The following is a 56,836-nucleotide window of genomic DNA, read 5'->3' as shown; positions in this document are numbered from 1 at the left end:
ACGCCCGCCACCAGGCCGATGACGATGGCGCCCATCGGGCCGACGAAGCCGCAGGCCGGCGTGATGGCCACCAGGCCCGCCACCGCGCCGGAAGCCGAACCGAGCATCGAGGGCTTGCCCTTCAGCAGCCACTCGGCCAGCGTCCAGGACAGCGTCGCCGCGCCGGTCGCCACCAGGGTGTTGAGGAAGGCCAGCGCCGCGGTGCCGGTCGCCTCCAGGTTGGAGCCGGCGTTGAAGCCGAACCAGCCCACCCACAGCAGCGAGGCGCCGATCATGGTCGTCGTCAGCGAATGCGGCGCCATCGACTCCTTGCCGTAGCCGACGCGCTTGCCGACGAGGTAGGCGCCGACCAGGCCGGCCACCCCGGCGTTGATGTGCACCACCGTGCCGCCGGCGAAGTCGAGCGCGCCCTTGGCCCACAGCCAGCCGGCCGCAGCGGTGACCTTCTCCAGCGAGGCGGCGTCGGTGATGGCGTCGGGGCCGTCCCAGTACCACACCATGTGCGCCATCGGCAGGTAGGCGAAGGTGAACCAGATCACCGAGAACAGCAGCACCGCGGAGAACTTCATGCGYTCGGCGAAGGCGCCGACGATCAGCGCGCAGGTGATGGCGGCGAARGTGGCCTGGAAGGCGATGAAGGTSAGCTCGGAGATGACCACGCCCTTGCTGAAGGTGGCSGCSACCGASTCGACSGTGACGCCCTTSAGGAACAGCTTGTCGAGGCCGCCGTAGAAGGAWCCGCCGCCGCCGAAGGCCAGCGTGTAGCCGTAGAGCGCCCACAGCACGCTGATCAWCGAGAAGATGACGAAGACCTGCATCAGCACCGAGAGCATGTTCTTGGCGCGCACCAGGCCGCCGTAGAACATCGCCAGGCCGGGGATGGTCATCAGGATCACCAGCACCGTGGCCACCGTCATCCACGCCGTGTCGCCCTTGTTCGGCACGGGCGCGGCGGCCGGCGCCGCTTCCGCCGCGGCCGCGGCGACGACGGCGGCCGGCGCAGAGACTTCCGCCGCAGGCGCCGCCTTCTCCTCGGCCATCGCCGGGGCGCCGGCCGCGAATCCGACGGCCAGCATGAGGACTGCAATCAGTTTCTTCATGGTTCCCTCCTACAGTGCGTCCGCGCCGGTCTCGCCGGTGCGGATGCGGATGGCTTGTTCGAGGTCGAAGACGAAGATCTTGCCGTCGCCGATCTTGCCGGTGCTGGCGGCCTTCTCGATGGCCTCGATCACCTGCTCGAGCAGGTCGTCCTTGACGGCGGCCTCGACCTTCACCTTGGGCAGGAAGTCGACGACGTACTCGGCGCCGCGATAGAGCTCGGTGTGGCCCTTCTGGCGGCCGAAGCCCTTCACCTCGGTGACGGTGATGCCGGCCACGCCGACGGCGGAGAGCGCCTCGCGCACCTCGTCGAGCTTGAACGGCTTGATGATGGCGGTAACCAGTTTCATGGCGGTTGCTCCCTAGAAAGTGCGGCTGACCGAGAGGATCAGGGTGTCGCGCCCGGCGTTCTTGGTGCTCGTCGCGCCCGGCGCATCGTTGCCGAAGCAGTAGGGCTGGGCGAGGCCGGCGACGTTCGGCGTGCAGCTGCCCTTGGCGTTGGTGCCGACGTAGGCGGCGCCGATCACCCAGCCGGAAATGTCCTTGGTCACGCCGAGCTTCCAGTCGGTGTAGTTGCCGTTGGAGCGGCCGTTGTGGAAGTTCTTGAAGCGCAGGTGGCCGAGGTGGCCGTTGATGCCCCAGCCGTTGCCCAGGTCGTAGCTCGCCGCCAGGTCGATGTAGCCCGAGCCGCTGGTCTTCGGCACCGAGAAGTAGTCGTCGACGGCATGGAAGTACTTCAGCGAGACGAACTTCCAGCTGCCGCCGATGTAGACCTCGGTGTTGTCCACGCGCCCGGTATGCACGCTGGTCGTCCTGGCATTGGTCAGCTGGGTGCCGTTCGTCAGGCTGGCGTTGCTGCCCGGGTAGTAATAGTAGATGGCGCCCACGTCCAGGCCCCAGTCGCCCCAGGTCTTCTTCCAGCCGCCGTAGAAATCCATCTCCAGGTTGCCGGAGGGATAGCCGGCGCCGGAGTTCACATTGGAGTTCCAGTTGCCCAGATAGAAGCCGCTCGAGTGGGCGTAGTCGAAGCCGCCCTGCAGGGCCGGCTTGCCGAAGGTCTGGTCGATGCCGCGGAAGCGGTAGCTGCTGTAGAGGCCGATGTTGGCCGTCAGCGTGTGCGGGCTGGCCTCGGCCGCCGGCGCGGTCTGGGCATGGCCGATCGCGGGAAAAGTCAGTGCGGCGGATACGGCGCCGGCAAGCAAGGTCGGGGTCTTACGCATGATGGGCTCCTTGGATCGAAGTGACAAAAAAGACACTTCCTGCTTTGCATCAAGCGTGCCAGCTTGAAAAACCTTTGGATTTCAACAATATGAAGCGTCGCACGAGATCCGGGAAATCCATCGCGCACCAAGACCTCGCGTGTTTTCCCGCCGCCGCACTAAGCTGGTGCGGCCTGCCGGGGCGTTTTTCGGCATACTGGGCGCGAACGCTTATCGACTTACCTGCCGCCATGCTCGACCCCAAACTCCTCGACGAACTCTCCGCCCGCCTCGCCGAGATCGCCGCCAGCGGCCCGGCGCGCGACCTGGAAAAGAATGCCCGCGCCCTGCTCAACGGATTTTTCGCCCGCCTGGATTTCGTCCCCCGCGAGGAATTCGAGGTGCAGCGCGAAGTGCTCGCCCGCACGCGCGCCAAGCTGGAAGCCCTCGAAGCCCGCCTCGCCGAGCTAGAAACCCGCCGCTGACCCCCTCCCGCCGCCCCGCCGGACGGCCGCTTGACATTTAGTTCTAATGCGTACTAATATAGTTCGCGTTAGAACTAATTGGACCCGCCGCCTTGCCGCGCGAACCCTTCCTGCCGATGCTGAGAGAACTGGCCCGCTGCTACCAGGCCTTCGAGGCCTACTCCGGGGCGCACATACGCGGCCTCGGCCTGACGCCGGCGCAGTTCGACATCGTCGCCACCCTCGGCAACACGCCGGGCATGAGCTTCAAGGAACTGGGCGAAAAGACGCTGATCACCAAAGGCACGCTGACCGGGGTGGTCGACCGGCTGGAAGCGCAGCGCCTGGTGCGGCGCGATGCTTCGCCCGAGGACGGCCGCAGCATGATCGTCAGCCTGACGCCGGCCGGCGCGCGCCTGTTCGACCGCGCCTTCGTCGCCCACCTCGACCACCTGCGCCAAGCGCTGGGCAGCCTTAGCCCGGCGCAGCTGCAGCGCGTCGAAGCCGCCCTGCGCGGCCTGCGCGAGGCCTTCGAGGCCGCGCCCGGCGCGGAACCTTCAACCACCCGCGGCGGTCGCAGGAAAGCCCGTCGCACAGGAGAACAAGAATGACCCTGCCGACCATCGGCTACACCCGCACTTCGATCGCGCTGCACTGGCTGATCGCGCTGCTGATCTTCTGCGCCTTCCCGCTCGGCGTGTACATGCACGAGCTGCCCTTCTCCCCGGGGCGGCTGAAGCTCTACTCGTACCACAAATGGATCGGCGTCACGGTGTTCCTGCTGGCGATCGCCCGCGTCGCCTGGCGCATCGGGCACCCCGCGCCGCCGCCGCCCGCCGGCATGCCGGCCTGGCAGCGCATCGCCTCCGTCGCCACCCACCATTTGTTGTATGTGCTGATCCTCGCCGTGCCGGTGTCCGGCTGGCTGATGAGCTCGGCCAAGGGTTTCCAGACGGTGTACCTGGGAATAATTCCCCTGCCCGACCTGTTGACCAAGGACAAGGAACTCGGCGATGCCCTGACGACGGTGCACCAGGTGCTCAATTTCACGATGGCGGCGCTGGTGATCACCCACCTCACCGCCGCGCTCAAGCACTTCTTCGTCGACCGCGACGAGGTGCTCGGCCGCATGATCCCGCTGCTCGACAGAAGGAAAGCCTGATGAAGAAAACCGCAACCGCCCTGGCGATCGGCGCCCTGTTCCTCGCCCCGGCGCTCGCCCAAGTCGACGCCGCGAAAAGCAGCGTCATCGCCGTCTCGAAGCAGATGGGCGTGCCGGTGGACGGCCAGTTCAAGCGCTTCACGGCGCAAGTAAGCTTCGACCCGGCCAAGCCGGCGGAAGGGAAAGCCAGCGTCGAGATCGACATCGCCAGCTTCGACCTCGGCGCCGAGGACTTCAACCGGGAGACGGTCAAGCCGGAATGGTTCAATGCGGCGAAGTATCCGAAGGCGACGTTCGTCACCAGCGCCATCAAGCCGGCCGGCCCGGGGAAATACGAGGCCGCCGGCAAGCTCACCATCAAGGGCATCACGCGCGACGTCGTCGCACCGGTGAGCTTCAAGACCGAGGGCGGCCAGCAGGTCTTCGAAGGCGTGCTGCCGATCAAGCGCCTGCAGTTCAACATCGGCGAAGGCGAGTGGAAGGACACTTCGACCGTCGCCGACGACGTGCAGATCAGGTTCCGTATCGTTGCGGCGAAGAAGTAGCCGCGCCAACTGCAGTCCACACCCACCATGGAGAACTTACGCATGAAACTGAAAGCCCTCGCCGCCGTCCTGTCGGCACTGACTTTTGCTCCGGCTTACGCCGCCCCCGAGACATATGCACTGGACGCCAATCACACCTTCCCGCGCTTTTCATACAGCCACTTCGGCTTTTCCAAGCAGGTGTCCCGCTTCAACAGGACGGCCGGCACCGTGGTGCTGGACAAGGCTGCAAAATCCGGCTCGGTCGACGTCACCATCGACATGAAATCGGTGGATACCGGCAGCGAAGCCTTCGACAAGCATATCCAAGGGGCCGATTTTCTGGACACGGCGAATCATCCGACGGCGACCTTCAAGTCCACCCGGGTGACATTCGATGGGGACAGGCCGGTGAGCGTGGAAGGCAATCTGACCATCAAGGGAATCACCAAGCCGGTCACCCTCAGCGTCACCTCTTTCCTGGCCAAGCCGCACCCGATCCTGAAAAAGGACGCCTTGGGCGCCAACGCCACCACCATGATCAAGCGCAGCGAATTCAACGCCGGCAAGTTCGCCCCGAACGTCGGAGACGAAGTCACACTGGAAATCGCCATCGAGGCCATCAAGGCCGACTGAGCACAAAGTCTCTTTTGACAGACATCAAGGCCGGGCAGGATGCGATTTGACATCCTGCTGCGGTTTTCACGGGCCGGCCCCGAACTTGCCGTCGCGATCACGGAATACCCTGCCGGGACAGGGCAGGGAGATGCCATGCAAGGAGTGCGCGATGGAATGGATTTTGTGGGACGAGGCAATGAATACCGGGCATGCCGGCCTCGACGAGGACCACCGGAAACTGGTGGCCCTCATCAACCGGCTCGCCGACGGCCTGACCCATCACAAGGGCGCAGCCTTCTGCCGTGAGGCATTCGGGCAGCTGGTGGAGCACGTCCAGCAGCATTTCGCCATGGAAGAACGCCTGATGGCCGAGCACGGCTACCTGGATGCCGAGCGTCACAAGGCGCATCACGCCACGCTGTTTGAAGAAGTGAGGGTTCTTTCGGACGCGATCGAAGCGATCGACGTCGGCGCGCCTCCCTCCGTCTCCCTGCTCGACTTCCTGGAAGTCTGGCTGAAACACCACATAGACGGGCTGGACAGGAGCCTGGCGGCAGCCATTCCCGGGAGCTGAGCGGGCGGGCTGCTCTGCTGCGGGCTCACCGGCTGAGCCTGTTGTCATTTAAACTTGCCGGCATCATGTCGCTCGCCGTCCTCAAGAGCCGCGCCCTTGCCGGCATGTCAGCCCCCGAAGTCACCGTCGAGGTGCACCTCGGCCGCGGCCTGCCGTCCTTCGCCATCGTCGGACTGGCCGACACCGAGGTGAAGGAGGCGCGCGAGCGGGTGCGCGCGGCGATCCAGAACGCGCATTTCGAATTTCCTGCCTCACGCATCACCGTCAACCTCGCGCCGGCGGACCTGCCCAAGGAATCCGGCCGCTTCGACCTGCCGATCGCGCTGGGCATCCTCGCCGCTTCGGGGCAGATCAGCGGCAAGCATCTTGCCGCGCACGAGTTCGCCGGCGAACTCTCGCTCACCGGCGAGCTGCGGCCGATCCGCGGCGCGCTGGCGATGTGCCTGGCCGCGCGCGGGCAGGCGCGCAGTTTCGTGCTGCCAGCGGAGAGCGCCGCCGAAGCCGCGCTGGTCGGCACGGCGGCGATCCTGCCGGCGAAATCCTTGCTGGAAGTCTGCGCCCACCTCAACGGCCAGCAGGCGCTCGCGGCATATGCCGCCCGGCCCGCAGCCGCGGCGCCCGACTACCCCGACCTGTCGGACGTGAAGGGCCAGGCCCAGGCCAAGCGCGCGCTGGAAGTCGCCGCGGCAGGCGGCCACAGCCTGCTCATGATCGGCCCGCCCGGCACCGGCAAGTCGATGCTCGCCACACGCTTTCCCGGCCTGCTGCCGCCGATGGGCGATGAGGAGGCGCTGGAAACCGCAGCCATCCATTCGCTGAACGGCGGCTTCCGCATCGAACAGTGGAAGCGCCGGCCCTGCCAGGCGCCGCACCATTCCGCCTCGGCCGCGGCGCTGGTCGGCGGCGGATCTAATCCGCGCCCGGGCGAGATCTCGCTCGCGCACCACGGCGTGCTGTTCCTCGACGAGCTGCCGGAGTTCGAGCGGCGCGTGCTGGAGGCGCTGCGCGAGCCGCTGGAATCCGGCCACATCCGCGTCGCCCGCGCCGCGCACCGCGTCGACTATCCGGCGCAGTTCCAGCTGGTGGCGGCGATGAACCCGTGCCCGTGCGGGCACTTGGGCGAATCTCGCTGCCGCTGCACGCCGGATCAGGTGGCGCGCTACCGCGCGAAATTGTCCGGCCCGCTGCTCGACCGCATCGACATGACCATCGAGGTGCCGGCGCTGGCCGAGGGGGAATTGCAGGGGAAGGTGGATGGCGAATCCTCGGCGGCGGTGCGGTCGCGGGTGTCGGCGGCGCATGCGGCGCAGGTGGCGCGCCAGGGCAAGCCGAACAGCCGTCTCGCCACCAAGGAAATCGACAAGCTGTGCGCGCCCGACGAGGCCGGCGCGCAGCTGCTCAAGCAGGCCATCGCGCGCCTCGGCCTCTCGGCGCGCGCCTACCACCGCGTGCTGAAGGTGGCGCGCACGATTGCCGATCTGGCCGGCGCCGAGCGTGTGTCGAGCGCGCACGTCGCCGAGGCGATCCACTATCGCCGTCTTGCGGGGACTGACTTCTAGTTGGCGGTCTGTTTGCAGTAGGTCTCGCGCGCAAACAGGATCAGGACCAGGGACAGGATCACGCAGGCGTACATCATGGTGAAGCCGGCCTGCCAGGCGGCGGCATCGTAGAGGCGCACGCCGTTGGCGCTGGCGCCGCTCCAGCGGCGGTCGAGCATCCAGCCGACCGCCGGCTGCAGGAACATGCCGCCCATCAGCGGGCCCATGTTGCAGACGCCCGAGGCCGTGCCCATCAGGCGTGGCGGCACCGACTCCTTGGCAAAGGCGAAACCGATGATGAGGTTTCCCGAGAGAAAGCCCGTCACCACCAGCAGCGCCGCCAGCGGCCACACCGGCAGCGGCAGGAAGATGATCGCCGTCCAGCAGACGAGCACCAGCGCGGCGGTGACGACGTAGATGGGCTTCCTCCGGCCCATGCGCTCCGACCAGGTGCCGAGGATGGGCCCGCCCAGCGCCCAGGCGACGAGGAAGCTCGAGGTGATCGCCGCCGCCGTCTTCGTCTCGAGGCCGTGCACCTGGCGCAGGTAGGGCACGCCCCAGAGGCCGGCGAAGGTCAGCACCGAGCCGGCGATGCCGATCGGCACGACCACCAGGATCCAGGTGTTGCGATAGGAGAGCACCTCCATCAATCCGCGCCAGATGGAACCGTGCTGCCCGGTGCCGTGGCCGGCGCCGTGGAAGTGGCTGGCGTAGCCGGCCTCGGCCGGATCGTCGCGCACGCGCAGCCAGATGGCGGCGCACAGCGCCGCGGTCACCAGGGCGGAGACACCCATCACGGCGCGCCAGCCGAAAGCGTCGACCAGCATGCGCAGCGGCACGCCGGCGAAGACGCCGCCGACCACGCCCATGAACAGCGCCATGCCCGAGGCCAGCGCGAACTGGCGCGGCGCGAACCAGTGCGTGGCGAGCTTCAGCATCGAGACGAAGGCGACGGCGACCGAGGCGCCGATGAGCAGCCGCCCGGCATTGGCCCACCACAGGGTCGGCGCGAAGGCGAACAGCGCCGTGCCGAGCGCCGCCACGCCGGCGCCGCTGGCGAGCAACTTCCGCGGACCCCAGCGGTCGGCGATGATGCCCGTCGGGATCTGCATCGCCACGTAGGAATAGAAATAGAAGGCCGAGAGGTTGCCCAGCGCCGCGGCGCCGATGGCAAAGTCGTTCATCAGCTGGTCGGTGATGACGGCGGGTGCGACGCGCTGGTAGAAGGCGATCAGGTAGAGCAGGGCGCCGAGGCCCCAGACGAACCAGGAGAGCCGTGCGGGTGGTAGCTGACGCTCGCTCATGCGAAGGCCTGCGCCCACCACAGCCGCGCGCGCAGGCCCCAGCCGGTGGTGTAGCCCATGCCGGAGAAGCGGATGACGCGACGGCTATCGACGACGAACCAGGCCGGCGTGGCGCGCACGCCGAGCGCCCAGGCGATCTCGCCGCGCGTGTCGACCAGCGCCGGATAGGCCAGGCCGTGCTCGTGCATGAACTTCGCCACGGCCTCGACGTTGCCGGACTGCATGGCCAGGGTCAACACCGGCCAGTCTTCGGCGATGCCGGAGATGGTGCCCTCCTGGGCGCGGCAGATCGGACAGGTGCTGGACCAGACGTAGAGCAGCAGGGGCTTGCCGCCGGCTTCGTGGAGGACAGCGTCAAGGCTGACGGGGCGACCGTCGGCGAGCTGGCCGGCGATCGGCGGCATGCTGCCGGCCTGCATCTCGCGTCCCTGCCAGAGCTGCAGGGCGACGAAGGCAATCAGAAAAACCCAGATTTCAACAGGCAGGCCGAAGCGCCGCCGCGACGGCGGTGCCGGTTCCATCGCATTCATGTTGCGGCAAGCTTCAGCACTGTTCCCAGGGCAGCCCTTCGAAGCGCCAGCCGGCCTTGGTGCCGCGCCGGTGGTTATCGTCGAGTTCGCCCTCGAAGCCGTGCAGGACGTTGTAGACCTGGCTGAAGCCGGCCTCTTCCAGCGCGTGGCCGGCGGAGACCGAGCGGTTGCCGCTGCGGCAGATCAGCACGATGGGGCGGTCGACGCTGGCCGCCTTCTTCACGTGGGCGACGAAATGCGGGTTGATCTCCCAGTCCGGGCCGTCGTTCCAGGGAATCATCATAGCGCCGACCGGATGGCCGACGAAGAGGAACTCCATCTCGCTGCGGCAGTCGATGAAGAGCGCGGTCGGATTGTCGTGCAGGAACTGGTAGGCTTCCTTGGGTTCGAGATGCTTCATGATCATTCTCCGATGAGGCGATTCGAGTATAGCAGAGGCCTTCCGATGGCTTGGCCGCAGCAGTCCTGCAGGATTACACTCTCCGTCAGTAAGGAGATTCGCCATGTTCAGATCTTTCCTCATTCTGGCCGCAGGCATGCTGCTGGGCGCCGGCTGCACCCACCTCGGCGTCGGCGGCCTTGCGCCCGGCCTCGCCACCGAAGCGGACGTGCGGGCAAAACTCGGCGCACCCGGCATAAGCTGGACGGAGCCGGACGGCGGCAAGCTGCTCGAATATTCCGGCCAGCCCAACGGCACCTTCTGCCACCTGATCGCCATCGGGCCGGACGGCAAGGTGCGCGAGATCCGCCAGGCCTTCACCGAGGCGAATTTCCGCCGCGTCGTGCCCGGCCTGACGCGCGACGAAGTGCGCCGCCTGCTCGGCCGGCCGGAAGACACCCTGCGCTTCCACCTCAAGCCCGACGAGGAGGTGTGGACCTGGCGCATCGACGAGACCACCGAGAAGATCGAATACTTCATCGCCTATTTCGGCCGCGACGGCAGAATGCTGCGCAGCGAGCGGATGGTCGAATACAAGGCCAGCGGCCCGAGTTTCTTCTAGTCGAAATTGACAGCCCCGCCCGGCCGGGGTAAGGTTGCATCGCGCCGATTTGATATCAGCTTGCGGGGCGCGTTAAAAATTCCGCTAAAGCGAGCGCAGACCCGTTCGCCGCACCGACGAACGGGTTTTTTACTTTTGTTCACGCCATTGCCATGCAGCCCGACCGCAGCGAATTGCTCCGTACCCTCCTCGCCCAGCGCATCCTCATCCTCGACGGCGCCATGGGCACCATGATCCAGCGCCACGGACTGGCCGAGGCCGACTATCGCGGCGCGCGCTTCGCCGACCATGCGAAGGAGCTGAAGGGCAACAACGACCTGCTGCTCTTGACGAAGCCGGAAGTGATCCGCGGCATCCACGGCGACTACCTCGCCGCCGGCGCCGACATCGTCGAGACCAACACCTTCAACGCCACTTCGATCTCGCAGGCCGACTACGGCCTGGAAGCGCTCGCCTACGAGCTGAACGTCGCCGGCGCCAAGGTGGCACGCGAGGCCGCCGACGGCTATTCGACGCCGGACAAGCCGCGCTTCGTCGCCGGCGTGCTCGGGCCGACCTCGCGCACCGCCTCGATTTCGCCCGACGTGAACGACCCCGGCTTCCGCAACGTCACCTTCGACGAACTGGTGGCGGCGTACACCGAAGCCGTGCGCGGCCTCTGCGATGGCGGTGCCGACCTGATCCTCGTCGAGACCATCTTCGACACGCTCAACGCCAAGGCGGCGCTGTTCGCCGTCGAGCAGCATTTCGATCGCATCGGCCGGCGCCTGCCGATCATGATCTCCGGCACCATCACCGACGCTTCCGGCCGCACGCTCTCCGGCCAGACGACGGAGGCCTTCTGGAACGCGCTCAGCCACGCGCGGCCGCTGTCCTTCGGCCTCAACTGCGCGCTCGGCGCCAAGGAACTGCGCCAGTACGTCGAGGAGCTCTCGCGCGTCGCCGACTGCTTCGTCTCGGCGCACCCGAACGCCGGCCTGCCCAACCCGCTGGCGCCGACCGGCTACGACGAGACGCCGGAAATGCTCGCCGGCGAGATCGCCGACTGGGCGAAGCACGGCCTCATCAACATCGCCGGCGGCTGCTGCGGCACGACGCCGGCGCACATCGCCGCGATTGCGCAAGCGCTGGAGGGCATCGCCCCGCGCCGTCCTGCGCAGACTGACTTTTCCCTGAGGCTGTCGGGACTGGAGCCGTTCAACGTCAACGAAGACTCGCTGTTCGTGAACGTCGGCGAGCGCACCAACGTCACCGGCTCGAAGGCCTTCGCCCGCCTCATCCTCAACGGCCAGTTCGCCGAGGCCGTCGCCGTGGCGCGCGCCCAAGTGGAAGCCGGCGCCCAGGTCATCGACGTCAACATGGACGAGGCCATGCTCGACTCGCAGGCGGCGATGGTGAAGTTCCTCAACCTGATCGCTTCCGAGCCGGACATCGCCCGCGTGCCGGTGATGGTCGACTCCTCGAAGTGGGAGGTGATCGAGGCGGGCCTCAAGTGCCTGCAGGGCAAGGGCATCGTCAACTCCATCTCGCTCAAGGAAGGCGAGGCGAAGTTCCTCGAGCAGGCGCGCAAAGTCAGGCGCTACGGCGCGGCGGTGATCGTCATGGCCTTCGACGAGCAGGGCCAGGCCGACACCTATGATCGCAAGATCGGCATCTGCCGGCGCAGCTACGACCTGCTGGTGAAGGAAGGCTTCCCGCCCGGCGACATCATCTTCGACCCGAACGTCTTCGCCATCGCCACCGGCATCGCGGAACACGACAACTACGCCGTCGACTTCATCGAGGCGACGCGCTGGATCCGCGCCAACCTGCCCGGCGCCAAGGTCTCCGGCGGCATCTCCAACGTGAGCTTCAGCTTCCGCGGCAACGACCCGGTGCGCGAGGCGATCCACACCGTCTTCCTCTACCACGCCATCCAGGCCGGGCTTTCGATGGGCATCGTCAACGCCGGCCAGCTCGGCGTGTACGAGGACATCCCGGCCGACCTGCGCGAGCGCGTCGAGGACGTCGTCCTCAACCGCCGCCCCGACGCCGGCGAGCGCCTGGTCGAGGTCGCCGCCAGCGTGAAGGGGTCGGCGAAGGAGTCGACCCAGGACCTCGCCTGGCGCGACAAGCCGGTGCGCGAGCGCCTCGCCCACGCCATGGTGAAGGGCATCACCGACTTCATCGTCGCGGACACCGAGGAGGCGCGGCTGGAATCGAAGCGTCCGCTCGACGTCATCGAGGGTCCGCTGATGGACGGCATGAACGTCGTCGGCGACCTCTTCGGCGCCGGCAAGATGTTCCTGCCGCAGGTCGTGAAGTCGGCCCGCGTCATGAAGCAGGCAGTGGCCCACCTGCTGCCCTTCATCGAGGCGGAGAAGGCTTCGGGCGGCGCCCAGGCCAAGGGCAAGGTCGTCATGGCCACCGTCAAGGGCGACGTGCACGACATCGGCAAGAACATCGTCGGCGTGGTGCTCGCCTGCAACAACTACGAGGTGGTCGACCTCGGCGTGATGGTCGCGACGGACAAGATCCTCGCCGCCGCGCGCGAGCACAAGGCCGACGTGATCGGCCTCTCCGGCCTCATCACGCCCTCGCTCGAGGAGATGGCCCACGTCGCATCCGAAATGCAGCGCCAGGGCTTCACGCAGCCGCTCTTGATCGGCGGCGCCACCACCTCGCGCGCCCACACCGCCATCAAGATCGCGCCGAACTACGCGGGCACCACGGTGTACGTGCCGGACGCTTCGCGCGCCGTCGGCGTCGTCTCGCAACTGCTCTCGGCGGGACAGAGCGCCGCCTACCGCGCCGAGGTCGCCGCCGACTATGCGAAGGTGCGCGAGCAGCACGCGCAGAAGAAGGGTGTGCAGCTCGTCGCGCTGGAAGCGGCGCGCGCCAACCGCTTCAGGTTCGCGGGCACGCCGGCGAAGCCGAAGGCGCTGGGCGTGCAGGTGCTGGCGAACTACGACCTCGCCGCGCTGGCGCCCTGCCTCGACTGGGCGCCCTTCTTCCAGACCTGGGATCTCGCCGGATCGTATCCGGCGATCCTCGACGACCCGAAGGTCGGCGAGACGGCACGGCAGGTCTTCGCCGACGGCCAGGCCATGCTGAAGCGCATCGTCGCGGAGAAATGGCTTGCCGCCAATGGCGTGTTCGGCCTCTTCCCGGCCAACAGCGTCGGCGACGATGTCGAGATCTACACCGACGAATCGCGCCGGACGGTGCGCCTGACCTGGCACAACCTGCGCCAGCAGCAGGTGCGGCCGGCAGGGAAACCGAACTACTGCCTGTCGGATTTCATCGCGCCGAAGGACTCGGGCGTCGCGGATTACGTCGGCGCCTTCGCCGTCACCGCCGGCCTCGGCATCGAGAAGAAACTGGCCGAGTTCGCGGCGCAGCACGACGACTACAACGCCATCCTGCTGAAGGCGCTCGCCGACCGCCTGGCCGAGGCCTTCGCCGAGCACCTGCACCGGCGCGTGCGCCGCGAGTACTGGGGCTATGCCGCCGACGAGGCGCTGTCCAACGAAGAGATGATTGCGGAGAAATACCGCGGCATCCGCCCCGCCGCCGGCTACCCGGCCTGCCCCGACCACACCGAGAAGGGCCCGCTGTTCGCCCTGCTCGAGGCGGAGAAGCACACCGGCATGGCGCTCACCGAATCCTTCGCCATGCACCCGGCCGCCTCGGTATCCGGCTTCTACCTCGCCCACCCGGACGCGCGCTACTTCGCCGTGACGAAGATCGGCCGCGACCAGCTCGAGGACTACGCGAAGCGGAAAGGGATGACGCTGGCGGAAGCGGAGCGCTGGCTGGCGCCGGTGCTGTAGGTCGGGCTATACGCCCCACACTACCGGTTCGCCTTCCTTCAGGGAGAATTCCAGCAATTCGATGAGCGGCACGGCGCGGCGGGCCAGGCTGACGTACTCGCGCTTGCCGCCCTCCGGCGTCTTCTCGAAAAGGCGCTCGTCGTGGTCGACGACGGGCTTTTCGGCCTTGTCCTGCGCCACGGCGGCCTTCAGGCGGGCGATGGCCGCGGGCAGCTGCTCGACGGTGACGATGCCCTTGTCGGCAGGGTCCTTGCCCATGATCTCCATGAGGGTATGGGCGACGTCGCCGAACATCATGACGTCGCCGGCGGCTTTCGATTTGAAGACGATCAGCATGGGTGAGGATTATACGGCCCGCTGATAGAATTCCGCTCATGAATACCCTCAAGCACCTTTTCGAGAACAACCGCGCCTGGGCCGAGCGCATTTCGGCCGAGGACCCGGCCTTCTTCGACAAGCTGTCCCACCTGCAGTCGCCGGAGTACCTGTGGATCGGCTGCTCCGACAGCCGCGTGCCGGCCAACCAGATCACCGGGCTGGCGCCGGGCGAGGTATTCGTGCACCGCAACGTCGCCAACGTCGTGGTGCACACCGACCTCAACTGCCTCTCGGTGATGCAGTTCGCCGTCGACGTGCTGAAGGTGAAACACATCATCGTCTGCGGCCACTACGGCTGCGGCGGCGTGCGCGCGGCGCTGTTCGGCGATCGCCTCGGCCTCATCGACAACTGGCTGCGCCACATCCAGGACGTGCGCGACCGGCACGCCGGCCTGCTGTCCAGGCTCGCCGACGAGGCGGCGGCCGACCGCCTGTGCGAGCTCAACGTCATCGAGCAGGTCGCCAACGTGGCGCAGACCACCATCGTGCGCGACGCCTGGGAGCGCGGCCAGCAACTCGCCGTGCACGGCTGGATCTACGGCCTCTCCGACGGCCGCCTGCGCGACCTCGGCATGACGGTCGAGCGCCTCGACGCGCTGGCGGAGCGGCACCAGGCCGCGCTCAAGCAGCTCGCATGACGCGCCTCGACGCGGTCTACGTCGGCGGCATCCGCCCGCTGCCGCCGGAAGGGCATCCGAGCGGAATTTTCAAGACGGCAGTCAGCGGCCCCCTCCTGCTCGGCCCGGAAGGACTGGAAGGCGACGAACAGGCCGACCGCCGCGTGCACGGCGGGCCGTGGAAGGCGCTGCACCACTACGCCGCGGAGAACTACGCGCGGCTCGCCGCGGCCTTCCCCGACAAGGCGGCGCTGTTCGTGCCCGGCAGCTTCGGCGAGAACGTGTCGACCGCCGGCTGGGACGAGGACACGGTGTGCGTCGGCGACGTCTTCCGCATCGGCGCCGCCACGGTGCAGGTGAGCCAGCCGCGCCAGCCCTGCTGGAAGCTCAACCACAAGTTCGGCGAGGAGGCGCTGATGCGCTTCGTCGCCGAGCACTGCGTGGCCGGCTGGTACTACCGCGTCCTGGAAGGCGGGCCGATCGCGGCAGGGGATGACTTCGAGCTGATCGAGCGCAACGCCGAGCCGGTTTCCCTGCGCCACCTGTGGTTCGCCTTCCGCGCGCACCGACCCGATCCGGCGGAGCTGGCCATGCTGCGCGAGATCCCGGGCTTGTCGCCCAACTGGGTGCAGAAACTCGACGAGCGCGTCACCTGGCTGAAGCAGAACCGATGAGCGGCAATCTCTGGATCAAGGTATTCCTGCCCTTCGCCGCCGGCTACTACCTCTCCTACCTGCTGCGCACGGTGAACGCCGTCATCGCGCCGGAGCTGGCGCGCGAACTGTCGCTGTCGGCCGCCGACCTGGGCCTGCTCACCAGCGCCTACCTGCTGACCTTCGCGGCGTTCCAGATCCCGCTCGGCCTGCTGCTCGACCGTCACGGCCCGCGCAAGGTGGAGGCCGGCCTGCTGCTGGTCGCCGCAGCCGGCACCCTGCTGTTCGCCTTCGGCACCTCGGCCACCCAGCTCACCGTGGCGCGCGGCCTGATCGGGCTGGGCGTCTCGTCCTGCCTGATGGCCGCCTTCAAGGGCTTCGCGCAGAACTTCCCGCCGGAGCGGCAGGCCTCGCTGACCGGCGCCATCATGGCTTCCGGCGGACTCGGCGCGATCACCGCCAGCCTGCCGCTGGAGTTCGCCCTGCCGCTGATCGGCTGGCGCGGCGTGTTCGTGGGACTGACTTTCCTGCTGGCGCTGGTCGCGGCCTGGCTCTTCTTCAGCGTGCCGCAGCGCGACGTCGGCGTCGCGCGCGAAAGCCTGTCCACCCAGCTGAAGGACGTCGCCGGCATCCTCGCCCACCGCACCTTCTGGCGCTATGCGCCGCCGATGACCCTCGTCACCGGCGGCTTCATGGCGGTGCAGGGACTGTGGGCGGTGCCCTGGCTGATGAACGTCAATGGCCTGACGCGCCACCAGGCGGCGGAAGTCCTCTTCGCGCTGAACCTCGCCATGCTGGTCTCCCACCTCGGCATCGCCACCTTCGCGACGCGGCTGGCGCGCGCCGGCATCCGCCCGCCGGCGCTGCTCGTCGGCGGCTATGGCCTGGCGCTCGCCGTGCAGGCGGCGATGGTGGCCGGCCTGGAGCCGGCGGCGCTGCTGTGGTTCGTGTATGGCCTCGGCGTCTCCGGCGGCTCGCTGTCGTATGCGCTGCTCTCGGCCCATTTTGCGCCGTCGCTCTCCGGCCGCGTGACGACGACGCTCAACCTGATGCTGTTCATCGGCGCCTTCGTCCTGCAATGGGGGCTGGGCGTGATGATCGACGGATTGATCCTGGCCGGCTTCACGGAGGCGACCGCCTACCGCAGCACCTTTGCCATCATGCTGGCCCTGCAGGTGGCGGCCTACGCCTGGTTCTTACTGGAAGGCCGCCGCAAGTAATCAAAACTCCAGCGGGTCGACGTCGATGTGCCAGCGCAAGGCGCGCGATGTCTTCAGCGCACGGATGGCCGCCAGCCATTGCGCGAGGAAGGCCTGCAGCGCCGGCCGGCTGCGCGATTCGACCAGCAGCTGGGCGCGCTCGAGGTGGGCCAGACGGTGCAGCCGCATCGGCACCGCGTCGTAGAGCGACACCTGGCCTTCCGACAATTCTCCTCCCAGTTCCGACGCCATCTTCAGGAAAGCGAGCGCCTGCTTCAGCTCCGGCGCTTCGGCGCGCAGCATGGCCTGGTGGGTGAAGGGCGGAAAACCGGCGCGCTCGCGCTCGGCGAGCTGGGCGTCGGCGAAGGCGGCGAAATCGTGCGCCGCCAGGGCGCGGTAGAGGGGGTGCTCGGGATACTGGGTCTGCACCAGCACCTGGCCGGGCAGGGCGGCGCGGCCGCTGCGGCCGCCCACCTGCATGAGCTGGGCGAACAGGCGCTCGGGCGCGCGGAAGTCGGCGGCGAACAGCGCCGCGTCGGCGTTCAGCACGCCGACCAGGGTCAGATTCGGGAAGTCATGGCCCTTGGCCAGCATCTGCGTGCCGACGAGGATGTCGGCCTCGCCCTTGTGGATGGCCTCGAGCACGGCGTGCCAGCGCGACTGACTCTTGGCGCTGTCGCGGTCGACGCGCAGGATGCGCGCCTGCGGGAAGCGCGCCGCCAGCGCCTCCTCCAGCCGCTGCGTGCCGCGGCCGAAGGGATGCATGTCCTGGTTGCCGCAGGTCGGGCAGGCGACGGGGATGCGCTCCTCGCGCCCGCAGTGGTGGCAGCGCAGCCGCTTGTCGGCCAGATGCACCACCATGTTCGCGGCGCAACCGGGGCAGCGACTCACCCAGCCGCAGGATGGACAGGCCAGCACCGGCGCGTAGCCGCGGCGGTTGAGGAAGATGAGGCTCTGCTCGCCGCGCTCCAGCCTCGCGGCAATCGCCCGCAGCAAGTGCTCGCTCATGCCGTCCTGCAGCTTTTCGCGCCGAATGTCGACGCAGCGCACCTCGGGCATGGCTTCCGCAACCGCCCGTGCGGTCAGTTCGAGCAGGGTGTAACGGCCGGTCTGCGCGGCAGCCCAGCTTTCCAGCGACGGCGTCGCCGAGCCGAGGACGATCGGCACGCCGCGCTGCTTCGCCCGCCACACCGCCACGTCGCGCGCCGAATAGCGCATCCCCTCCTGCTGCTTGAAGGAACGATCGTGTTCCTCGTCCACCACGATCAGCGCGAGGCGCGGCAGCGGGGTGAACACCGACAGGCGGGTGCCGAGCACGATGTCGGCGTCGCCGTTCAGGGCCTGGAGAAACCCCGCCGCGCGCGCCCCCCCCGCCAGACTGCTGTGCAGGCTCACCAGCCGCGCGCCGGGAAAGCGATTGCTCACCCTAGCCTCGAGCTGCGGCGTCAGGGCGATCTCAGGCACGAGCAGCAGGGCTTGTCCGCCTTTTTCGAGCGCTTGCCCGATCAGCCGCAAATAGACTTCGGTCTTGCCGCTGCCGGTGACGCCGTGCAGCAGGTATGGGGTGAAGCGGCCGAAGGCCTGCGCGATGCCGTCCACCGCCCGGCGCTGCTCATCGAGCAGGTCGGGACCGGCAGCCGTCCTGCGGTCCGGCACCGCATGCTCGATACGCAGCCAGCCTTTTTCCAGCAAGTGCGGCATTTGCTTGCCGGCGGCGACGGACACCGTGCGCAGTTCCCGGCGCGTCATCACGCCGTTCGACTCGAGTGCCGCCAGCAGGCGCGCGGCGATGCTGCGCTGCGCAAGCTGCGGCAGCGCATTTCGCCCTTCTTCCGTGATGCGGAACATATCGCGGTCGGGCAGGCGCGGCAGCGCATCGCGCCGCCGCAGCGCCGGCGGCAAGGCCAGGGCGATGACTTCACCGATGGGATGCTGGTAGTAGCGGCTGCAGAATTCGGCCAGCGCCAGCCAGTCCGCCGGGAGCGGCGGTGCATCGCGCAGGATGGCGCGCACCGGCTTGAGTTTTTCCGGCGGAAGATCGCTGCCCGCGAGCACTTCCAGGATCACGCCGATCTTTTCGCCGCGCCCGAAAGGTACGCTCGCGCGTCGGCCGACATCGGATGCATCCGCATCGTGCGCGAAATAATCGAAGCCGCTCGGCAGCGGCACATCGAGCGCAACGCGGACGATCGGCGCATTCATTTCGAGAAATTTTTTTGTTGCGCTCGGCTTGGTTTCACATCTTCGCGCGAAGTATTGAAATCACCGCTAAGGTACTGCAATGAAAGCGCAATATTCTTGTCCACAAAATCTGTGGATAACTTTGTGGGAAAACTTTTCGTTATCGCCTTAACTCCGCTTCAGACAAGGAATTTCTTTGCTTTGCTCATAAAATAGACTACAAATAGTCATTAAAAATCAAAAGCATGAGATTTTGAATGAGACCCTGCTGAAAATCGGACATTTTCCCGGGCTGGAACAGGCTGTTGTGCATAAGTCAACCCCTCACGCCCTTTTGAAACATCTTTTTTTGCGTTGTTTTCCGGCTGTTTTTTGTGGCGTCCCGCGCGCCCCGGGGCGTGCGGGAAAGTCCCGGAAACCTAGAGCTGGCGCTGCTTGCGGCTGTGCTCGTGCACGGCATTCACGAGCGCCGAGACATGGTCCGGCGGCGTGAACTGGGAAATGCCGTGGCCGAGATTGAAGACATGGCCGCTGCCCGGACCGAAGGCGTCGAGGATGATGCGTGCTTCCTGCGCAATTTTTTCCGGCTGGGCAAACAGCGCCACCGGATCGAGGTTGCCCTGCAGCGCCACCTTGTCGCCGACGCGGCGGCGCGCCGCGCCGATATCGGTGGTCCAGTCGAGGCCGACGGCATCGCAGCCGATCGCCGCGATGTCCTCCAGCCATTGGCCGCCGCCCTTGGTGAATACGATGCTCGGGATGCGCGCGCCGCCGTGCTCCCGCTTCAGCCCGGCTACGATGCGTTGCATGTACGCCAGCGAGAACTCCTTGTAGGCGCGATGGCTGAGGGCGCCGCCCCAGGTATCGAAGATCATCACGGCCTGGGCGCCGGATTCGATCTGGGCATTGAGGTAAGCGGTCACTGCCGTGGTATTCACTTCCAGCACATGGTGCAGCAGATCGGGCCGGTCGTAGAGCATGGCCTTGATGGTGCGGAAGTCCTCCGAGGCGCCCCCCTCGATCATGTAGCAGGCGAGGGTGAACGGGCTGCCCGAGAAGCCGATCAGCGGCACGGAATTGTCCAGCGCGCGGCGGATTTCCGCCACCGCGTCCATTACGTAGCGCAGCTCGACGCCGGGGTCGGGCGCGGCCAGGTTGCGGATCTCCCATTCCTCGCGCAGGGGCCGCTCGAACTTCGGCCCCTCGCCTTCGGCGAAATACAGGCCGAGGCCCATGGCGTCGGGCACGGTGAGGATGTCGGAGAACAGGATCGCCGCATCGAGGTCATAGCGCGCCAGCGGCTGGAGGGTCACCTCGCAGGCCATCTGCGGGCTCTTGCAGAGGTTCATGAAGTTGCCGGCGCGGCGGCGCGTTTCGCAGTATTCGGGCAGGTAGCGGCCGGCCTGGCGCATCAGCCAGATCGGGGTGTGCTCGGTCGGCTGGCGCAGCAGGGCGCGCAGGAAGGTATCGTTTTTGAGCTTGTTCATCTTGCAAGTTTACTACTTGCGCCAGAAAGCCGGGGTCAGGACGACCAGAAGCGTGAATATTTCGAGCCGGCCGAGCAGCATGGCAAAGCTGCAGATCCAGACCTGAAAGTCGTTGAACACGCCGTAATTGCTGTCCGGCCCGACCAGGCCGAGGCCGGGGCCGGTGTTGTTGAAGCAGGCCACCGCCGCCGAGAAGGCGCTGACGATGTCGGCGCCGCTCGCCGCCAGCGCCAGGGTGAAGAAGATGGTGCTGGCCATGTAGAGGAAACCGAAGCCGAGCACGGCCAGGATGATCTTGTTCGGCACGACGGTGCCGCCCAGCTTGACGAATGTGGTGGCGTGCGGATGCATGGCATGGATGATCTCGCGGAAGACCTGCTTGTACAGGACGATGGCGCGCATCATCTTCAGGCCGCCGCCGGTGGAGCCGGCGCAAGTGACGAAGCTGCACAGGAACAGCATCCACAGCGGCGCGAAGAACGGCCATTTCGAGTAGTCGGTCGAGGCATAACCCAGCGTCGTCGCCACCGACACCGTGTTGAAGGCGGCGTGGCGCAGCGCGGTGGCGAACTCCGCATAGAAGCCCGCCTGCCAGATGTAAACGGCGACCAGCAGCACGCTTCCCCCGAGCACGCCCAGGTAAAAGGGCAGTTCGCCGTCGCGCAGGTAAGGGCGCAGGCTGCGGCCGGAGAGCGCGGCGAAATGGGTCACGTAGCTCATCCCCGACGCCAGCGCGAAGCCGATGGTGACGGCCTCCAGCGCCGGCGAATCGAAAAAGCCGAGGCTGGCGTCGTGGCTGGAGAAGCCGCCCAGCGCCACCGTGCTGAAGGCGTGGGTGAGCGCGTCCAGCCAGCCCATGCCGAGCAGTCCGTAGACCAGCGCGCACAGCAGCGTCAGTCCAATATAGATCTTCCAGAAGCCCTTGGCGGTCTCCGCCACGCGCGGCGTGATGCCGGCATCCTTGATCGGGCTGGGCACCTCGGCGCGCATCAGCTGGCGGCCGCCGACGCCGAGCAGGGGCAGGACGGCCACCGCCAGCACGATGATGCCGAGGCCGCCGATCCAGTGCAGCTCGGTGCGCCACAAGTTGATCGAGGGCGGCAGCCGGTCCAGGCCGCTGAGGGCGGTCGCGCCCGTCGCGGTGAGCCCGGAAACCGCCTCGAAATAGGCGTCGGCAAAGCCCAGCCCCGGGATGCCCAGCATCAGCGGCACGCTGGCAATGATCGGCAGCAGCACCCAGCACATCACCACCAGCAGGATGCCGTCGTTGGCACGCAGCTCGCGCCGGAAGCGCTGCGTCGCCAGCGCCGCAGCGCCGGCGCCTGCCAGGGTTCCCAGCAAGGCCTCGTCGAAGGCGGCCAGGGCGCCATCGCCGATCCACCAGGACACGCCGATCGGCAGCAGCAGGGCCAGTCCGAATATCAGCGCGATGCGCGCGAAGACGTTGAGGACGGCGAGCAGGCGTTCCATGTCACTTTCTCCAGAACGCCGGCGAGAGCACCACCAGCAGCGTGAAGATTTCCAGGCGGCCGAGCAGCATGGCGGCGGTGCACACCCAGGTCTGGAAGTCGGTGAGCGACTTGTAGGTGGTGGCCGGCCCCACCTCGCCGAGGCCGGGGCCGGTGTTGTTGAAGCTCGCCACCACCGCGGAGAAGCCGGTGACGACGTCCTGGCCGGAGAAGACCATCAGCAGGGTCAGGGAAACGACGATCACCATGTAGACGAAAGCGAAGGCCAGCACGGCGAAGATGATCCTGTTGGGCAGCGGCGCGCCCGCCAGCTTCACCGTGTGCACGGCATTCGGGTGCACGGTATGGATCACTTCCCGCATCACTTGGCGGAAGACGATGATGGCGCGCATCATCTTCAGGCCGCCGCCGGTGGAGCCGGCGCAGGTGACGAAGCTGCACAGGAACAGCATCCACAGCGGCGCGAAGAACGGCCACTGCGCATAGTCGGTGTTGGCGTAGCCGGTGGTGGTGGCGATGGACACGGCGTTGAAGGCCGAGAAGCGCAGCGCCGTGGAAAAGTCCGGAAAGGTGCCCGCCTGCCACAGATAGACGGCGATGCCCAGCACGCTGGCGTACATCACGCCGACGTACCAGCGGATCTCCGGATCGGCCCAGTAGAAGGAGAAGGAACGCCGTCGCGCCGCCATGAAGTGGGTGGCGAAGTTCATGCCGGCCAGCGTCATGAAGACGATGGCCACCGCCTCGACGGCCGGCGAATTGAAGAAGGCATAGGACGCGTCGTGGCTGGAGAAGCCGCCCAGGCCGAGGGTGGTGAACATGTGGATCACCGCGTCGCCCCAGTCCATGCCGGCCCAGGCGTAGCCGAGGGTGCAGGCGACCGCCAGCACGAAGTAGACCAGCCACAATCCCCGCGCCGTCTCGGCCATGCGCGGCGTCAGCTTGGATTCCTTGATGGGGCCGGGCGACTCCGCCGTGAACAGTTGGCGGCCACCGACGCCGAGAAGCGGCAGGATCGCCACCGCCAGCACGATCAGGCCCATGCCGCCGAGGAACACCAGGAAGGCCCGCCACAGGTTGATGGAAAACGGCAGGGTGTCCAGGCCCTCGATCACGGTCGCGCCGGTGGTGGTCAGTCCCGAGACCGCCTCGAAGTAGGCGTCGGTGAAGCTCATCGCCGGGAAGAACAGCAGCAGGGGCAGCGCCGCGAAGGCCGGCACCACGACCCACACCAGGGACACCAGCAGGAAGCCGTCGCGCACGCGCAGCTCGTCGCGATGCCGCCGCGTGAGCAGCCAGAGCATCACCGCCGCGGTGAGCGTAATGACAAGGCCGACCGCGAACGCCGCGAATGCCGCATCCCGCCCGAACCAGGCGACGGCGGCGGGCAGCAGCAGGGTCAGCGCGAACACCAGCAGCACCAGCGCGAAGACGCGCAGGACCGCCAGCGCATTGCTCATCGGCCGCCCCCGCCCGGCTACAGGAAGGCGAAGCCGACCTGGAAGAGCTTCTCGACCTTCGGCACGAGGCTCTTCGAGACGACGAAGACGATGACGTGGTCGCCGGCTTCGATCACCGTGTCGTGGTGCGCCATGATCACCTTGACCGGCCGCGCCCCGGCGCCCTCTTCCTGCGGCGCGCCCGGCTCCGGCAGGCCACGCACGATGGCGCCGATGGTGGCGCCCTTGATCACCGGCAGCTGCTCGATGCGGCGGCCGACGACCTGCGAGGATTTCTCGTCGCCGTGCACCACCAGCTCGAGCGCCTCGGCGGCGCCTCGGCGCAGCGAATGCACCGCCGCGACGTCGCCGCGGCGCACGTGCGCCAGCAGGGTGCCGATGGAAGTCTGCGCCGGCGAGATGGCGATGTCGATCTGGCCGCCCTGCACCAGCTCGGCGTAGGCGCGCCGGTTGATCAGGGAGACGACGCGCTTGGCACCCATGCGCTTGGCCAGCAGCGCCGACATGATGTTGTTCTCGTCGTCGTTGGTAAGCGCGATGAAGAGGTCCATCTGGTCGACGTTCTCGTCCTCGAGCAGCTTCTCGTCGGTCGCGTCGCCCTGCAGCACCAGCGCGTGGCTCATGTTCTCCGCCAGCCACTCGGCATGGCGCTTGTTGTGGTCGAGCACCTTGACCTGGTAGTCGCGCTCGATGGCGCGCGCCAGGCGGTAGCCGATGTTGCCGCCGCCGGCGATCATGATGCGCTTGACCGGCTTGTCCATGCGGCGCAACTCGCGCATCACCTGGCGGATGTTCTTCGTCGCCGCCAGGCAGAACACCTCGTCGCCGGCCTTGATGACGGTGTCGCCCTCGGGAATGATCGGCGTGTCCTTGCGGAAAATGGCGGCGACGCGCGCATCGACCTGCGGAATGTGCTTGCGCAGCTCCTTGATGGGATGGCCGACGAGCGGGCCGCCCTCGAAGGCGCGCACCGCCACCAGGCTGACCTGGCCGCGGGCGAACTCCAGCACCTGCAGCGCCTCGGGCACCTCGATCAGCTTGACGATGTAGTCGGTGACGATCTGCTCGGGGCAAATGGCGAAATCGACGGCGAAGTTCTCCGGCGTGAACAGCTCGGCGTAGTCGGCGAAGTCGGAAGAGCGCACGCGGGCGATGCGCGTCGGCAGGTTGAACAGCGCGTGCGCCGTCTTGCAGGCGCACAGGTTGGTCTGGTCGCTCTGCGTCACGGCGATCAGCATGTCGGCGTCTTCCGCGCCCGCCTGGCGCAGCACCGACGGGCTCGAGGCGTTGCCCGCCAGGGTGCGCAGGTCGAGGCGGTCCTGCAGCGAGGCGAGCCGCGCGGCGTCGGTGTCGACGATGGTGATGTCGTTGGCTTCCGACACCAGGCTTTCGGCCACCGAGGTGCCGACCTGGCCGGCGCCAAGAATGATTATTTTCATTGCTCATCCCCTTTTCTGCCGAGCGCGATGCCGAGTGCCTTGAGCTTGCGGTAGAGGTGCGTGCGCTCGAGGCCGGTCTTTTCCGCCAGCCGCGTCATGTTACCGCCCTCGAGTTGGAGGTGGTGTTCGAAATAGATGCGTTCGAAGGCTTCGCGCGCTTCGCGCAGCGGGAGGTCGAGCGGCAGCGCCTGTGCCGCTGCGGAGGGATGCGGCGCCAGCAGGCGCGACACCTCCTCGGCGGCAATTTCCTCCTCGAGCGCGCCCAATGCAAGGGAGCGTATGGCGCTCCGCAGTTCGGCGTAGCCGCCCGTCCACATTTGATTGCGCAATGCATTCAGCGCAGCCGTGGACAAGCGGCGCAGCGGAACTTCACCGGCCTCGACGAGATGAGTAAGTATCTGCGCGGCAATCTCCGGCACCTCGTCCCGCAGCTCGGCCAGGCCCGGGGCGCCCAGGCTGACTTCCGCCAGGCGGCGCGCGAGTGCTTCGTCGAAGCCGGCCGAAGCCAGCTCGGCTGCGCTTTGTGCGCTGGCCGCAACCAGCCGCAGATCGAACTTCTCCAGGCGGTCGAGCGCGAACGCCAGGTTCTTCTGCTGCAGCCGCGAGAGCGCCGACAACTCTGCGGCGAACAGCATGCCGCCCGTGGCCTGCTCCAGGGCCTCGAGCGCCAGCGGCTGGCCGTGACTGGCCAGGTCGAGCCAGGCCTTGCCCGGCGCCTGAAGGCTGCGGGCGCACAGCTCGGCCAGGCTGCCGGGACCGGTCTTCAGCATCAGGGCGCGGCTTCTCGCGGCGACCTGCTCCAGGCGTTTCTTCAGGTCGCGCAGCGGCGCGGCGCGGGTAAAGGCCGCCAGGGTCAACTCGGTGCGGGCAGGCGGTGCGGCCGACTTCTGCAAGGCGCGCTTGACGGCCGAAAGCAATTTCTGCAGGGCGATCGGCTTCTCGAGAAAATCCTGCGCCCCGATCCGCGTGGCCTCCACCGCCGTGTCGATGGTGCCGTGGCCGGACATCATCACCACCGGCATGTTGAGCTGGCCGGCAGCCGACCATTCCTTGAGCAAGGTGATGCCGTCGGTGTCCGGCATCCAGATGTCGAGCAGCACCAGGTCCGGGCGTGCGGCATTGCGCGCCAGCCGGGCGGCGGCGGCATGCTCGGCCAGCTGCACGTCGTAGCCCTCGTCGCGGAGGATTTCCGAAAGCAGCTCGCGGATGCCGATCTCGTCGTCAACTACCAGTATCTTTGCCATGCTGTTCCGTTTCTCACGCCGCCTGCGGCAGCCGTATCCTCACCTGCGCGCCATGCGGAGCGGCGTTGGCGATCTCGATCTGGCCGTGGTGCTCGTCCACGATCTTCTTGACGATGGCCAGGCCCAGCCCGGTGCCCTTCGCCTTGGTCGTCACGTAGGGTTCGAAGGCGCGGGCGAGTATTTCCTTCGGAAAGCCGCCCCCGTTGTCGCTCACCGAGAGCACCGCGCCGCGCCCCTCGGCGCGCGTGGCGATGCGTATCTCCGGATCGGCTACCTCGGCCAGCGCATCCTCGGCGTTGGCCACCAGATTATGGATGACCTGGCGCAGCTGTGCCGCGTCGCCGGCGACGCGCGGCAGGCCGTCGGCAAGCTCCACCGCCAGATGCGCGCGCGAGGTCTCGTAGAGGCCGAGCACTTCCTCGACGAGGGCATTGAGGTCGAGCGCTCCAAGCTGGGGCGGCGGCATGCGGGCATAGTCGCGAAAGTCGTTCACCATGTGCTTCATCGCCTCGACCTGGTTCACGATCGTCTGCGTCGAGCGTTCCAGCATTTCGCGCTCCGCGCCGGACAGCTTGTCGGCCAGCTTGTGCGCCAATCGCTCGGCGGAGAGCTGGATCGGCGTCAGCGGATTCTTGATCTCGTGTGCCAGCCGCCGCGCCACCTCGCCCCAGGCGGCGGAGCGCTGCGCGGCAATCAGCTGGGTGATGTCGTCGAACACCACCACACAGCCGCCGCCGGAGGCCTCGGGCAGGCGCGAGCCGCGCACCAGCAGCGCCTGCGGCACGCCGGCGCCGTTTTGCATCTCGATCTCGCGCTGCCACTCCCCCGATTGCTCGGTGCAGCCGGCGACGATGGCTTCGCTCAATTCCCGGTGACGGGTCCAGCCGGCGATGGGCTGATGCTGCGCATCGGCCAGATCGTCGTGCAGGATGGCGCGGGCGCCGTCGTTGGCGGCACGCAGCCGGCTGTCGGCATCGAAGGCGAGCACGCCTGCCGACAGGTTGCCCAGCACGCTCTCCAGGTAGGCGCGCGCGGCTTCCGTCTCGGCCCGGCTTTTTTCCGCCTGGGCGCGCGCCTCGTCGAGCTGGCGCGTCATCTGGCTGAAGGATTGCGTCAGCACGCCCAGCTCGTCGCGCGTGGAAACGATTTCGCGCGGCGAGTAGTCGCCGGCGGCCACCGCCTCGGTGCCGCGGGCCAGGATGGACAGCGGGGCGGAGAGCCTGCGCGCGAGCAGGAAGGCCAGGGCGATGGCGGTGAACAGGGAGAGCAGCAGCGCCAGGGTCAGCGTGAGGGTGTACATCCACTTCAGGCTGCTCTTCGCCAGCGACAGCTCCTGGTAGTCGCGATAGACCGCCTGCACGCTTTCGGCGCTGGCAGCGATCGAGGCCGGCACCGCCTGGGTGAGTTGCAGCACGCGCGTCTCGCCGGTAAAGGAATACGCGGCCACCGGTACCAGAACGCGCATCGTCAGTCCGGTCGTGGCATCGCCTTCCACGGCGCTGACACTGAGGCCCTGGCGCGCCTGGCGCAGCTGCGACGGCGAGGGCAGGTCGGGCAACAGGGAAGCGCGTTCGCCCGTGCTGCTGGCAATCACCTGGCCGCCCGCGGAAAGCAGGGTGGCCGTCTGCACGCCGGCCTGTTCGCGCAGCCGGTTCAACTGAGCCGATCGCATCGCGGCCGAGGCTTCGCCCAGCTCGAGCGCCATGGTGCCCGCCTTCTCCGACAGGTCGGCCAGCAGGTAGTCCAGGGCATTGCGGCCGAGATTGAGGCCGCCTTCCAGTGCCTTGTCCACCCGAACGTCGAACCAGGATTCGATGCTCTTCACGGCAAACTGCAGCGAGACGGCATACACCAGCGCACCGGGCACCACCGCCATCAGCGCGAACATCAGCATCAGGCGCAGCTTGAGGCGGGAGCCGAAGACCTGGGCGCGATGCTCGCGCCAGAGCTGGCGCAACTGCCACAGAACCAGGCCCAGCAGGGTGGCAGCGACGGCGGCGGTGAAGCCCAGCAGCAAACGGTACTCGCCGGCGAACAGCGCCGTGTTGGCGGACGCCGACGTCAGCAGGAAGAGCAGGATGGCGGCGAGCGCCGCGGCGACGATGAGCAGGATTCTCATTTGGCCAGAGTCTCGCTCGGCGGCGTGAAGCTCCAGCGCTTCACCTCGGCCGTGATGTTCCATTCCTTGTTGCCGATGGCGGTGACCTGGAACGGTTTGGGCAGCTGGGTCAGGTCCAGCTTCAGGCGCAGGGCGGCGTTGTACGGTTCTCCCGCCTTCAGCAGCGCCCTGTCCGCCACTGCCCAGTTGCGCAACCGCGCCAGCACGCCAAGCGCCTCTCCCAGCGAGACAAAGTTCTGGTGCAGCGCCCCCGTCGACAGGCGATACTGGCGGGTCAGCGCGTTGTAGGACAGGCGCCAGGTCTGCTGCCTGCCGGCGACATGCTCGTCTACCCAGTACCAGCGCGCCTTGCTCAGGGTGAACTCGGCGACGAAATACAGCGGCACCCCGTGCGCGACGACCTCCTCCAGGCGCTGGCCGATGTCGATGCCGAACTCCGCATCGACCAGCCAGGCTTCCTCGCCTGCGGTGATCTTGGCGCTTTTCACCTCGATCTCTGCGGCACTGCCGGCGAGGGAAAGCAGGGACAGCGCGAAGAACAGCAGCGCCGCGGCTATTCGGCACGCAGGCCGGTCAGGCCTGCTTCTCGAGGAGGGCGTAATAAAAGCCGTCATGTTCTTCGTTGGGCAGCAGCTGCAGCTCGGGCATGCCCGCGACCGGCAACCGCATGCAATCTTCTTGTCGCGCGGCGAAGGCCGCGACCTGGCGGCCGTTCTCCTCGGGGAAGAGCGAGCACGTCGCATACAGCAATTTACCACCGGGCGCGAGCACCCGCCACAGCGCATCGAGGATTTCCTCCTGCGCGCGGGCGAATTGCGCGATGTCCTTTTCGCGCCGCAGCCACTTGGCGTCGGGGTGGCGGCGAACCACCCCGGAGGCCGTACACGGCACATCGGCGAGGATGCGGTCGAATTCGCGGCCGTCCCACCAAGCCCCGAGCTCGCGGCAATCGGCCGGCGCCACCTTCGCCAGCAGACCGAGGCGGAACAGGTTCTCCGAGACGCGCAGCGCGCGGCCGGCATCGGCATCCAGCGCCAGCAGGTCGACGTCCGCCAGCTCGAGAACATGCGCCGTCTTGCCGCCCGGCGCGGCGCAGGCGTCCAGCACGCGCATGCCGTCGTGCGCGTCGAGCAGCGGCGCGGCGCGTTGCGCACCGCCATCCTGCACGGAGCACAGCCCCTCGGCGAAGCCGGGCAGGCGCTCCACCGGCACGGGCCGCTCGAGCAGGAGCGCCTCGCCGTCGAGCGGGCGAGCCGCCAGGCCCGCCGCCTCGAGCCGCGCCAGATAGTCAGTCGCCGCGATACGGCGGCGATTCACCCTCAGCGTCATCGGCGGACGGCCGTTGCCGGCTTCGAGGATCGGCTGCCAGCCGTCCGGATAGGCACGGCGCAGTCGGCCAATCCACCAGCGCGGGTGTTGCCAACGGGCGGCCTCGTCCTGCCCGGCGGCAGCTTCCAGCTCGGCCTGCCTGCGCAGGAAGTTGCGCAGCACCCCATTCACGAGCGCCTTGTACTTGCCGTGCGAGCGCGCGCCGGCGGCCTCGACGGCCTGGTCGACGATGGTATGCGCCTCCTCCGGCCGCACCGCCAGGCGCGACAGCGCCACCAGCAGCAGCCCCCGCACCGGCCCGTCCCGCAGCGGCTTGTCCATCAGCTGCGACAGGTAAAAATCGTCGCGCCCGAAGCGCCGCAGGGCGGAGTAGGCCAGGTCCTGCATGGCGCCGCGCTGCCCGGACGACAGGTCGGGCATGCTCCGCCAGAGGCCGGCCAGGGCTTCATTCAGGTTGCGGCCGGTAAGAACTTCGGCAACGGCCCCGGCAGCGCCGTGCAGGGCGTAGGCAAGCGATGTTTCAACGAGGGGCATGGGCTAACGGGGCCGGTCGCGCGAGGGGATGCGGTACATGTAGGCGGCAAGCAGCATGCCGAACAGCGCCAGCGCCGCCTGCAGTTCGGGCCAAGGGACAAAGAAAAGGATGGAGATGCTCAGCGTCGCCGCCATCATGGCAATGGCAGCGAGCTTGACGCGCCAGGGAATGCTGCGATGGCGCCGCCACTCGAGGATGGTCGGGCCGAACGTCGGGTTGTTGAGCAGCCAGTTGTAGAAGCGCGTCGAGGCGCGCGCATAGCAGCCGGCGGCCAGCAGCATGAAGGGGGTGGTCGGCAGTACGGGCAGAAAGGCGCCGGCTATGCCCAGCAACACGAACAGGGTGCCCAGCGCGACGAACAGCAGGCGCACCGCCGGCGAGTCGTGCCTGTTCATCTCGGCGCTGTAATCGATGTTTTCCCGGCGTTTCCGCATCGGTCCGTTCCCCGGAGAAGGGGCGATTGTACGCGTCGGCGGAGATCCCCGGCTAAAGGCAGCCATTGGCCGCGGACTTGCTCCACGACATTGCGTTTTCATGGATTTTCCTTTATCCTGCGCGGCCTTACGTAATAAACAACCATGTCGCCCAAAGGGCCGCGGAAAGGTTTTTAGGGGAGAGAAATTGGGGGAAAACCGCAAAGCGCTGGCCTTTTCCGGCCGCATCGTCATGGTGGGCTTCGGCTCGATAGGACAGGGCACGCTGCCCTTGCTGCTGCGCCACATCGACCTGAAGCCGGAGCAGGTCGTCATCGTGACCGGCGACGAGAACGGCCGCAAGGTGGCCGCCGAATACGGCGTCGCCTTCCATGACTCCCCCCTGACTCCCGCCAATTTCCGCACCCTGCTGGAGCCGCGCCTGGGGCGCGGCGACCTCCTGATCAATTGTTCCACCGACGTTTCCAGCGTCGCCCTCATCACGCTCTGCCAGGAGCGTGGCGCGCTCTATATCGACACCTGCATCGAGCCCTGGGCCGGCGGCTACACCGACGTTTCGGTCACGCCGGCAGCGCGCTCGAACTATGCCTTGCGCGAGACGGCGCTGAAGCTCAAGCGGCCTGGCACGCCGACGGCCATCATCACGCACGGAGCCAATCCGGGCATGATTTCGCACCTGGTCAAGGAAGCGCTGCTCAACATCGCCCGCGACACCGGCCGACCGGCAGCCGCCCCGAAGGACCGCGCCGGCTGGGCGCGCCTGGCGCGCGACCTGAACATCCGGACCATCCACGTTGCCGAGCGGGACAGCCAGGTGGCCGAGCCGCGCAAGGCACCCGGCGAGTTCGTGAACACCTGGTCGGTGGAGGGGTTCGTCGGTGAAGGCTGCCAGCCTGCGGAACTGGGTTGGGGCAGCCATGAGAAGCATTTCCCCGCCGACGGACGTCGTCATGAAGCCGGCTGCAAGGCCGCCATCTACCTGACACGCCCCGGCGCCAGTACGCGGGTGCGCACGTGGACGCCGCTGGCCGGGCCGATCCATGGCTTTCTCATCACCCACAGCGAATCGATTTCCCTGGCCGATTTCTTCACCATCGGCGACGGCAGCAGCCCGGAATATCGGCCAACGGTGCATTACGCCTACCACCCCTCGGACGACACGGTGCAGTCGGTGCACGAGCTGGCCGGCCGCAACTGGCAGATGCAGGCATCGCACCGGCTGGTCAAGGATGAAATCATTTCAGGCGTCGACGAGTTGGGCGTGCTGCTGATGGGCCACGAGAAGGGCGCCTACTGGTACGGCTCGCGGCTCTCAATCGTGGAAGCGCGCCGCCTCGCCCCGCACAACAGCGCCACCAGTCTGCAGGTGACGGCGCCGGTGGTGGCCGGCGTGATCTGGGCGCTGCGGCATCCGGACCGCGGCGTGGTCGAGCCGGAGGAAATGGATCACGCCGAGATCATGGATTTCATCCGGCCGTACCTCGGCCAGGTGGTCGGCGAATACAGCGACTGGACGCCCCTGCAGGACCGCGGCAGGCTGTTCGAGGAAGACCTCGACGGCGACGACCCCTGGCAGTTCAAGAACTTCCGCGTCGTCTGATTCTTTTGTCGTAAGTCAAAGTCCGGGCGGTACCGGCACCGCAGAATTCCTGCATCATTCGCGTGGAGGAGGCAGGGTGGACCGTCCGCTAATCATCCGCAAGACCGCCGCCGATCTGCGCGTGCCGCCGAACCTGTCGGACTACGCCGCGACGCGCGCCGCATTCAGCTGGGACGCCGTGCGCGCCGAGCTGGCCGGCCTGCCGGGCGGCGGGCTCAACATCGCGCACGAGGCCGTCGAATGCCACGCCCGCGGACCGCTGCGCGACAAGGTCGCCTTCCGCTTCCTCGGCGCCAGCGACTCCCGCGACATCACTTATGGCGAGCTGTCGCGCCTGAGCAACCGCTTCGCCAATGTCCTGAAAACGCTGGGTGTCGGCAAGGGCGAGCGGCTGTTTTTGCTCTCCGGCCGCATTCCCGAGCTCTACGTCACGGTGCTGGGCAGCTTCAAGAACGGCACGGTGGTCTCCCCGCTCTTTTCCGCCTTCGGGCCGGAGCCGATCGCCACCCGCATCAGGCTCGGCGAGGGCGCGGTGCTGGTCACCACGGAGCTCCTCTATGAACGCAAGGTGGCGAAGATCCGCGAGCAGCTGCCGACGCTGCGCCACGTGCTGCTGGTGGGCGAGGAGGGGCAGGCGACGAACATTCCCGGCACGCGCGACCTCGGCACGCTGATGGCGCAGGCCGCGGACGAATTCGACATCGTGCCGACGCAGGCGGAGGACCTGTCGCTGCTGCACTTCACCAGCGGCACCACCGGCACGCCGAAAGGCGCCATGCACGTGCACGGCGCCGTGGCGACGCATTACGCCACCGGCCGCTACGCCCTCGACCTGCACGCCGACGACATCTACTGGTGCACCGCCGACCCGGGTTGGGTGACGGGCACCTCCTACGGCATCATTGCGCCGCTGCTGCATGGCGTCACCTCGATCGTCGACGAGGCGGACTTCGACGCCGAGCGCTGGTACCGCATCCTCGACGAGGAAAAAGTCAGCGTCTGGTACACGGCGCCGACCGCCATCCGCATGCTGATGAAGGCCGGTGCGGAAATCGCGCGCAAGCACAGCTATCCCAACCTGCGTTTCGTCGCCAGCGTCGGCGAGCCGCTCAACCCTGAGGCGGTGTGGTGGGGCAAGGAGGTGCTGGGCCTGCCGATCCACGACAACTGGTGGCAGACCGAAACCGGCGGCATCATGATCGCCAACACGCCGGCCTTCGACATCAAGCCCGGCTCCATGGGGCGACCGCTGCCCGGCATCGAGGCGGCCATCGTGAAGAAGGAGTCGGACGGAAAAGTCAGTCCCGTCGACACGGCGGACACGGAGGGCGAGCTGGCGCTGAAGGCGGGCTGGCCTTCGATGTTGCGCGGCTATCTGCACAACGAGGAGCGCTACAAAAAATGCTTCGCCGGGCCGGACAATGCCTGGTACCTCACCGGCGACCTGGCGAAACGCGACGCCGATGGCTACTTCTGGTTCGTCGGCCGCGCCGACGACGTCATCAAGTCGGCCGGCCACCTGATCGGCCCCTTCGAGGTGGAGAGTGCCCTGATGGAGCACCCGGCGGTGGCCGAGGCCGGCGTCATCGGCAAGCCCGACGAGGTGGTGGGCGAAGTGGTGAAGGCCTTCGTCTCGCTGAAGAAGGGCTTCGAGGCGAGCGAGGCGCTGCGCATGGAGCTGCTCGGCCATGCGCGCAAGAAACTCGGCGCCGCGGTGGCGCCGAAGGAGATCGACTTCCTGCCCTCGCTGCCGCGCACGCGCAGCGGCAAGATCATGCGGCGGCTCCTCAAGGCCCGCGAACTGGGACTGCCGGAAGGCGACACGTCCACATTGGAGTCGTCGTGATTCAGCCGCCGTCCGGCCCCGTTCCCTGGGACAAGGATTTCGCGCAGAAGCTGCTCTTCGACATGCTGCGCATCCGCCGCATGGAGGAAAAGTGCGCCGAGCTCTACGGCGCGCAGAAGATCCGCGGCTTCCTGCACCTCTACATCGGCGAGGAGGCCTGCGCCGTCGGCGCGCTGCATGCGATCCTGCCGGAGGACAACATCGTCGCCACCTACCGCGAGCACGGCCATGCCCTGGTGCGCGGCGTGTCGATGGATGTGATCATGGCCGAGATGTTCGGCAAGGCCGCCGGCTGCTCGCGCGGGCGCGGCGGCTCGATGCATCTCTTCGACGCGGCGACGCGCTTCTTCGGCGGCAACGCCATCGTCGGCGGCGGGCTGCCGCTGGCGATCGGCTTCGGCCTGGCGGACAAATTGCAGAAGCGGCAGGTGGTCACCGCCTGCTTCTTCGGCGAGGGCGCCATGGCCGAGGGCGCCTTCCACGAATCGATGAACCTCGCCGCGCTGTGGCAGCTGCCGGTGCTGTTCTGCTGCGAGAACAACCTCTACGCCATGGGCACGGCGCTGGCTCGTTCCGAGGCACAGACCGACCTCTGCGCCAAGGCGGCCAGCTACGCCGTGCCGACGCTGAAGGCCGACGGCATGGATGTGGTGGCGGTGCATGAAGCGATGAAGCTCGCCGTCGCGCACGTGCGCGACGGCCTCGGCCCCTTCTTCCTCGAGTTGCAAACCTACCGCTTCCGCGCCCACTCGATGTTCGACCCCGAGCTCTACCGCGACAAGGCGGAAGTGGAGGAGTGGAAGACGCGCGGCCCGCTGCACACCTTCTCGGCGCGGCTGAAGGCAGAGGGCAAGCTCACCGAGGAGGAGTTCCTCGTCTTCGACGCGCAGGCGAATGCCGAGGTGCAGGCGGCGGTGGAATTCGCCGAGGCTGCAGCGTGGGAGCCTGTGGAAGATTTGTTGAAAGACGTGTACTCGCCATGAAAATGACTTACCGCGAAGCGGTGCGCCAGGCCATGCGCGAGGCGCTTGCCGCCGACCCGCGCGTCTTCCTGATGGGCGAGGACGTCGGCAGGTACGGCGGCACCTACGCCTGCTCGAAGGGCTTCCTCGAGGAATTCGGCCCGGAGCGCATCCGCGACACGCCGCTTTCCGAACTGGGCTTCGTCGGCGCCGGCATCGGCGCGGCGCTGGGCGGCCTGCGACCGATCGTCGAGGTGATGACGGTGAACTTCAGCCTGCTGGCGCTCGACCAGATCGTGAATACCGCGGCGGCGCTGCGCCACATGTCGGGCGGCCAGTTCTCCGTGCCGCTGGTGCTGCGCATGGCCACCGGCGCCGGCCGCCAGCTCGCCGCGCAGCACTCGCACAGCCTGGAGAACTGGTACGCGCACATTCCCGGCATCCGCGTGCTGGCGCCGGCGACCATCGCCGACGCGCGCGGCATGCTCGCCCCGGCGCTGGCCGATCCGGACCCGGTGGTGATCTTCGAGCACGCCCAGCTCTACAACCTGGAGGGTGAACTGCCGGACGACTGGCACTGCGACATCGCCTCGGCGGCGGTGCGCCGCGAAGGCACGGACATCAGCCTGATCACCTACGGCGGCTCGCTGCCGAAGACGCTGGCCGCCGCCGAGCAGCTCGCCGCGGAAGGCATCCAAGCGGAGGTGATCGACCTGCGCGTGCTGCGGCCGCTGGACACCGACACCCTCGCCGCCTCGCTGCGCAAGACGCACAAGGCCGTGGTGGTCGACGAGGGCTGGCGGAGCGGCAGCCTGGCGGCGGAGGTGATGGCGCGCATCGTCGAGCAGTGCTTCTTCGACCTCGACGCGCCGGTGGCGCGCGTGTGCAGCGAGGAGGTGCCGATTCCCTACGCAAAGCACATGGAGGAAGCGGCGCTGCCGCAGGTGCCGAAGATCGTCGCCGCCGCAAAACAGGTGACTGGAAAATGATCGAATTCAAACTGCCGTCCCTCGGCGCCGACATGGACGAGGGCAAGCTCCTCGAATGGAAAGTCAGGCCCGGCGACACGGTGAAGAAGGGCCAGGTGGTGGCCATCGTCGACACCTCGAAGGCGGCGGTGGACGTCGAGAGCTGGAGCGAGGGCACCGTCTTCGAGCTGCTCATCGAGCCGGGCGAGACGGTCCCCGTCGGCACGGTGATGGCGACCCTGCTCGAGGCAGGCGAAACGCCGGAGACGGCGAAGCGCACGCCGCGTGCGGCGCCGACGCTCATGGCGGCGGCTGCACCGTCCCCCGTGCCTGCAGTCACGGCGCGCCCCGCTGCGGCGATCGCCGGCCGCCGCCGCATCTCGCCGGCGGCGCGCAAGCATGCCGAGGAGCTGGGCGTCGACATCGAGACCGTCGCCGGCACCGGCCCCGAGGGCGCCGTCACGCTGGCGGACGTCGAACAGGCAGCCGTGGCCAAAGTCAGTCCTGCCAGGACGGCGCCGGTTCCCGACAAGGCGGCGGAAATGCGCAAGGCCATCGCCACGGCGATGAGCCGCTCGAAGCGCGAGATCCCGCACTACTACCTCTCCGAGCCGGTGCCGATGCGCCGCGCGACGGAGTGGCTGGCGAAGGCCAACGAGGGCCGCCCGATCACGGCGCGCCTGCTCATGGCCGTGCTGCAGCTGAAGGCGGTGGCCCTGACGCTGAAGCAATTCCCCGAGATGAACGGCTTCTTCCGCGACGGCGCCTTCCAGCCCGCCGCCGCCGCGCACATCGGCGTGGCGATTTCGCTCAGGCAGGGCGGCCTCATCGCGCCGGCCATCCACGACGTCGGCGAAAAATCGCTGGAGCAGCTCATGCTCGACCTCGCCGATCTCGTCAAGCGCGCCCGCGCGGGATCGCTGCGCAGTTCGGAGATGTCCGACCCGACCATCACCGTCACCAACCTCGGCGAGCAGGGCGTGGCGGCGGTCTACGGCGTCATCTATCCGCCGCAGGTGGCGCTGGTCGGCTTCGGCCGCATCGTCGATCAGCCCTGGGCGGTGGATGGTGCGCTGACGGTCATGCCCGCGACGACGGCCAGCCTCGCCGCCGACCACCGCGTATCGGACGGCCATCGCGGCGCGCTCTTTCTCGCCGCGCTGCGCGATCAACTGCAAGAACCGGAGAACCTGTAATGGAAGAACAAGAACTGCGCGCCGTGGTGATCGCCACGCTGAAGACCATAGCGCCGGAAGTGGAAGACGGCGACCTGCGCGCCGACCGGCCGCTGAGGAACCAGGTCGACCTCGACTCGATGGACTGGCTCAACTTCCTGATCGGCCTGCACGAGAAGCTGAAGGTGGACATCCCGGAGGCCGACTACGCGAAACTCGTCACGCTGGGCGACGTGCTCGATTACCTCAAGAAGAAGCTCAAATAGAAAGGGCGGCCGCAGCCGCCCTTTTGCCTTCCGTTTCCTCGGTCACGCCATCGCGCGCAGGCGCGCGATGCGCTCCTCCGTCGCCGGGTGCGTGCTGAACATGCCGCGCAGGCCGCCGCCGGAGAGCGGGTTCATGATCATCATCTGCGCCGTCTCGGGATGCGCCTCCGCCGTGTGCATGGGGATGCCGCGGGCGTAGGCGTCGATCTTGGCCAGCGCGTCGGCGAGCGCATGCGGGTCGCCGGAGATCTCGGCGCCGCCGCGGTCGGCCTCGAATTCGCGGGCGCGCGAGATGGCCATCTGGATCAGCATGGCAGCGATCGGCGCCAGGATCATGACGACGATGGCGACGATCGGGTTGGCGCGCTCGCCGTCGCGCGAGCCGCCGAAGAGCATGCCGAACTGCGCCAGCGAAGAGATGGCGCCGGCGATGGTGGCGGAAATCGTCGAGATGAGGATGTCGCGATGCTTGACGTGCGACAACTCGTGCGCCATGACGCCGCGCAGCTCGCGCGCCGAGAGCAACTGCAGGATGCCGGTGGTGGCCGCCACGGCGGCGTGCTCCGGATTGCGGCCGGTGGCGAAGGCGTTGGGCTGCACCTCGTCGATGAGGTAGACGCGCGGCATCGGGATTTGCGCGCGCCGGGCCAGTTCCGCCACCATGTTGTAGAGATAGGGCGAGGAGGAGGCGTCCACTTCCTGCGCGTTGTACATGCGCAGCACCATCTTGTCCGAGAACCAGTAGGCGAAGAAGTTCATGCCCGCGCCGAGCAGGAAGGCGATCAGCATGCCCTGGGCACCGCCGATGGCGCCGCCGACGGCGGCGAACAGCGCCAGGATGCCGGCCATGAGGATCGCGGTTTTCAGCCAGTTGCCGAACATGGGTTCTTGTCTCCAGTCAAAATGGAACGCAGTGACTAGATGGGGCAGGCGCCGGAAAATTCAATCCGTCGCGACGGCGAAGCGCTGCCCGGGCTTGAGATCGAAGCCGCGCAGGAAATCGGCGGCCGGCAGGCGTTTGCCGCCGGCTTTCTGCAATTCGATCAGGCGCAGCGCACCTTCGCCGCAGGCGACGACGATGCCGTCGCTGCCGGCGGCCAGGACGCGGCCGGCTTCACCTGTTTGCGAAACGGGTTCCGCCGCCCAGACCTTGACGATCTGGCCGTCGATCTGCGCCGCCGCGCCGGGGAAGGGGTTGAAGGCGCGCACCGCGCGGTCCAGCTGCGCGGCGGGCAGTCGCCAGTCGAGCGCGGCTTCGGCCTTTTCCAGCTTGGCGGCGTAGGTGACGCCTTCAGGGGTCTGGATTTCGCCGGGCAGCGCCCCGCGTTCCATCCGGCGCAGCGCTTCCACGATCAGGCGTGCGCCCAACCCGGCCAGCTTGTCGTGCAAGGTGCCGGCGGTTTCGGTGGCCGCAATGGGCAGACTTTCCTTGAGCAGCATCGGACCGGTGTCGAGCCCGGCCTCCATGAGCATGATGGTGACGCCGGTTTCGGTATCGCCGGCCAGGAGCGCGCGCTGGATCGGTGCCGCCCCGCGCCAGCGCGGCAGGAGTGAAGCATGGATGTTCAGGCAGCCCAGCCGCGGGATGTCGAGGACGGCCTGCGGGAAGATGAGGCCGTAGGCGGCCACCACCATGACGTCGGCCCCGGCATCGATGATGGGCAGGCGGGCTTCCTCGGATTTGAGGGAGGGGGGCTGGTGCACCCGCAAACCATGCTGCAGGGCAAGTTGCTTGACTGGGCTGGCTTGCAAGGACATGCCACGTCCCGCAGGGCGATCCGGCTGAGTAAGCACTAACGGCACATCCTGTCCGGCAGCCAGGATGGCCTGCAACGAAATGGCGGCAAAATCCGGCGTCCCGGCGAAGATGACGCGCATCACGCCGTGATGCGCGCCTGCTTGGCCAGCTTGGCTTTGATGCGGCCCTGCTTGAGCTGGGAGAGGTGCTCGACAAAGACCTTGCCATCGAGATGATCGATTTCGTGCTGGACACACACCGCCAGCAGGCCTTCCGCTTCCAAGGTAAATGGCGCGCCCTGCGGATCGAGGGCACGCACCTTGACCCGTTCGCTGCGGGTAACCTTCTCGTAGATGCCCGGCACGGACAGGCAACCTTCCTCGCAGACCTGCTCGCCGGAACGTTCGAGAATCTCCGGATTGACGAAAGCGAGCAGCTTCGATTTGTCTTCCGACACGTCGATGACGACCACTCGCTTGTGTACATCAACCTGGGTGGCGGCCAGACCGATGCCCGGTGCCTCATACATGGTTTCCGCCATGTCGGCGATCAGCTTGCGGATGGATTCATCGACCTGCTCCACGACGGCAGCTTTCTTGTGCAGGCGAGGATCGGGATAACGGAGAATCGGCAGAAGGGCCATAAAAAGCTTGCGGATTTAGGTAATTAGGTGCAACAATTAATGCAAACCTGTAAAAGTCGGGGCTAGCGTGCTAGACTTCGACGAGAATCCGGTCCCCGGCTCGGGAACCTTGCGCGAGGCCAAGATGATGATTCGCATTATATCTGCGCTACTTCTGAGTTTTTCAACCGCCTGTGCCTTGGCACAGGATGCCAAGCCACTCCAGCTAGCCGACAACGCGCCCGACCGCCATATCGTCGTGCCGGGCGATACGCTATGGGGCATTTCCGGGAAGTTTCTCAAGGAACCCTATCGCTGGCCGGAGCTGTGGCGCATGAACAAGGAGCAGGTGAAGAACCCGCACCGCATCTACCCGGGCCAGGTGCTGGTTCTCGACCGCAGCGGCACCGATCCGCAATTGCGTCTCGAAACCGTGAAAATCGAACCCAAGGTTCATTCGGAACAGCTCTCACAGGCAATTCCGAGCATTCCTCAGAMSWKMAWSKMSMSCYKMMKRTCCAKKCSGAWSRWRYYKSMMRRGSMWKSSCKRRMAKMCSSSMSRAWRMYMKYKRSCMYKYMSKRWSMMSGYSKMTRSWKCKGSMMGRRSRKSSRMKSMWRKRTRMGCSGAMWRWMGKKSMMRCACARGMWGWSSSMGKYYWYMYSKSYCMCSRMGSCSGTSWYYRMKCSMGMRRSCWRRRRRRSMAWYSSAMAMSAKGSSWKMTMTYYCGKYMCRSCMAMSCKSKKMKCSRWMSKSRAACCRRSSAMGSYRKMKGYMRYSAMGSSYKYKMWSKMGRTMSGSMYMMRYKMSYSGCKGAKGSCGRMCYMGCGMSMYKRRATSWTSCSMYRSSCGYCCMRSRWAYCKRMMWMRMWGAYCSRSKGAYRSSWMSCRSSCRTSYRKRKWKSMKYCAMKRMGMSCSSCMSSYWCYMKMYMRKMASMTTSARKSSCRGSWCSCSGSMMKSYRTSGMRSCSKSMMRKRWACYSGYCRTYWWTCSMWMKKGMSGCKRRMKYSYKKWMCGCGRKRKRRMMKMRASGMSSRMCATSWRMTKGCCRYCYRWSSSMWMSGKSSYGMKSKTCKYYWYCSSSRYSKYMRMSMRMMKWKCMWMWKCRMWKKKSMKSSMSRWCRYWMSKSCSKKGKKKKYKTCYKMYRYSKYKYSSACSSCRTWWSYKMCGCGSKRGWGSKRWCYSRCMKCSTRSKYRCGCCWKAMSYKYRSKSYGRRMRYYRRCKSSSMGMCKSRSYGCRSSYKWCYCKCSSRMCKSGSWYTKSCSGMSAGGMKMWKCGCMGCCWGCYSGSCRMCWYYGGCCYKSMCGATYKSRTCYKSRCMGSYRGMRCMRCTRCKYTKYCRYGMKSSWYWWSGCSMRAKCRRSMMGRMMMKCKYCTKKSCTRSRRWGCSSRRMRMSRSMWYSMYGMSSCYSKCSSMTGSGSCSWMSMSSCRRSSMMTGCYWKMMKYRMCSKRSCCGMYKMSKSYTWTSYRYRWSRMSKGCYSGRTGSASCYGMYCMRCMCMCCSKCCYWYRYRWKMRWSGKYKCRCSSAACKSCWCRMYGCMSRGRSMSTCSMMWKCGWYGGCYYKCGCMAYSMCACKCSMCRRKGCSSRSCYRACSMKKRWSMSYKSSCYGSCGCYYKGYMYSRWSSCGGMCKCACMWYSSKSMGSSSYSYGSSGCWMGGSMTCGAYRSKSSSRSWSATCGSSRCSGGCWKCGMKSSWRWSKWTCSMSSSYSSMMSYRRKMRSYRSCSSSWKMKATCGCSKCWMMMSSSSSCRYMAYCAGSSRSTKKCSMSWSRRMWYGCSSRSMWKGRMGKMAWMSTYWSCSMRYYSCMRYYSSRYMMKYYSSSRYYYMRSGMRMRKYTSYCKSGYMGYWRWSGCRKCRKMWCGSRSCKSYYSMSYSRTYRCCKSSWGGYKGRSSSGSSRGMRSGSMSSSGMYSKSTYMKCMMTYCCTGGCTCGATCCATTCGCCCCTGTCGAAGGGTTGTCACAAGTTGATCAAGCAGGGCGCCAAGCTGGTGGACGATGCCCGCGACATACTGGACGAGCTGGGCTTCTGCGCCGCAGCGGAAAGAAAATCCGCGGCTGCGCCGCAACCGGACAGCGAATCGGCAAAGCTACTCGATTGTCTTGGCTACGATTCTTGCGATGTAGACACGCTGGCCCTGCGCTCCGGCTTGACGACCGAGAGGCTATACGCCATCCTGTTGAAAATGGAACTGGACGGCAGGATCGCCAGCCTGCCGGGAGGACGGTTCCAACGCATCGGCCCATGAACAGACGACACGCCGCCGCCATGTTCGACATACTTGTCTATCTCTTCGAAAATTTTTTCCACGCCGAAGCCTATCCCGAACCCGAGCAACTTGCCCTGAAGCTTTCTGCCGCCGGCTTCGAGGACGAAGAAATCAGCGAGGCCCTGCAGTGGCTCGACGGCCTGCAGGAAGCGGGCACCGACAGCCTGCCCGCGATCGCCGCCGACAACGACTCGGTTCGCTGCTACGGTTCCGAGGAAATCGCCAAGCTCGACACGGACTGCCGGGGGTTTCTGGCCTTTCTGGAGAGCGCCGGAGTACTGAACCCGCTGACGCGCGAACTGATTCTCGAACGGGCGATGGCCCTGTCCGACCACACGGTGTCGCTGTCGAAGCTGAAAATCATCGTGCTGATGGTGCTGTGGAAGCAGCATCAGGCAATGGACACACTGATCCTGGAAGAACTGCTTTCGGGCAATGATGCGCATTATCTGCATTGAGCGCACACCCCCCCGGCTTGCCAGTCTGCGGCGCAGTCCTTATCATCCCGCCCTTTCCACGCCTTGACGGCAGCGCCCACCCGCGCCGCCGGACCGCATGAGCAAACAACTGATCATTGCTGAGAAGCCCTCCGTTGCCCAAGACATCGCCAAGGCGCTGGGCGGCTTCACCAAGCAGGGCGAATACTTCGAGAGCGACGATTACGTTCTGTCGTCGGCCATCGGCCATCTGCTTGAACTGACCGTGCCGGAGGAATACGAGGTCAAGCGCGGCAAATGGTCGTTCGCGCACCTTCCCGTGATTCCGCCGCACTTTGCACTCAATCCGATCGAAAAGACCGAAGACCGCCTCAAGCTGCTGGCACGCCTGATCAAGCGCAAGGATGTCGGCGGCCTCATCAATGCCTGCGACGCGGGACGCGAGGGCGAACTGATCTTCCGCTATCTGGTGCAGCACGCCAAGACCGACAAGCCGATCCGCCGCCTCTGGCTGCAGTCGATGACCCAGAGCGCCATTCGCGAAGGTTTCGCCCACCTGCGCAGCGACAAGGAAATGCGGCCGCTGGCAGATGCCGCGCGCTGCCGCTCCGAGGCCGACTGGCTGATCGGCATCAACGGCACACGCGCCATGACGGCCTTCAACTCCCAGGAAGGCGGATTCCACAAAACGCCTGTCGGCCGCGTGCAGACGCCGACGCTGGCCATACTTGTCGAACGGGAAGAGCGCATCCGTGCCTTCCGGCCGCGCGACTATTGGGAAGTGGAGGCGGAATTTGCCGCCGTTGCCGGCACCTACCGCGGCCGCTGGTTCGACGACAATTTCGCCAAACCTGAGGACGAGCACGCCAAGCCGGAACGCCTGTGGGACGCCAAGCGCGCCGAGGCCCTGCGCAAGAAGTGCCTCGGAAAGCACGGTACGGTGGAAGAGGAGAGCAAGCCGACGACACAGCTGTCGCCGCTGCTATTCGACCTGACCTCACTGCAGCGCGAAGCCAACGGCCGTTTCGGCTTTTCCGCCAAGACCACCCTGGCACTAGCGCAGGCGCTTTATGAAAGGCACAAAGCGCTGACCTATCCGCGTACCGACTCGCGCTACCTGCCGGAAGACTACATCCCCACGGTCAAGGAAACACTGAAAAGCTTTTCCGGCACGCCTTATGCCGTCTTCGCCGGCCAGATCCTGAAGGGCGGCTGGGCGCATCCAAACAAGCGCATCTTCAACAACGCCAAGGTGTCTGACCACTTCGCCATCATCCCGACCGGAACGACGCCGAAGAATCTTTCGGACGCCGAGCAGAAGCTTTATGAGCTCGTCACCAAGCGTTTCCTGTCCATCTTCTTCCCGCCAGCGGAATACAACGTGACGACGCGCATCACCCGCGTCGAAGGCGAAGCCTTCAAGACGGAAGGCAAGGTACTGGTCGCCCCCGGCTGGCTCGCCATCTACGGCAAGGAAGCCCAGGGGGAAGACGAGACCCCAAGCCTGGCGCCGATCAAGCCGAAAGAGCGCGTCTGGGCCAACGATGTCGAGGTCAAGGCGAACCAGACCAAACCGCCGGCGCGCTTCACCGAAGCAACGCTGCTCACGGCGATGGAAGGCGCCGGCAAGCTGATCGAGGAGGAGGAGTTGCGCGAAGCCATGTCGGCGCGCGGACTCGGCACGCCGGCCACGCGGGCGGCCACCATCGAGGGGCTCATCCAGGAAGAATACGTGCACCGCAACGGCCGCGAACTGCAGCCGACGGCCAAGGCGTTTTCATTGATGGTCGCCCTGTCGACGCTGGGTATCGACGAACTGCATTCGCCAGAGCTCACCGGCCACTGGGAATACAAGCTGAAGCAGATGGAGCAGGGCGAGCTAGAGCGCAACGAATTCATGGACCACATCGTCGAGCAGACGCGCGAGATGGTGGATCGCATCAAGCACGGCGAGATTCCGGAGGAGGTTTTCAGCACGCTCTCCAGCCCCTGCCCGAAGTGCGGCGGCGTAATGCAGGAGAACTACAAGAAGTTCCAGTGCAAGAAGTGCGACTACTCTCTATGGAAGGTCGTCGCCGGCCGCCAGTACGAGCCGGAAGAAGTCGACGAGTTGCTTTCCAAGCGTGTTGTCGGCCCGCTGCAGGGATTCCGCAGCAAGATGGGGCGTCCGTTCGCTGCCATGATCCGACTCAACGCGGAGCACCAGCCCGAGTTCGACTTCGGCCAGGGCAGTTCAGGCGACGGCGAGGCGGAAACGGTGGACTTCAGCGGCCAGGAGCCGCTCGGCAAATGCCCGAAGTGCGGCGGCGGGGTCTACGAGCACGGCATGGCCTATGTCTGCGAGAAAGCCGTCGGCTCCGCCAAGACCTGCGATTTTCGCTCCGGCAAGATCATCCTTCAGCAGCCGGTGGAACGCGAGCAGATGGCCAAGCTGCTTGCAGGAGGCCGCACCGACCTGCTCAAGGGCTTCATTTCGAACAAGACGCGTCGCAAGTTCTCCGCCTACCTGGTCAGGGGAAGCGACGGCAAGGTTGGCTTCGAGTTCGAGCCGCGCGCACCGAAGGTCGGGGCGAAGAAAACCGCCGAGGAGGCGCCCAAGGCGCCGGCCAAGGCCGCGAAGACGCCCAGGGCCAAGGCCCCGGCAAAAGCGCCGGCCAAGAAGAAAACCGCGAAGAAGTCCTAAGGCTTCAGACGAAATCGCCGACGAAGGGATTGCTCTCCCGTTCATCGCCGAAAGTCGACAGGGGTCCGTGTCCCGGGATGAAGGTCACGTCGTTACCGAGCGGCCACAGCTTTTCCCGGATGGAGCGAATCAGCGTGTCGTAATCACCGCGCGGGAAATCCGTCCGTCCGATCGAGCCCTGAAACAGCACGTCGCCGACCACGGCGATCTTCGCTGCCCGATTGAAGAAGACGACATGCCCCGGCGTATGGCCGGGCGTATGGAGCACCTCCAGCGCCACCTGCCCGAAGGTCACGACATCGCCGTCTTCCAGCCAGCGATCCGGAACAAAGGCCTCGGCGCGCGGAAAACCGAACATCTGGCTTTGCTGCGGCAACTGATCTATCCAGAACGACTCCTCGCGCTGCGGCCCTTCGACGGGCACGCCAAGCCGGCGCTTGAGTTCTGCCGTTCCCCCGGCATGGTCGATATGGCCGTGAGTGAGAAGAATCTTCTCCACACCGAGCCCAAAGCGGGCCACGGCCGCCTGGATCACATCGAGGTCGCCGCCTGGATCGACCACCGCTGCCTTCTTGGTCTGCTCGCACCACAACAGCGAGCAGTTCTGCTGGAACGGCGTGACGGGAATGACGCGGAACTGCATCAGACGTCGATGTTGCGCGCGTACAGCGCATTGCCCTCGATGAAGGCGCGGCGCGGCTCGACGTTGTCGCCCATGAGGGTGGTGAATATCTCGTCGGCGGCGATGGCATCGTCGATCTGCACCTTGAGCAGGCGCCGCGTCGACGGATCCATCGTCGTTTCCCACAGCTGCTCAGGGTTCATCTCGCCCAAGCCCTTGTAGCGCTGCTTGGAGAGGCCGCGCTCTACTTCCGCCAGCAGCCATTCCATGGCATCGGCAAAACCCTTGACCGCCTGAGATTTCTCGCCGCGGCGCATCACGGCGTTATTGCCGATGAGGCCTGACACCAGTTGCGAGGTATGGCGAATCTGCTGATAGTCGCCCGAGAGAAGAAACTCCTCGTCGATCACACCGGTCTTCAGGTTGCCGTGAAGGATCTTCTCGAGAATCAGCTGCCAGCGTTCCGTCTTGTCGTCGAAGCGCGCTTCGACCTTGACCGCAGCCGGCAAATGAGCGGACAGGCGTTCGGCAGAAGTACGGGCGGCAGACTCGTCGGCCAGGTCTATCGCAATGCCGTGAGCCAGCAGGACATGCAGGACCTCACCGTCGATGAAGCTGCCCAGACGGGAAATCACCGCCTCGGCCAGCAAATAGGACCGTGCCAGTTCTGCCAGTGCTTCACCGCGTATCGCCTCGGCGCCTGCCTGCGGCACCAGTTCGGCTCCATCTAGCGCAAGGCCGAGAAGGTGCTGGTTGAGTTCGTGATCGTCCTTGATGTAGCGCTCGCTCTTGCCGTGCTTGATCTTGTAAAGCGGCGGCTGGGCGATATAGATGTGGCCGCGCTCGACCAGTTCCGGCATCTGGCGATAGAAGAAAGTCAGCAGCAGCGTGCGGATGTGCGCACCATCGACGTCCGCATCGGTCATGATGATGATGCGGTGGTAGCGGAGCTTCTCCGGCTTGTAGTCATCGCCCTTGCCAATGCCCGTGCCGAGCGCCGTGATCAGGGTGGCAATCTCCTGCGAGGACAGCAGCTTGTCGAAACGCGCCTTCTCGACGTTAAGTATCTTGCCTTTGAGCGGCAGGATGGCCTGGAACTTCCGGTCGCGGCCCTGCTTGGCGGAGCCGCCCGCTGAATCGCCCTCTACCAGGTACAACTCGCACAGGGAAGGGTCCTTTTCCTGACAGTCGGCAAGCTTGCCGGGCAGCCCGATGCCATCGAGTACGCCCTTGCGCCGCGTCATCTCCCGCGCCTTGCGCGCCGCTTCGCGCGCGCGTGCCGCATCGATGATCTTGCCGGTGATGATTTTGGCATCGGCCGGCTTTTCGAGCAGGAATTCTGCCAGCTTCTGACCGACGATCTCCTCGACCACTGGACGCACCTCGGAGGAAACCAGCTTTTCCTTGGTCTGCGACGAAAACTTCGGCTCGGGTACCTTGACGGATAGCACGCAGGCGAGCCCCTCGCGCATGTCGTCTCCGGTAGTCTCGACCTTGGCCTTCTTTGCCAGTTCGTTGTCCTCGATATATTTGTTTACAACACGGGTCATCGCAGCGCGCAAACCGGTCAGATGGGTGCCGCCGTCCTTCTGTGGAATGTTGTTTGTGAAGCAGAGCACCTGCTCCTGGTAGGAGTCATTCCATTGCATGGAAACTTCCACCGTGATCCCATCTTTCTGTCCGCTCGCATGGAAGATGTTGCCGTGCAGGACAGTCTTGGTCCGATTGATGTACTCGACAAATCCCTTCACGCCACCCGAATAGGCGAAGTTCTCCTCCTTGGCACTGCGTTGGTCGATCAGGCGAATCTTGACGCCGTTATTGAGGAAGGACAGTTCGCGAAGCCGCTTGGCCAAAATGTCGTAGTGGTATTCGATATTGCCGAATGTGGCTATGGAAGCGAGGAAATGAACTTCGGTTCCGCGCCTTTCTGTAGTACCGACAGCCTTGAGCGGTTCGACAGCAACGCCGTCACGGAACTCCATCGTATGCTTTTTGCCGTCGCGGCGAATGGTCAGACGTAGCCACTCTGAGAGTGCATTCACCACTGAAACACCAACGCCATGCAGCCCGCCGGAAACCTTGTAGGAATTGGAATCGAATTTGCCACCGGCATGCAGTTCGGTCATGACGATTTCCGCGGCCGATCGTCTTTCCTCGTCATCTTCCTTTAGATCGGTCGGGATTCCGCGACCGTTGTCGGAAACCGAAATTGAATTGTCCGTATGGATGGTTACAACGATATCATCACAATGGCCGGCCAACGCTTCGTCGATGGCGTTATCAACCACTTCAAACACCATATGATGCAAGCCTGTTCCATCAGAGGTGTCTCCAATGTACATACCCGGCCGCTTTCTGACGGCTTCCAAGCCCTTGAGAATTTTAATGCTGGAAGAGTCGTAACTGCCGTTGCTATCCTGGCGGGTGCTTTCGTCCTGACTGTTTTCGGACATTAATTACATACTCCTAAGGAGCTTCAGATGCGCATCGGCATTACGACATATTTGAAGCTGTCGTTGCCGGGCAGGGTGATAAGGGCGCTTGAATTCGCATCGGCCAATCGGATCTCGACATGCTCACTGGAAACATTGTTGAGCACATCGAGGAGATATGTGACATTGAAGCCTATATCCAGTGCCTCTGCATCATAGGCTATCTCGAGTTCTTCCTGAGCTTCCTCCTGATCGGCATTGCTGCTGATGATCTTTAGGCTCCCTGGCGCCAGTACTACCCGGACACCGCGAAATTTTTCATTAGTAAGAATGGCAGCACGGTGCAACGACTGGAGAAGCGTTGTCCTCGATATCGTAATGACCTTGTTGTGGTTCTGTGGAATGACGCGCTCATAATCCGGAAATTTGCCATCGATCAGCTTAGAGACCAGTTCGATGTCGCCGAAGCGGAATACCGCTTGGTTGGGAGAAAGGCGAATTTCCAAGGAATCGTCATTATCCGCCAACAAGCGGGACAGCTCGATAATTGTCTTGCGGGGCAGTATGACTTCTGTGCGCGTCTGGGATTCGGATAAATGTTCGCTGGCGTAGGCGAGACGATGCCCATCCGTCGAAACCACGCGCAGTTCATTACCTGTCACTACTAAAAGCAGCCCGTTGAGGTAGTACCGGATATCCTGCTGAGCCATGGCATATTGGACAAGCCCTATCAGGCGCTTGAACTGCTTTTGGGTCAGCTGCAGGCAGACCTGTTCGCTATCGGTCTGAGCCATGCGCGGATAGTCCTCTGCAGGCAGTGTCTGCAGGTTGAAGCGGCTTTTGCCAGCGCGTACCTGCATGCGCTTGTCCGTCAGTTCCAGACTCACTTCCGCGCTATCCGGCAGTGAGCGAAGGATATCTTGAAGTTTTCTCGCTCCAACGGTAATCGCGGATTTTTCCGTACCTGCCGCACCGGCGGTATGCGTTCGGATCTGAATCTCGATATCAGTCGCCAGCAAGGTCAGTTGATCGCCGCTTTTCTCGATCAAGACATTGGACAGGATCGGCAGGGTGTGACGTTTCTCGACGATGCCGCAAACCGATTGAAGCGGCATGAGGATATTGTCACGCTGGGTTTTAATAAGGAGCATATATAAATCTCCAACTAGTTATTAGTACACCGGCCATTTCTGTTGAAAATGACTAAAATTCTAAATAAATCATATTGTTGTTAAGTTGATAAAGATATGGATAAAGGATATGGGGTCTGTGTGGGAAATGTTGATGAAAATTATCCACAAGGTCCTTTTGGTAGTTATCCACAAATCATCATCAAGTTATTCAGCCTTTAAGAACCTGGGTTAGTACCAAAAGATCATGATTGATCGAAGTATCCTTAAGGCGCAGGTCAGATATGGTGCGACAGGCGTGCAGAACAGTTGTGTGGTCGCGTCCGCCGAATGCTTCACCGATGGCAGGCAGGCTTGCTGGCGTAAGTTCCTTGGCCAGCCACATGGCGATTTGGCGTGGGCGGGCAACTATACGTGTCCGTTTTTTTGAATGCATATCTGAGACTTTTATCTTGTAGTACTCCGCCACAGTTTTCTGAATCGATTCGAAAGTAATCTGGCGATTGTGTGCGTTCAGAAGGTCTTTAAGGGCTTCCTTGGCAACTTCCAGATTGATTTCCCGACCATGAAAGCGGGCAAATGCCAGAACTTTTTTCAATGCTCCTTCCAATTCCCGCACATTCGAACGCAAATGCTTGGCAATCAAGAATGCAACATCCTCATTTACATCGATGCGCTCTGCTTCGGCTTTCTTTTTCAGAATCGCTACGCGCATTTCCAGTTCCGGTGGTTCAATGGCCACCGTCAGTCCCCAATCAAATCTTGATATCAGCCGGTCTTCAAGCCCAGTGATGTCCTTGGGATAAGTATCGCAAGTAATGACAATCTGTTTCTTTGCTTCAATTAGCGCGTTGAAAGCATAAAAAAATTCTTCTTGCGTACGGTTTTTGTTGTTGAAGAATTGGATATCGTCAATGAGCAGCAGATCGAGAGAACGGTAGTAGCGTTTAAAGACATCAAACGATTTCTGTTGGTAGGCACGTACGACGTCTGCATAATAGTCTTCGGCATGGACGTAACGAATCACCTTATCGGGGTTCTGTCGATAGACTTCATTGCCGAGAGCATGAATCAGATGGGTTTTGCCGAGACCGACACCACCATATACGAATAGGGGGTTGTAAGAAATTCCCGGATTTAGCGCCACCTGATACGCTGCAGCGCGGGCAAGATCGTTGGCACGACCGGTTACTAAAGTGTCGAAAGTGAAGGTAGAGTTGAGTCTTGTCTTTTCATAAGCCGAATCGGAACCATTTGGTTGGAAGACCGGAATGGGAGTGGACGTAATACCGACGGTTTCATTTTTGGTGGTAACTGCAAGCGGCGGGACATCCTGTCTTTCGATCTCTGAGGGTTCCGGTAAATTGATGGAAATCTGAACGGGTTCGGCAAAGAACTGTTTGGCCAGATCCTCGAGGCGGCGCAAATAACGCTCACGCACCCACTGCAATACGAAACGATTGGGGGCAACAAGCTTCAGGCTCTGGTTGGATTCATCACCATTCTCGAGGCGCAGCGCCTTGATCCAGGTATTGAATTGCTGGGGAGGGAGTTCCTGCTCAAGTTGCCGAAGACAGGATGACCAAAAAGCATTCATTCTCAGAGATCCGCCAACATGCCGCAGCATGGTGAACGTCGGTTAATTGCGTACAAAATAATTATTTGATTATTATAGTTATTTTTATGTAAACCGCTAACCTGAATTGGGTCCTGCGATAAACTCCAAGTGGCGAATTCTAGCGCTATTCCGCAAGAGTTATCCACAGGCGGTCAAAAAAAATGGTCTTGACAAATCAATGAAGAAAAGATGAAATCGCGTGTTCTTCATTTTGCATAGACGGCAGCCATGAAACGCACATACCAACCTTCCGTAATCCGGCGTAAACGTACCCATGGTTTCCTCGTTCGCATGCGTACGCGTGGGGGACGCGCTGTTATTCGTGCCCGTCGCGCCAAAGGACGCGCTCGCCTCGGCGTCTGAAACGGCGGTGGCGGGTGTCGATCTAGGCTTCCGCGGCGAACATCGGCTACGTAAAACGGATGAGTTCTCATCCGTTTTTGCTTTTCGCAAGACCCTTCGCGGCAAGCATTTCGATTTGCTTCATCGACCGAATTCGGCTGCTACAGCAAGGATCGGCTTGGTGATCGCAAAAAAGTTTGTTCGCTCTTCCGTGAATCGCAATTTGATCCGTCGCATTGTGCGAGAATCCTTCCGTCTGTCCCGTTCGAAACTGCCGCAAAGCGATATCGTCGTTCGTGTTTCGGTACGCATGGATACGCCCAATAGGTATGCCTTGCGTGCCGAGATCGATGAGTTGTTTGCTCGCCTGACCCGATGAACAAGTTGCTGGTCCTGCTAGTGCGCATTTACCGACTGGCAATTAGCCCGCTGATTGGCCGGAATTGCCGGTTTCACCCGAGTTGTTCGGAATATGCCCTTGAAGCCCTTGAAAAACATGGTGGGTTCAAAGGATCCTGGCTTGCTGCGAAACGCATATCACGTTGCCACCCGTGGAGTCCGGGCGGATACGATCCTGTACCTTGAACAAATAATTACAAGAGCCGATTGATGGACAATCAACGCCTGATCCTCCTGCTAGTCTTCATTTTTTCTCTCTTCATGCTATGGGATGGCTGGCAGAGGCAGAACCAGCCGACAGCAGCAACCAAGGCGCAATCGGTGCAACAGACGGCCTCACAAGTCCCCGGTGCTGCCCCCACGCCCAGCACCCCCCTGTCAGCGGCGCCAACATCCCCATCCAGTGTTTCTGCCCCTGAACAGGCAACAGTTTCGGAGACTGGCACCAAGACCTTGGTGAAGACGGATATTTACCTTGCCGAGATTTCCTCTGTGGGGGGAGATCTGGTGCGTCTGGAACTTACCCAACACAAGGCCACCGAGGATAAAACCAAGCACTTTGTCCTGATGGAAATATCCAAGGATCGTACCTATGTCGCACAAACCGGACTGATTGGAGAGGGCTTGCCCAACCACAAGACCGAATTCAGGCTGGTACCCGGTGTCCAGGAACTGAAACCCGGTTCCGACAAGCTCGAAATCAGGCTGGAAGCACCGGAAGCGAACGGCCTCAAAGTTGCCAAAATTTACACCTTTCATCGTGGCAGCTACCAGATCGATGTCGGCTACGAGATTGCCAATCAGCGCCAGGCACCGCTGGCCGCCCATGCTTACTACCAGCTCACGCGCGATGGAAGGGTGCCGGAAGCCAGCATGACCAATATCGCCACCTTTACCGGGCCGGCGATCTATACGGATGAGGGCAAGTTCCAGAAAGTGGGATTTGCCGATGTCGACAAGGGCAAAGCCAAGTTTGTGCAAAAGGCCAAGGATGGCTGGCTGGCCATGGTGCAGCATTATTTCGTCGCTGGCTGGACACCACAAGGCAGTGACGAACGTGAATTCTTCGTGCGCAAGGTCGCTGACAATTTGTTCTCAGCCGGAATCATTATGCCGGTTGCAACGGTTGCAGCCGGTCAGATTATCCGGATAGGCGTGCCGCTCTATGCCGGCCCGCAAGAACAGGCCAAGCTGGAAAAGGTCGCTCCGGGTTTCGACCTGGTGGTCGACTATGGCTGGCTGACGGTGATTGCCTCCCCCATCTATTGGCTTCTTGAACTGATCCACCGTTTCGTCGGCAACTGGGGCTGGTCGATCATCCTGCTGACGGTGCTGATCAAGGCGCTGTTCTTCCCGCTCTCGGCCGCGAGCTACCGGTCCATGGCAAAAATGAAGGTGGTTACACCCAAGTTAATGAAAATTAAAGAACAATTTGCCTCTGATCGTAATCGCATGAACCAGGAGATGATGGAACTCTACCGCAAGGAAAAGATAAATCCTTTAGGTGGTTGCCTGCCCATCATGGTGCAAATTCCAGTCTTTATTGCCCTCTATTGGGTGTTGCTTGGCAGTGTCGAGATGCGCCATGCCCCGTGGATGCTGTGGATACAGGACTTATCGACCATGGACCCCTACTATGTGCTGCCGATCATTATGGGTGTTTCGATGGTCATTCAGACCAAGCTGAACCCGACGCCGCCCGATCCGATCCAGGCGAAAGTCATGATGGCCATGCCGATCGTGTTTACCTTCATGTTCCTCTGGTTCCCGTCCGGCTTGGTGCTGTACTGGATAACCAACAACATCCTTTCGATTGCCCAGCAGTGGCAGATCACGCGCCTGATCGAGGGTGGCAAGCAGAAAGCAAGCTGATCTGATTGCTGCCGTTGCCACCGCGCCCGGTCGCGGTGGCATCGGTATCGTACGCTTGTCCGGACCCGAACTTGCACCGCTGGCCTGCCTTCTGACCGGATTTCTTCCGCAACCCCGTGTCGCCACTCTTGCCCGTTTTCTCGATGCGGCGGGAGACGAGATTGACGAGGGCATCGCTCTCTACTTTCCCGCCCCCCATTCATATACAGGGGAAGACGTGCTTGAACTGCAGGGCCATGGCGGACCGATGGTGATGCAGTTGCTGCTGCAACGTTGCCTTGAATTGGGTGCGCGCCTGGCGGAGCCCGGTGAATTTACCCGGCGTGCCTATCTCAATGAAAAACTGGATCTGGCGCAAGCTGAAGCTGTGGCCGATTTGATCGAGGCGACTACTGCGGCCGCGGCCCGTTCCGCAGTGAGGTCGCTCAGTGGCGAGTTTTCGCGGAAGACGCATGAGATAGTGGAACGACTCATTGCCTTGCGAATGCTGGTTGAGGCTACTCTCGACTTCCCCGAGGAAGAAATCGATGCCTTGCGCAAGCCCGATGTGACGGGAAAACTGGACTGCCTGACTGAGGATGTCCGGAGGCTGTTGGGGGGGGCGCGTCAGGGCAGTCTGCTTCGAAACGGTCTGCATATTGTCCTGGCGGGCCAACCCAATGTAGGCAAGTCCAGCCTGCTCAACCGACTGGCAGGTGAGGATCGTGCCATCGTGACGGCCTTCCCGGGTACGACTAGGGATGCGCTGCGAGAGACAATTCAGGTAAGCGGCATACCCCTGCATATCGTTGACACCGCTGGTTTGCGGGAGGCGGAGGATGAGGTCGAGCGCCTTGGCATTGACCGAAGCTGGAGGGAAATTGAGCGGGCAGACGTGGTGCTGCATCTGCTTGATGCCCGGACCGGCATGACGCCAGCTGATCTGATGATCGCATCGCGGTTGCCGGCAGGCGTCGAACAAATCCAGCTATTCAATAAATCCGATTTGGTAGAACACCCTTGCGGGCGCGAGATATTGAATGATCGAGTGACCCTTTGGCTTTCTGCGAAGACCGGGGAGGGAATGGGGGCGCTTGAGCAGGAATTGTTACGGATCGCCGGGTGGCAAGCGGGCGCCGAGGATGTTTTTCTGGCTCGAGAGCGGCACCTCCAGGCGATCCAAAATGCCTTGACCCGCCTGCTCGCCGCCCAAGCCCAATGGGATCATCTGGAGCTATTTGCAGAGGAATTGCGTTTGGCGCAAGAGGCACTGGACAGGATTACCGGGGAATTCACGCCAGATGACTTGCTCGGAGAGATCTTCTCCCGGTTCTGCATAGGCAAGTAAGACGGAGAAGGCGGATTGTTCCACGTGGAACCGATCGACCTCATGTTGTTGTGCGCCGCCGCATTCACTGCCGGCCTCATTGACGCTGTTGTTGGGGGAGGTGGTCTGATCCAAATCCCCGCGCTTTTCAGTGTCATGCCTCAAGCGCCACCGGCCACAATTTTCGGAACCAACAAACTGGCCAGCATTCTCGGTACTGCCAGTGCCGCCCTGCGTTACGCGCGCCGTATCGAGGTGCCTTGGCGGGCAGCCCTGCCGGCGGCCCTGTCGGCATTCGTTCTGTCCTATTTCGGTGCCATGACTGTCGCACTGCTGCCCAAAGAGTGGCTGCGTCCGCTGGTCCTGGTTCTGCTGATAGGGGTTACCGCATACACCTATGCGAAAAAAAATCTGGGAGCGGTAGACCAATATCGTACGCACGGCAGGCGTGACATGTTGCTGGCGGTATTCTTTGGTGGCGTAATCGGCTTTTATGATGGATTTTTCGGTCCGGGCACGGGAAGCTTTTTGATCTTCATGTTCGTTCGTTTCTTCGGCCTGGATTTTTTGCGTGCTTCGGTTTCTGCCAAGATCGTCAATGCCGCCACCAATTTGGCTGCGCTGTTGTTCTTCGGGGCAAATGCGCACGTTCTGCTGGTTACGGGCATGGCCATGGCTGTTTTCAATATTGGTGGATCGCTGTTTGGGTCACATCTGGCAATACGCCATGGCGTCGGATTTGTCAGGCGTGTCTTTCTTGGTGTGGCAGGGGTGTTTATCCTTAAATTTGCCTGGGACACCTTTAAAGAACTCTAATCTGCCGGAATTAATGATTCAGCAATAGACATGCATACATTATTTCTTGTATCATGTGAAAAGCGCGCCAATTATTTGAACGGTAAACAAAATATTTTCTGGCGTGTGGCGCAAAGATATTTTGCGTACCTAAACTTAACTTGTATGATTGTCATAAGGCGCCTATCCACTAAAGCGCCGCCATTGTTTTCGTTAGAGGAGGAGTCAATGAGGATGAAATCCCTTGTTGCCGCGCTGCTTTCAGCTGGTGCGGTCACGATTGCCCATGCCGATATCACCGTTGGCGTACTGGTTTCCGCGACGGGACCTGCCGCTTCGTTGGGCATTCCCGAGAAGAATACGTTTGCCCTGATGCCGGCTACCATCGCCGGCGAGAAAGTGAAATACATCGTTCTTGACGATGCTTCGGATACCACGACGGCAGTCAAGAACACCCGCAAGCTGCTCAGCGAAGACAAGGTGGACGTGATCATCGGGTCGACCATTACGCCGAACTCCCTGGCGATGGTCGATGTGGTGGCGGAAGCAGAAACGCCGATGATTTCGATGGCCGCTTCCGCGCGCATCGTTGAGCCGGTGGACGCCAAGCGGCGCTGGGTATTCAAGACGCCGCAGAATGATGTGCAGATGTCCACCGCCATCACCGAACACATGGGCAACAACGGCGTGAAGACGGTGGCCTTCATCGGCTTTTCCGACGCCTACGGCGAAGGCTGGTGGCAGGAGTTCAGCAAGATCGCCGAGATACGCAAGATGAAGATGGTGGCGAACGAGCGTTTCAACCGCGCCGATACCTCCGTGACCGGCCAGATCCTCAAGATCATGTCGACCAACCCGGACGCCATCCTGATTGCCGGCTCCGGCACGCCAGCCGCGCTGCCGCAGAAGACGCTGAAGGAGAAGGGCTACAAGGGCAAGATCTACCAGACGCACGGCGTTGCCAACAATGATTTTCTGCGCGTCTGCGGCAAGGATTGCGAGGGTACTTTCCTGCCTGCCGGCCCGGTGCTGGTGGCTGCGCAATTGCCGGATTCGAACCCTGTGAAGAAATCCGCCCTCGAATATATCGGCAAGTACGAGAAGGCGCATGGCCCCGGAAGCGTGTCCACCTTCGGCGCACACGCCTGGGATGCCGGTCTGCTGCTGGCCAACGCCGTCCCCGCCGCGCTGAAGAAAGGCAAGCCAGGCAGCAAGGAATTCCGCGCCGGCCTGCGCGATGCGCTGGAAGCCACCAAGAATCTTTATGCCGCTCATGGTGTGTTCAATATGACGCCAACCGACCATCTCGGTCTCGATCAGCGGGCGCGCGTGATGGTCAAGATCGTAGGTGGCAAGTGGGTGGTGCAGAAGTAAGTT

The 56,836-nt window shown here is 64.5% G+C and carries 52 protein-coding genes, 1 pseudogene and 1 riboswitch (1 of these 54 cut by a window edge); of the genes and pseudogenes, 29 read left to right on the top strand and 24 right to left on the bottom strand.

Features of this window, described 5'->3' with window-relative positions:
• The 3 genes in view from amt to ROZ00_14215 are tightly spaced (at most 12 nt apart) and all read right to left on the bottom strand, a layout consistent with a single transcriptional unit that may run on beyond the window.
• Positions 1 to 1,100: the 5' portion of an ammonium transporter gene (amt, locus tag ROZ00_14225; GenBank protein ID MDT3737381.1), read on the bottom strand. 364 nt of this gene lie to the left of the window's left edge; the window shows 1,100 of its 1,464 coding nt (coding positions 1–1,100); the start codon lies at positions 1,098 to 1,100; its stop codon lies beyond the left edge, outside the window.
• Positions 1,101 to 1,109: 9 nt separating this feature from the next.
• Entirely contained in the window at positions 1,110 to 1,448 is a 339-nt protein-coding gene (glnK, locus tag ROZ00_14220) for a P-II family nitrogen regulator (protein ID MDT3737380.1), read from the bottom strand.
• Between the two features lie 12 nt (positions 1,449 to 1,460).
• Complete coding sequence (locus tag ROZ00_14215) at positions 1,461 to 2,318, bottom strand: TorF family putative porin (protein MDT3737379.1); 858 nt, start codon at positions 2,316 to 2,318, stop codon at positions 1,461 to 1,463.
• A gap of 230 nt (positions 2,319 to 2,548) precedes the next feature.
• On the opposite strand from ROZ00_14215, the gene ROZ00_14210 reads away from it, so the two are divergent.
• The 7 genes from ROZ00_14210 (at position 2,549) to ROZ00_14180 (ending at position 7,198) form a co-directional block, all read left to right on the top strand.
• Positions 2,549 to 2,782, top strand: coding sequence for an accessory factor UbiK family protein (locus tag ROZ00_14210; protein MDT3737378.1), 234 nt, complete (start codon positions 2,549 to 2,551; stop codon positions 2,780 to 2,782).
• Positions 2,783 to 2,874: 92 nt separating this feature from the next.
• Entirely contained in the window at positions 2,875 to 3,372 is a 498-nt protein-coding gene (locus tag ROZ00_14205; GenBank protein MDT3737377.1) for a MarR family transcriptional regulator, read from the top strand.
• Positions 3,369 to 3,923, top strand: coding sequence for a cytochrome b (locus tag ROZ00_14200; protein MDT3737376.1), 555 nt, complete (start codon positions 3,369 to 3,371; stop codon positions 3,921 to 3,923). The genes ROZ00_14205 and ROZ00_14200 overlap by 4 nt, the downstream gene beginning before the upstream one ends.
• On the top strand, positions 3,923 to 4,468 hold the full coding sequence (locus ROZ00_14195) for a YceI family protein (protein ID MDT3737375.1): 546 nt from the start codon (positions 3,923 to 3,925) through the stop codon (positions 4,466 to 4,468). The genes ROZ00_14200 and ROZ00_14195 overlap by 1 nt, the downstream gene beginning before the upstream one ends.
• Before the next feature lie 42 nt (positions 4,469 to 4,510).
• Positions 4,511 to 5,083, top strand: a complete 573-nt coding sequence (locus tag ROZ00_14190) for a YceI family protein (GenBank protein ID MDT3737374.1) — start codon at positions 4,511 to 4,513, stop codon at positions 5,081 to 5,083.
• A 151-nt stretch (positions 5,084 to 5,234) separates the two neighbouring features.
• Entirely contained in the window at positions 5,235 to 5,639 is a 405-nt protein-coding gene (locus ROZ00_14185; GenBank protein ID MDT3737373.1) for a bacteriohemerythrin, read from the top strand.
• A 65-nt stretch (positions 5,640 to 5,704) separates the two neighbouring features.
• The gene (locus ROZ00_14180; GenBank protein MDT3737372.1) at positions 5,705 to 7,198 is read left to right on the top strand and encodes a YifB family Mg chelatase-like AAA ATPase; all 1,494 of its coding nucleotides are present in this window, start codon (positions 5,705 to 5,707) and stop codon (positions 7,196 to 7,198) included.
• On the opposite strand, the gene ROZ00_14175 is transcribed toward ROZ00_14180, so the two are convergent.
• The 3 genes from ROZ00_14175 to ROZ00_14165 are packed head-to-tail and all read right to left on the bottom strand — an operon-like array spanning position 7,195 to position 9,411.
• Complete coding sequence (locus tag ROZ00_14175; GenBank protein MDT3737371.1) at positions 7,195 to 8,481, bottom strand: MFS transporter; 1,287 nt, start codon at positions 8,479 to 8,481, stop codon at positions 7,195 to 7,197. The genes ROZ00_14180 and ROZ00_14175 overlap by 4 nt on opposite strands.
• The gene (locus ROZ00_14170) at positions 8,478 to 9,011 is read right to left on the bottom strand and encodes a redoxin domain-containing protein (protein MDT3737370.1); all 534 of its coding nucleotides are present in this window, start codon (positions 9,009 to 9,011) and stop codon (positions 8,478 to 8,480) included. The genes ROZ00_14175 and ROZ00_14170 overlap by 4 nt, the downstream gene beginning before the upstream one ends.
• A gap of 13 nt (positions 9,012 to 9,024) precedes the next feature.
• Positions 9,025 to 9,411 carry a rhodanese-like domain-containing protein gene (locus tag ROZ00_14165; GenBank protein MDT3737369.1) on the bottom strand — a complete coding sequence of 129 codons (387 nt, stop codon included), beginning with the start codon at positions 9,409 to 9,411 and terminating at the stop codon, positions 9,025 to 9,027.
• 103 nt (positions 9,412 to 9,514) lie between these two features.
• On the opposite strand from ROZ00_14165, the gene ROZ00_14160 reads away from it, so the two are divergent.
• Both ROZ00_14160 and metH read left to right on the top strand, forming a co-directional pair.
• A complete protein-coding gene (locus ROZ00_14160) occupies positions 9,515 to 10,012 on the top strand; it encodes a hypothetical protein (protein ID MDT3737368.1) in 498 nt (165 codons plus the stop codon).
• A gap of 31 nt (positions 10,013 to 10,043) precedes the next feature.
• A riboswitch (SAM riboswitch) is annotated at positions 10,044 to 10,121 on the top strand.
• A gap of 43 nt (positions 10,122 to 10,164) precedes the next feature.
• A complete protein-coding gene (metH, locus tag ROZ00_14155) occupies positions 10,165 to 13,824 on the top strand; it encodes a methionine synthase (protein MDT3737367.1) in 3,660 nt (1,219 codons plus the stop codon).
• 6 nt (positions 13,825 to 13,830) lie between these two features.
• Here metH and ROZ00_14150 read toward each other — a convergent pair whose 3' ends face one another.
• On the bottom strand, positions 13,831 to 14,160 hold the full coding sequence (locus ROZ00_14150) for a DUF1840 domain-containing protein (GenBank protein ID MDT3737366.1): 330 nt from the start codon (positions 14,158 to 14,160) through the stop codon (positions 13,831 to 13,833).
• Between the two features lie 38 nt (positions 14,161 to 14,198).
• Here ROZ00_14150 and can point away from each other — a divergent pair, with 38 nt between their 5' ends.
• Genes can through ROZ00_14135 form a run of 3 tightly spaced genes read left to right on the top strand, consistent with a single transcriptional unit; the run spans position 14,199 to position 16,692 of the window.
• Entirely contained in the window at positions 14,199 to 14,840 is a 642-nt protein-coding gene (gene can, locus ROZ00_14145) for a carbonate dehydratase (GenBank protein ID MDT3737365.1), read from the top strand.
• Positions 14,837 to 15,493, top strand: a complete 657-nt coding sequence (locus ROZ00_14140) for an MOSC domain-containing protein (protein MDT3737364.1) — start codon at positions 14,837 to 14,839, stop codon at positions 15,491 to 15,493. Before can ends, ROZ00_14140 begins: the two co-directional genes overlap by 4 nt.
• Complete coding sequence (locus ROZ00_14135) at positions 15,490 to 16,692, top strand: MFS transporter (protein ID MDT3737363.1); 1,203 nt, start codon at positions 15,490 to 15,492, stop codon at positions 16,690 to 16,692. The genes ROZ00_14140 and ROZ00_14135 overlap by 4 nt, the downstream gene beginning before the upstream one ends.
• On the opposite strand, the gene ROZ00_14130 is transcribed toward ROZ00_14135, so the two are convergent.
• The 10 genes from ROZ00_14130 to ROZ00_14085 all read right to left on the bottom strand — a co-directional run bounded on the left by ROZ00_14130 (position 16,693) and on the right by ROZ00_14085 (position 30,368).
• Positions 16,693 to 18,873: a primosomal protein N' gene (locus tag ROZ00_14130; GenBank protein ID MDT3737362.1), complete on the bottom strand. Its 2,181-nt coding sequence runs from the start codon at positions 18,871 to 18,873 to the stop codon at positions 16,693 to 16,695.
• A gap of 398 nt (positions 18,874 to 19,271) precedes the next feature.
• Complete coding sequence (gene hemE, locus ROZ00_14125) at positions 19,272 to 20,339, bottom strand: uroporphyrinogen decarboxylase (GenBank protein MDT3737361.1); 1,068 nt, start codon at positions 20,337 to 20,339, stop codon at positions 19,272 to 19,274.
• 12 nt (positions 20,340 to 20,351) lie between these two features.
• The gene (locus ROZ00_14120; GenBank protein ID MDT3737360.1) at positions 20,352 to 21,809 is read right to left on the bottom strand and encodes a potassium transporter TrkG; all 1,458 of its coding nucleotides are present in this window, start codon (positions 21,807 to 21,809) and stop codon (positions 20,352 to 20,354) included.
• Between the two features lies 1 nt (position 21,810).
• Positions 21,811 to 23,268 (bottom strand): potassium transporter TrkG, encoded by a 1,458-nt coding sequence (locus tag ROZ00_14115; protein MDT3737359.1) that lies wholly within the window; start codon positions 23,266 to 23,268, stop codon positions 21,811 to 21,813.
• Between the two features lie 17 nt (positions 23,269 to 23,285).
• The gene (gene trkA / locus ROZ00_14110; GenBank protein MDT3737358.1) at positions 23,286 to 24,707 is read right to left on the bottom strand and encodes a Trk system potassium transporter TrkA; all 1,422 of its coding nucleotides are present in this window, start codon (positions 24,705 to 24,707) and stop codon (positions 23,286 to 23,288) included.
• Positions 24,704 to 25,951 (bottom strand): response regulator, encoded by a 1,248-nt coding sequence (locus tag ROZ00_14105; GenBank protein ID MDT3737357.1) that lies wholly within the window; start codon positions 25,949 to 25,951, stop codon positions 24,704 to 24,706. The genes trkA and ROZ00_14105 overlap by 4 nt, the downstream gene beginning before the upstream one ends.
• Before the next feature lie 13 nt (positions 25,952 to 25,964).
• Positions 25,965 to 28,070 carry an ATP-binding protein gene (locus ROZ00_14100; GenBank protein MDT3737356.1) on the bottom strand — a complete coding sequence of 702 codons (2,106 nt, stop codon included), beginning with the start codon at positions 28,068 to 28,070 and terminating at the stop codon, positions 25,965 to 25,967.
• A complete protein-coding gene (locus tag ROZ00_14095; GenBank protein ID MDT3737355.1) occupies positions 28,067 to 28,684 on the bottom strand; it encodes a DUF4390 domain-containing protein in 618 nt (205 codons plus the stop codon). Before ROZ00_14095 ends, ROZ00_14100 begins: the two co-directional genes overlap by 4 nt.
• Positions 28,644 to 29,933, bottom strand: coding sequence for a 16S rRNA (cytosine(967)-C(5))-methyltransferase RsmB (gene rsmB, locus ROZ00_14090; GenBank protein MDT3737354.1), 1,290 nt, complete (start codon positions 29,931 to 29,933; stop codon positions 28,644 to 28,646). Before rsmB ends, ROZ00_14095 begins: the two co-directional genes overlap by 41 nt.
• 3 nt (positions 29,934 to 29,936) lie before the next feature.
• The gene (locus ROZ00_14085) at positions 29,937 to 30,368 is read right to left on the bottom strand and encodes a YbaN family protein (protein MDT3737353.1); all 432 of its coding nucleotides are present in this window, start codon (positions 30,366 to 30,368) and stop codon (positions 29,937 to 29,939) included.
• Between the two features lie 187 nt (positions 30,369 to 30,555).
• On the opposite strand from ROZ00_14085, the gene ROZ00_14080 reads away from it, so the two are divergent.
• The 6 genes from ROZ00_14080 to ROZ00_14055 all read left to right on the top strand — a co-directional run bounded on the left by ROZ00_14080 (position 30,556) and on the right by ROZ00_14055 (position 37,185).
• Entirely contained in the window at positions 30,556 to 31,968 is a 1,413-nt protein-coding gene (locus ROZ00_14080) for a saccharopine dehydrogenase C-terminal domain-containing protein (GenBank protein ID MDT3737352.1), read from the top strand.
• Between the two features lie 76 nt (positions 31,969 to 32,044).
• Positions 32,045 to 33,814: an acetate--CoA ligase gene (acsA, locus tag ROZ00_14075; protein MDT3737351.1), complete on the top strand. Its 1,770-nt coding sequence runs from the start codon at positions 32,045 to 32,047 to the stop codon at positions 33,812 to 33,814.
• Positions 33,811 to 34,797: a pyruvate dehydrogenase (acetyl-transferring) E1 component subunit alpha gene (gene pdhA / locus ROZ00_14070; GenBank protein MDT3737350.1), complete on the top strand. Its 987-nt coding sequence runs from the start codon at positions 33,811 to 33,813 to the stop codon at positions 34,795 to 34,797. The genes acsA and pdhA overlap by 4 nt, the downstream gene beginning before the upstream one ends.
• Entirely contained in the window at positions 34,794 to 35,765 is a 972-nt protein-coding gene (locus ROZ00_14065) for an alpha-ketoacid dehydrogenase subunit beta (protein MDT3737349.1), read from the top strand. The genes pdhA and ROZ00_14065 overlap by 4 nt, the downstream gene beginning before the upstream one ends.
• Entirely contained in the window at positions 35,762 to 36,940 is a 1,179-nt protein-coding gene (locus ROZ00_14060; GenBank protein MDT3737348.1) for a dihydrolipoamide acetyltransferase family protein, read from the top strand. The genes ROZ00_14065 and ROZ00_14060 overlap by 4 nt, the downstream gene beginning before the upstream one ends.
• Entirely contained in the window at positions 36,940 to 37,185 is a 246-nt protein-coding gene (locus ROZ00_14055) for a phosphopantetheine-binding protein (GenBank protein ID MDT3737347.1), read from the top strand. The genes ROZ00_14060 and ROZ00_14055 overlap by 1 nt, the downstream gene beginning before the upstream one ends.
• 42 nt (positions 37,186 to 37,227) lie before the next feature.
• Here ROZ00_14055 and htpX read toward each other — a convergent pair whose 3' ends face one another.
• From htpX to def, 3 genes are read right to left on the bottom strand one after another with little or no spacing between them, the layout of a single operon-like run.
• Positions 37,228 to 38,067 (bottom strand): zinc metalloprotease HtpX, encoded by an 840-nt coding sequence (gene htpX, locus ROZ00_14050; GenBank protein ID MDT3737346.1) that lies wholly within the window; start codon positions 38,065 to 38,067, stop codon positions 37,228 to 37,230.
• Between the two features lie 60 nt (positions 38,068 to 38,127).
• Positions 38,128 to 39,063: a methionyl-tRNA formyltransferase gene (gene fmt / locus ROZ00_14045; GenBank protein MDT3737345.1), complete on the bottom strand. Its 936-nt coding sequence runs from the start codon at positions 39,061 to 39,063 to the stop codon at positions 38,128 to 38,130.
• Entirely contained in the window at positions 39,063 to 39,566 is a 504-nt protein-coding gene (gene def / locus ROZ00_14040) for a peptide deformylase (GenBank protein ID MDT3737344.1), read from the bottom strand. The genes fmt and def overlap by 1 nt, the downstream gene beginning before the upstream one ends.
• Before the next feature lie 124 nt (positions 39,567 to 39,690).
• Here def and ROZ00_14035 point away from each other — a divergent pair.
• The 4 genes and pseudogenes from ROZ00_14035 (at position 39,691) to ROZ00_14020 (ending at position 44,940) form a co-directional block, all read left to right on the top strand.
• Positions 39,691 to 39,927 (top strand): annotated as a pseudogene (locus tag ROZ00_14035) (LysM peptidoglycan-binding domain-containing protein).
• Between the two features lie 1,590 nt (positions 39,928 to 41,517).
• The gene (locus tag ROZ00_14030) at positions 41,518 to 41,799 is read left to right on the top strand and encodes a hypothetical protein (protein MDT3737343.1); all 282 of its coding nucleotides are present in this window, start codon (positions 41,518 to 41,520) and stop codon (positions 41,797 to 41,799) included.
• Positions 41,796 to 42,278: a DUF494 domain-containing protein gene (locus ROZ00_14025; protein ID MDT3737342.1), complete on the top strand. Its 483-nt coding sequence runs from the start codon at positions 41,796 to 41,798 to the stop codon at positions 42,276 to 42,278. Before ROZ00_14030 ends, ROZ00_14025 begins: the two co-directional genes overlap by 4 nt.
• A gap of 97 nt (positions 42,279 to 42,375) precedes the next feature.
• Entirely contained in the window at positions 42,376 to 44,940 is a 2,565-nt protein-coding gene (locus tag ROZ00_14020; GenBank protein MDT3737341.1) for a DNA topoisomerase III, read from the top strand.
• Positions 44,941 to 44,944: 4 nt separating this feature from the next.
• On the opposite strand, the gene ROZ00_14015 is transcribed toward ROZ00_14020, so the two are convergent.
• The 4 genes from ROZ00_14015 to dnaA all read right to left on the bottom strand — a co-directional run bounded on the left by ROZ00_14015 (position 44,945) and on the right by dnaA (position 50,754).
• Positions 44,945 to 45,586, bottom strand: coding sequence for an MBL fold metallo-hydrolase (locus ROZ00_14015; GenBank protein ID MDT3737340.1), 642 nt, complete (start codon positions 45,584 to 45,586; stop codon positions 44,945 to 44,947).
• Positions 45,583 to 48,018, bottom strand: a complete 2,436-nt coding sequence (gyrB, locus tag ROZ00_14010) for a DNA topoisomerase (ATP-hydrolyzing) subunit B (protein ID MDT3737339.1) — start codon at positions 48,016 to 48,018, stop codon at positions 45,583 to 45,585. The genes ROZ00_14015 and gyrB overlap by 4 nt, the downstream gene beginning before the upstream one ends.
• 23 nt (positions 48,019 to 48,041) lie before the next feature.
• Positions 48,042 to 49,148, bottom strand: a complete 1,107-nt coding sequence (dnaN, locus tag ROZ00_14005; protein MDT3737338.1) for a DNA polymerase III subunit beta — start codon at positions 49,146 to 49,148, stop codon at positions 48,042 to 48,044.
• A 190-nt stretch (positions 49,149 to 49,338) separates the two neighbouring features.
• Positions 49,339 to 50,754, bottom strand: a complete 1,416-nt coding sequence (gene dnaA / locus ROZ00_14000; GenBank protein ID MDT3737337.1) for a chromosomal replication initiator protein DnaA — start codon at positions 50,752 to 50,754, stop codon at positions 49,339 to 49,341.
• Between the two features lie 219 nt (positions 50,755 to 50,973).
• Here dnaA and rpmH point away from each other — a divergent pair, with 219 nt between their 5' ends.
• From rpmH to ROZ00_13965, 7 genes are all read left to right on the top strand, one after another.
• Positions 50,974 to 51,108: a 50S ribosomal protein L34 gene (gene rpmH / locus ROZ00_13995; protein MDT3737336.1), complete on the top strand. Its 135-nt coding sequence runs from the start codon at positions 50,974 to 50,976 to the stop codon at positions 51,106 to 51,108.
• Positions 51,047 to 51,466 carry a ribonuclease P protein component gene (rnpA, locus tag ROZ00_13990; GenBank protein ID MDT3737335.1) on the top strand — a complete coding sequence of 140 codons (420 nt, stop codon included), beginning with the start codon at positions 51,047 to 51,049 and terminating at the stop codon, positions 51,464 to 51,466. The genes rpmH and rnpA overlap by 62 nt, the downstream gene beginning before the upstream one ends.
• Positions 51,463 to 51,672, top strand: a complete 210-nt coding sequence (gene yidD, locus ROZ00_13985; protein ID MDT3737334.1) for a membrane protein insertion efficiency factor YidD — start codon at positions 51,463 to 51,465, stop codon at positions 51,670 to 51,672. The genes rnpA and yidD overlap by 4 nt, the downstream gene beginning before the upstream one ends.
• 24 nt (positions 51,673 to 51,696) lie before the next feature.
• A complete protein-coding gene (gene yidC, locus ROZ00_13980; protein MDT3737333.1) occupies positions 51,697 to 53,358 on the top strand; it encodes a membrane protein insertase YidC in 1,662 nt (553 codons plus the stop codon).
• A complete protein-coding gene (gene mnmE / locus ROZ00_13975) occupies positions 53,336 to 54,685 on the top strand; it encodes a tRNA uridine-5-carboxymethylaminomethyl(34) synthesis GTPase MnmE (protein ID MDT3737332.1) in 1,350 nt (449 codons plus the stop codon). The genes yidC and mnmE overlap by 23 nt, the downstream gene beginning before the upstream one ends.
• A 24-nt stretch (positions 54,686 to 54,709) precedes the next feature.
• Positions 54,710 to 55,480, top strand: coding sequence for a TSUP family transporter (locus ROZ00_13970; protein MDT3737331.1), 771 nt, complete (start codon positions 54,710 to 54,712; stop codon positions 55,478 to 55,480).
• A 183-nt stretch (positions 55,481 to 55,663) separates the two neighbouring features.
• Positions 55,664 to 56,833: an ABC transporter substrate-binding protein gene (locus ROZ00_13965; GenBank protein ID MDT3737330.1), complete on the top strand. Its 1,170-nt coding sequence runs from the start codon at positions 55,664 to 55,666 to the stop codon at positions 56,831 to 56,833.
• Positions 56,834 to 56,836 lie beyond the last annotated feature (3 nt).

The sequence above is a fragment of the Denitratisoma sp. genome, assembly GCA_032027165.1.
Classification (GTDB): Bacteria; Pseudomonadota; Gammaproteobacteria; order Burkholderiales; family Rhodocyclaceae; genus Desulfobacillus.
This window is presented reverse-complemented; position numbering and strand designations above follow the sequence as displayed.

Bases quoted from the DNA above. Each gene is read 5' to 3' on its own strand.
- glnK (MDT3737380.1), bottom strand. From the start codon at position 1,448: ATGAAACTGGTTACCGCCATCATCAAGCCGTTCAAGCTCGACGAGGTG.
- ROZ00_14215 (MDT3737379.1), bottom strand. From the start codon at position 2,318: ATGCGTAAGACCCCGACCTTGCTTGCCGGCGCCGTATCCGCCGCACTG.
- ROZ00_14210 (MDT3737378.1), top strand. From the start codon at position 2,549: ATGCTCGACCCCAAACTCCTCGACGAACTCTCCGCCCGCCTCGCCGAG.
- ROZ00_14200 (MDT3737376.1), top strand. From the start codon at position 3,369: ATGACCCTGCCGACCATCGGCTACACCCGCACTTCGATCGCGCTGCAC.
- ROZ00_14195 (MDT3737375.1), top strand. From the start codon at position 3,923: ATGAAGAAAACCGCAACCGCCCTGGCGATCGGCGCCCTGTTCCTCGCC.
- ROZ00_14190 (MDT3737374.1), top strand. From the start codon at position 4,511: ATGAAACTGAAAGCCCTCGCCGCCGTCCTGTCGGCACTGACTTTTGCT.
- ROZ00_14185 (MDT3737373.1), top strand. From the start codon at position 5,235: ATGGAATGGATTTTGTGGGACGAGGCAATGAATACCGGGCATGCCGGC.
- ROZ00_14180 (MDT3737372.1), top strand. From the start codon at position 5,705: ATGTCGCTCGCCGTCCTCAAGAGCCGCGCCCTTGCCGGCATGTCAGCC.
- ROZ00_14175 (MDT3737371.1), bottom strand. From the start codon at position 8,481: ATGAGCGAGCGTCAGCTACCACCCGCACGGCTCTCCTGGTTCGTCTGG.
- ROZ00_14170 (MDT3737370.1), bottom strand. From the start codon at position 9,011: ATGAATGCGATGGAACCGGCACCGCCGTCGCGGCGGCGCTTCGGCCTG.
- ROZ00_14165 (MDT3737369.1), bottom strand. From the start codon at position 9,411: ATGAAGCATCTCGAACCCAAGGAAGCCTACCAGTTCCTGCACGACAAT.
- ROZ00_14160 (MDT3737368.1), top strand. From the start codon at position 9,515: ATGTTCAGATCTTTCCTCATTCTGGCCGCAGGCATGCTGCTGGGCGCC.
- metH (MDT3737367.1), top strand. From the start codon at position 10,165: ATGCAGCCCGACCGCAGCGAATTGCTCCGTACCCTCCTCGCCCAGCGC.
- ROZ00_14150 (MDT3737366.1), bottom strand. From the start codon at position 14,160: ATGCTGATCGTCTTCAAATCGAAAGCCGCCGGCGACGTCATGATGTTC.
- can (MDT3737365.1), top strand. From the start codon at position 14,199: ATGAATACCCTCAAGCACCTTTTCGAGAACAACCGCGCCTGGGCCGAG.
- ROZ00_14140 (MDT3737364.1), top strand. From the start codon at position 14,837: ATGACGCGCCTCGACGCGGTCTACGTCGGCGGCATCCGCCCGCTGCCG.
- ROZ00_14135 (MDT3737363.1), top strand. From the start codon at position 15,490: ATGAGCGGCAATCTCTGGATCAAGGTATTCCTGCCCTTCGCCGCCGGC.
- ROZ00_14130 (MDT3737362.1), bottom strand. From the start codon at position 18,873: ATGAATGCGCCGATCGTCCGCGTTGCGCTCGATGTGCCGCTGCCGAGC.
- hemE (MDT3737361.1), bottom strand. From the start codon at position 20,339: ATGAACAAGCTCAAAAACGATACCTTCCTGCGCGCCCTGCTGCGCCAG.
- ROZ00_14120 (MDT3737360.1), bottom strand. From the start codon at position 21,809: ATGGAACGCCTGCTCGCCGTCCTCAACGTCTTCGCGCGCATCGCGCTG.
- ROZ00_14115 (MDT3737359.1), bottom strand. From the start codon at position 23,268: ATGAGCAATGCGCTGGCGGTCCTGCGCGTCTTCGCGCTGGTGCTGCTG.
- trkA (MDT3737358.1), bottom strand. From the start codon at position 24,707: ATGAAAATAATCATTCTTGGCGCCGGCCAGGTCGGCACCTCGGTGGCC.
- ROZ00_14105 (MDT3737357.1), bottom strand. From the start codon at position 25,951: ATGGCAAAGATACTGGTAGTTGACGACGAGATCGGCATCCGCGAGCTG.
- ROZ00_14100 (MDT3737356.1), bottom strand. From the start codon at position 28,070: ATGAGAATCCTGCTCATCGTCGCCGCGGCGCTCGCCGCCATCCTGCTC.
- ROZ00_14095 (MDT3737355.1), bottom strand. From the start codon at position 28,684: ATGACGGCTTTTATTACGCCCTCCTCGAGAAGCAGGCCTGACCGGCCT.
- rsmB (MDT3737354.1), bottom strand. From the start codon at position 29,933: ATGCCCCTCGTTGAAACATCGCTTGCCTACGCCCTGCACGGCGCTGCC.
- ROZ00_14085 (MDT3737353.1), bottom strand. From the start codon at position 30,368: ATGCGGAAACGCCGGGAAAACATCGATTACAGCGCCGAGATGAACAGG.
- ROZ00_14065 (MDT3737349.1), top strand. From the start codon at position 34,794: ATGAAAATGACTTACCGCGAAGCGGTGCGCCAGGCCATGCGCGAGGCG.
- ROZ00_14060 (MDT3737348.1), top strand. From the start codon at position 35,762: ATGATCGAATTCAAACTGCCGTCCCTCGGCGCCGACATGGACGAGGGC.
- ROZ00_14055 (MDT3737347.1), top strand. From the start codon at position 36,940: ATGGAAGAACAAGAACTGCGCGCCGTGGTGATCGCCACGCTGAAGACC.
- htpX (MDT3737346.1), bottom strand. From the start codon at position 38,067: ATGTTCGGCAACTGGCTGAAAACCGCGATCCTCATGGCCGGCATCCTG.
- fmt (MDT3737345.1), bottom strand. From the start codon at position 39,063: ATGCGCGTCATCTTCGCCGGGACGCCGGATTTTGCCGCCATTTCGTTG.
- def (MDT3737344.1), bottom strand. From the start codon at position 39,566: ATGGCCCTTCTGCCGATTCTCCGTTATCCCGATCCTCGCCTGCACAAG.
- ROZ00_14025 (MDT3737342.1), top strand. From the start codon at position 41,796: ATGAACAGACGACACGCCGCCGCCATGTTCGACATACTTGTCTATCTC.
- ROZ00_14020 (MDT3737341.1), top strand. From the start codon at position 42,376: ATGAGCAAACAACTGATCATTGCTGAGAAGCCCTCCGTTGCCCAAGAC.
- gyrB (MDT3737339.1), bottom strand. From the start codon at position 48,018: ATGTCCGAAAACAGTCAGGACGAAAGCACCCGCCAGGATAGCAACGGC.
- dnaN (MDT3737338.1), bottom strand. From the start codon at position 49,148: ATGCTCCTTATTAAAACCCAGCGTGACAATATCCTCATGCCGCTTCAA.
- dnaA (MDT3737337.1), bottom strand. From the start codon at position 50,754: ATGCTGCGGCATGTTGGCGGATCTCTGAGAATGAATGCTTTTTGGTCA.
- rpmH (MDT3737336.1), top strand. From the start codon at position 50,974: ATGAAACGCACATACCAACCTTCCGTAATCCGGCGTAAACGTACCCAT.
- yidD (MDT3737334.1), top strand. From the start codon at position 51,463: ATGAACAAGTTGCTGGTCCTGCTAGTGCGCATTTACCGACTGGCAATT.
- yidC (MDT3737333.1), top strand. From the start codon at position 51,697: ATGGACAATCAACGCCTGATCCTCCTGCTAGTCTTCATTTTTTCTCTC.